Below are 57,671 nucleotides of genomic sequence, written 5' to 3'. Positions count from 1 at the left end.
CAAAATCTGCGCTCTTTAGTTCTGAAATTACTTTCTCGGTATAATCGGGTGGTAACAAACAGTCAGAGTCTAAAAATATAAGCCACTCACCTACTGCTTCGGATGCTCCGGTATTCCTTGCCGGACCTGGCCCGGCATTAGGTTGAAAGATGTAACGAACAGTCAAAGAACCTGACCATTCGTCCACAATATCCTGCGATGACAAGGTTGAGCCATCTTCAACAACGATAATTTCAAAATCTTTGACTGTTTGACGAGAAAATGAATCCAGCAATTCATCAACTTCCTGTGGACGATTATATACAGGTATTATAAAAGAAATGAACGGCATTGTTGATTGTTTTTGTCAAATATAGGAAATCTTCCCGACAGTTTCTCCGACCAGACGGTCACCCTTTAACACAGGAACGATGGATGTTTGATCAGGGGTATGACAGAATTCAATTACATCGTCTAAACCGTTTTTTGCCAGTCGTTGTTTTTGTGCTGCCTTTAAAATATACCGATAAACATTAGGCTGAGCAGACTTCCAAAGATCAAGTGAAGCATGAACTGAATCACAAATAGTGGTGAATAATCCCGAATCCAACAACTTTTTCGATAAAGCACCGGCGAACAAAGCATCTTCCAGACTGAATTTATCTTTCCATGCCGCACAGAGAATAATCACATCCCGATGTTGCTCTTGCAACCAAAACGAAAGGGCCGAAAGATTCAAATATGATCCGATAGCTACGGCATAAGCCGATGCAGCCTTATGAATGGCCTTGGTACCATTGGTGGTACTATAAACTATATCATGTTGCTGTACACGTTCGGGGGTAAAATTAAACGGTGAATTTCCAAAATCTGCAAAATCTAAAACAATTCCATCGCGTTCGGCGGCCACCAAATGGCCTTTAGCTTTCCAGGCTCTGGCTTCTTCCAAATCTCCAACCGGAATGATATGCTTTGCACCATTCATAAATGCTGTACAAATGGCCGAGGTAGCTCTTAAAACATCAATAACAACCACTACAGCTTCCGGCCGGTGGTATAAATCATATAACGCAGGAGAAAAACAAACTTCCAGGTTATGCTTCATCAGTATATAATTTGATTAACTTATTGGTCTAATGAAACTAGAATATTTGTGCTTAGAAACTCTTTGTCTATGGGCTCTTGATTTATCCATTATACTTCTATTATAAATCCCTTCATCTATCAACAAAAACCGATAAAACTATCATCAGCTTCAGACTTCCTTCCTCTATTTACCACTTCCCGCCTGCCTTTGCTCTTTTTTTTACATATGCCTGTAGTGACAACTTTTATTGGCCCTGTTCGTATAATCCATCTAAACACATGAAATATTGGATAATAAACCACTATCGGTTAAAATTGTTTCTAATTCGCTCGTAAAAATATAATTTATTTCAATTTCACGAATGGTGGCTTAACAATCTTAGCTTTTACATCTTTATTACGTATTCTTATAAAAATTTCACTCTCTTCTTTCCAAAAGCCTTTATTCACATACCCCATACCAATACCTTTTTTCAGCATTGGCGACATAGTTCCGGAAGTAACCTCTCCAATTACATTCCCTTTATCATCACGAATTTCATAGCCTTTACGTGGAATTCCACGCTCTTCCAGAACAAATCCTTTTAACCGTCTGTTAACACCTTCCTTTTTTTGTTTTTCTAAGATGTGACGCGAAATAAAGTTGTTTCCCTCGACCAACTTGGTAATCCATCCCAACCCGGCTTCAATGGGTGTGGTAGTGTCATTTAAATCGTTTCCATACAAAGCAAACCCGGCCTCCAGGCGTAAAGTGTCACGAGCCCCTAAACCGGCAGGGACTAAACCCTTTTCATGGCCTTGCTTCATCAATGTTGTCCAAACAAATTCGGCATGCTTATTATCAATATAAAGTTCAAATCCTCCTGAACCAGTATATCCGGTATTCGAAATAATGACATCATTAATACCTGCAAAATTACCTGTTTCAAATGCATAATATGGAATATCGGAAAGATTGATGGCGGTCAGGGGTTGCAAAATTTCTTTTGCTTTTGGTCCCTGAACTGCCAATAACGAAGTTTGTTGACTAATATCGACCAATTCAGCACCAAAATGATTATTGGTTTTGCACCAATTCCAGTCTTTCTCTATATTGGAGGCATTCACCACCAACATAAAAAGTTCCTCATCCAGGTGATAAACGATTAAATCGTCCACAATGCCCCCTTCATTATTGGGCATACAGGAATATTGTGCTTTACCAACAGGCAGGTCGGATACATTATTGGTTGTAATATATTGAACAAAATCAAAAGCATGAGGGCCTTTAACCAAAAACTCGCCCATATGAGAAACATCGAACATACCGGCAGCTCGACGAACCGCCATATGTTCGGAAGTAATTCCTGAATATTCTACAGGCATTTCAAAGCCTGCAAAAGGAACCATCCTGGCACCTAATTGTTTATGAATTTCATTCAAAACTGTTTTTTGCATGGTTTTAAATTTTTACATAGTTCTGAGCAGCTCTTTTCCACAAAAAATTGTTGAAACGGAAATATTATTTTCATTTTACTAAAGAAAATGCAAATTAAGGATAAAAAAGAAGATGCCCAAATGATAATTATTTGTTGCCAATGCTTTTTACTTCTTATTCTATTTTTATTAAATTTGACCTATTCAATCTTGAAAAAAGCTATTTTTTATGTCAAATCAATATAAATGGATTAACCTAAGCTATCTGGAAAGTATCGCCGAAGGTGATGAAAGCATTATAGAAGAACTAATTAACATTTTTTTAGAACAGATACCGGAATTCACAGAAGGCGTAGATAAAAGTTTCACAGAAAAGCGATGGCTCGAGTTAGCTGCGTTGGCCCATAAAGCAAAATCATCAGTCCTTTCAATTGGAATGGAAGAGTTAGGGAATCGTGATCTTAAAAACCTGGAACTTATTGCAAAAGAACTTTATGTTAGAGAAATTTCAAGTAAAGACAACCCAGACATTAAAGAAATAGAGACTTCTCAACAATTAGAAAAAAACCTTAGGGATTACGATGAAGAACGGCAAAAATGGGTAAAAACCCATGCTTCCGAGGAAACTGTAGCATCAATCATTGATACATTCAAAACTGCTCTTACAAAAGCTGAAGAAGAACTTAAATCAGAAATTCGCAAATAATGGATACAAAACTTACAATAACTCGGAAAAACAACCTCATGGTTGGCACCATTAACCACTCTGATAGGTTAAATGCCACAATTGCTCCAGAAATCAAGGATCAACTAAATAACCAATTAAATAAATCGGATGTCAGTTTTGTATTGGATCTCCAAAATATTAGATTCATCGACAGCACTGGTATTGCTGTTTTAATCTCAGCCCTTAAAACTGCTCGCCAAAACAACCGAACCTTTTACCTGGCTAACATTCAAAAAGAAGTTAAAGACCTTCTAGCCCTTATGAAACTTGATAAAGTTTTCGATTATTTCGAAGAATAATTTAAAATCTTTCTCGCCTTTTGATTGCTAAAATGCTTAACAATGTTTTTTAAAATTACAACATTGTTATGGAGGTATTTTTTATTCGTATAAAAATCACTTGAGTTATTGGCCTAATGGGACTTAAAGTTAGTGATTAGTGGTTAGTTATTTGACATTAGTGTTGATTAACTAATGAATAATGACTGTTGACTAATGACTAGAAATTTCTTCTGCCTTCTGCCTGTGCACTTCTGCCTATATACATTCCCTTTTGTGACAATAGTTGCCATGCTCGCTTGATTTATTATCTTTTGTCAATAACCTATATATAAATCATAATATTGCGATACTTTTAATCTCAAAATATCGCAATATTATTGTCTTTTTAATTCCATTAATTTTTAAACAACAGCTTTTCGCCATTGTAGTCAACCAGTATAGGTTTTTCCTTGTTGACCTCATCGGCCAGTAACTTTTTTGATAAATCATTTAGCACCCATCGTTGCATAGCTCTTTTAATAGGTCGTGCACCAAACAATGGATCAAATCCGGCCTCTGCAATGTATTTAACGGCATCGTCACTCATATTAATTTCCACGCCTTGCTTTTTCAATTGCGTTGCCACCAAGCCAAACTGCAACTTCACAATTTCCTTAATCTCATTACGCGTCAAAGGCTTAAACATTATAATATCATCGATACGATTCAAAAATTCAGGACGTATGGTTTGCCTTAGCAACGACATCACCTCCTGACGGGTTTTTTCGGCCACTCTTTCACTAAAACCTTCCCGACCTGCCTCTTCAAAATTTTTCTGAATCAAATGTGACCCTACGTTAGAGGTCATAATTATTATTGTATTCTTAAAATCGGCATGCCGACCTTTATTGTCGGTCAACCGTCCGTCATCAAGCACCTGAAGCAAAATATTAAACACATCGGGATGAGCTTTTTCAATTTCATCCAATAAAACCACGGAGTAAGGTTTACGACGCACGGCTTCAGTAAGTTGACCGCCTTCATCATAGCCCACATAACCTGGAGGAGCACCAATCAACCTGGATACCGAGTGCCGCTCCTGATACTCCGACATATCTATCCGTGTCATCAAGTCCTCATCATTAAAGAGGAATTCAGCCAAAGCCCTCGCCAGTTCAGTTTTTCCAACACCAGTCATCCCAAGAAATATAAATGAACCGATGGGCCGCCGGGCATCCTGCAATCCGGCCCTGCTTCGGCGGACAGCATCTGCAACGGCAGCGATGGCCTCTTCCTGACCAATTACCCGCTTATGCAATTCAACCTCAAGGTTCAATAATTTTTGGCGTTCGCTTTGCAGCATCCGCGTCACGGGAATTCCTGTCCACCGACTTACTATTTGAGCCACATCTTCAGCATCGACCTCTTCTTTAATCATCGGTCTGTCAGCTTGCCGTTCCGACAACTCTTTTTTGAGTCTTTCAATGGTTTCATTGGCTTCTTTAATACGCCCATAGCGCAATTCTGCTACTTTTTCATAAAGACCTTCCCGCTCAGCTTGTTGGGCCTCAAACTTATATTGTTCAATTAGTTCCTTATTCTTTTGAATTTGTTCAATAATATTTCTTTCAGCTTCCCACCGTGCACGCAAAGAATCTCTCTCACCTTTTAAATCAGAAATTTCTTTGCTTAATTCATCTACTTTTGGCTGGTTGCCCTCCCGTCGGATTGCTTCCCGTTCAATCTCCAATTGCTGTATTTTTCTTTCTATTTCATCTATATCTTCAGGAACGGAATTCATCTCAAGTCTCAACTTAGAAGCTGCCTCATCAATTAAATCAATAGCTTTGTCGGGAAGGAACCGATCGGAGATGTAACGTTTTGATAGCTCAGCAGCAGCAATAATGGCTTCATCCCGAATCCTTACTTTATGATGATTTTCATAACGCTCCTTCAACCCTCTTAATATGGATATGGCAGATGTTAAGTCGGGCTCATCCACCATCACAATCTGGAAGCGACGCTCCAGAGCTTTATCTTTCTCAAAATACTTTTGGTATTCGGCCAAAGTGGTAGCACCAATAGCTCTTAATTCTCCTCGCGCGAGAGCAGGTTTGAGAATGTTGGCTGCATCCATGGCACCCTCACTTTTGCCTGCACCCACCAGGGTGTGAATTTCATCGATAAACAATATAACTTCACCATCACTATCCACCACTTCTTTTACAACCGACTTTAGTCGTTCTTCAAATTCACCCTTATATTTGGCACCGGCAATCAAAGCACCCATGTCGAGTGAAAAAATGCGTTTGCTTTTCAGATTTTCCGGAACATCACCGTTTATAATACGATGAGCCAGACCTTCGGCAATAGCCGTTTTCCCCACGCCAGGTTCCCCAATTAATATGGGATTGTTTTTGGTGCGTCGGGAAAGAATTTGCAATATACGCCGAATCTCATCATCACGGCCAATGACGGGATCCAGTTTACCGGTACGTGCCATCTCATTCAAATCAATGGCAAAACGCCCCAATGAATTATAGGTATCCTCGGCAGTAGGGCTCTCTACTTTTCGACCTTTACGAAGTTCCAAAATAGCTTGTTTGAGTCCTTTTTCGGTAATGCCGGCATCCTTAAGCATCTTGGAAACCTGCCCTCCACTTTTCAACAGCCCCATAATAAGATGCTCGATACTTGTAAACTGGTCACCCATCTCCTTTGTAAAGGCAATGGCTTGTTGAAGTGTCTGATTGGCATTTTGACTTAAATATGCTTCTCCGCCTCTTACCCGCGGAAAGGACTCTATCATTTTATCCAGTACCGGAAAAACAACACCAGCCCCCATCTTGTTAAACAAGTAGCGGGGTATGTTTTCTTCTGTTTGAATAATTCCCTTCAGCAAATGAGCATCTTCTATGGCCTGATGCTCATGACCAGCTGCTATTTGAAAAGCCTGTTGAATGGCTTCCTGTGCTTTAATGGTAAATTTTTCCAGATTCATAATCGTTCTTTTTTTCGCGAATACATTTCATTCAATGTCTCTGCCAAAATCAGCAAACTGTCATTTTGTCTTATGTTTTTTTACAAATAATGCCATTTTTTCAGCTTGCAATAATCACCCTAATCCTTAAAAAAATATGTAATTTAGCCCTAGAAGAATAAAACAAAAAGAAAATCGAGCGAATTAAAAATGAACACCAACCCACGAAGAAAAAGTAACGCCATTCTCCGGCATCTTGGTTGTTTTTCACCGGAATGACTATTATATACGGACTTTCCGGAATTGCACTAAACCCCAAAGATGTATGGAATTCAAATTAAAAAGCCGAATATGCCAATATTATATATTAGTGATTATTTATTCCTGTTTCCAATCACACACATACCTAAAAAAAACTTTTTTTTGTTTTGGTTGTGTATTGTGTTTTCGGGCTGTATTACCCTGAAGGCACAAACAACCGATACTTTAACTTTTTTGAAAAATGACACAATTATTCGGTTAATAACGCCAGGTAGTTTAAGTAAAATAAATAACAATGATGGAAAGAAACTTGAAGAGATATTAAAGCAATACTCTGAAAAAAATTTCTTTTCCAGAAAACTACATGAATGGCTCGTAAAAAGTAGTTTAGAATCTGCTGAAGAAGTAAAACCGGCGCCCGACTATTTAAAATTTTATGGAAAAAAAATTAATTACATCGACATTCGGAGCATTCCACCTTTTGGAACATCGATAAATGACACATCTGAAATTTCAGATTCATGGCTCGTAAAACTTGGGAACAATCTTAGATTCGAAACAGCACCGGGTATTATACTAAAAACGCTTACTTTTCAGCCTGGAGAAACACTTGAAAAAACTGATATCTTGGACAGCGAACGGCTACTTCGTGCACTTTCTTTTATTAACGATGCCAAAATAGTCGTTTGGAACGTACCCAATCATCCAGATTTGGTTAATGTTAGCGTATATGTGCAAGACCGTTATCCACTAGCCATCTCTTTGGGTTTAAGCAATCAACAACCCTCCTTCACATTAATCAACAAAAATTTATTAGGTCGCGGTTTTTATCTTTCCAGTACATTATTAACGCCCACCACAGACATTAAAGACTGGGGTTTCAGAGAGCGTTTTGGTGCTGAAAATTTTCCGGGTCAATACGTAAATTTTGATATAGATTATGCAAGGACTAGTGACCTGAAAATGGTTTCGGCCAATATTGAAAAAAACTTTGTTCTTCCCGAAATAAAGTATGCCGGTGGTATCAATATTAACCGGTCATACCTTAATGCCGGCATAATAGACTATCCCTCTATTGAATGGGAACCACCCCTCGACTATCGAAGGCAAAATTTTTGGGCTGGCCGTTCTTTTCTTTTAGGGGCTTCTGATCGACCTATTCGGTCCAATTTATATATTATGACTCGTTATCTTGATGTAAATTTCTATGATCAGATAGAGCCACAGGAATTTCTTCCTGAAGGAAAGTTTTTTTTCGGTGGGTTTTCCTTTTCCAGAAGGGGATATTACAAAAACAATCTTATCTATTCTTTTGGTCGCACAGAAGATGTGCCATATGGGTCACTCACATCTTTAAATTATGGATATCAAAAAGGGAATTATGGAAATCGCCACTATTTGGAATTTCATCATTCTGTAGGAAAAGCTTTAATCCCTTCAAAAGGATACCTCTATTTTAGTGGCGACATTGGTACTTTTTTTAAACGCAATAGGGCCGAACAAGGGCATCTGAAAGTTTTGACTGAATATATATCACCATTAATAAATATTGGCAACGGTCAATTTAGAAACTTTTTAGAAATCCAATATGTAAATGGCTTTAGACGATTACCGGGCGAATATCTTTTCATCGATGAAGATGAAGATGGGTTACATCGTTTTGATTACAAAAATGCCATAAAAGGAAGTGAAAAAATTGTTTTTAAAACCGAGCAAGTGTTTTTTACCAATGTACAACCATTAGGGTTTAAATTTGCAGCTTTTACCTTTTTCGACACCGCCTTCTTAAAAGAAAGTGAAAAAAACCTTTTTCATCATTCACCCTACTTCAGTTTTGGTGGTGGGTTAAGAATCAGAAATGACAATTTGGTATTCAACACTCTCCAAATCATATTGGCCATAATGCCAAGAGTACCATCCGGACAATTACCCTTTAGTTTAAGAATTTCCGGAGAATCAACCCGTGACTTTAATAATTTTGTACCCGACCAACCCGGATCTCCCATTTACTATTAATGAACACAATACAAACAAGTTTTTAGAAGCTCATCATTCAAATGTTGCAACAAGCTAAACACATTTTTTATCTGTCTTAATTATCTGTTGGTTATTTTTAAAATTAAAATAGAATTTTTTTAAACAATATTTTAACCATTCTCGTTTTTATCTATAATAATTTTCGACATTAACAAAGTGATTATTTTTTAAGTATTTATCGAATAATAATTTTTTTTTGAATATCTTTGGCTTAAGACAAAGTATTGCTTAATATTTAAAGAATTTAGTGCACCATGAATTCCGAAAAAACACTACCCTTAACTCTGCTTTTTATAACCCTAATGGTAATGATGGCAATGGGTCAGCCTTCTGCTACACTGCCCGTCTATTCTGATTGTTTGAAACAAATGGATGAGGGTTTTATTCACAATAGTCAACCCATGAAAGCTTTACTTACCGGATCAGAGGTGGCTGAATTCAGAACCACATTGTTCGAAGGAAATGTTTATAGAATTGCCACCTGTTCGCCAACCAATAAAAAAATTTGGTTTTCAATATATGATACCAATAACAATTTACTGTTTTCTACAACGCGTCATAACTATTCATCATCATGGGATTTTCAAATTAAAGGAAATCTGGAATGCAAAATAGAAGCCGGATTGATGCCCGGCGAAGGTAATTCGGGGATGGCGGTAATTCTCATTGGCGTAAAAAGTCTTGAGAAAAGTTCTTTTTAGTGGTTATCTTTTATTTACCATTATTCTTGTCTTTAATCCCCCTGGGCATATATTATTGCTTAAAGATTTTGGCAGCTGTCTGATGAAAACTATATACCAAAATTATTAACATTTTTCTATATACAAGCACCAAACATGGCCTTTCCTCTTTTTAGGTCAAATTCTGACTGCAAATTGGATAGATTACTTAAATCTTAACTCGGTTAACAGAATGAGTGAAGGTATCTTAAAAGCTTTAATGCAATTATTTGCCCTTGTTGCCGTTCCGGTTAAGGATGCTGTTTCCAGGCGCAATATTGTTAAAGACTATCTATCTCTTCACCTAAATAACCAACTTATAGAGGAGTATTTAAATCTGTTCGATTACCATTGTCAGTCCTATCACGAAAAACTTAAAGAAAAAACGCGTATACACAAACTTTATGCTGCCAACTCGGTAAAAGTGCTCCGTATTGCCACGGCCATTAATGAAGAGTTGACACATTATCAAAAGACTATTGTAATAACCCAGCTCCTGGAATTTCTCAATTTGAAAAAAAGGCATAGCACCGGCACCGGCATCGAAAATGAATTTGCAGATACCATTGCTTCTGCCTTCAACATTCCGCAGGAAGATTATATTTCTATTAAGAATTTTAGTATTCATGAAATTCCTCCCAAAGATCAGAATATTTTAGTAATAGGCAACGCCAAGGAAAAAAAGAATCAAGAACGGTACATATATCGCGAATTCATAAAATCAGAAATATATGTATTAAACCTCCGATCAGAAACATTATTGCTGTTAAAAACCAATCATAACGACCAGTTCACCATAAATGGTCAGTTAATGGTTCCTCAACGTATTCAATATTTAAGGCCGGGTGGTTCCATCCGGTTTAAAAATGGAACACCTATTACTTTTAGCGATATTGCAACACACTTCAACTATAGTGCCGACAAAACGCCCATATTGTTTGAAGCAAGAGACATCTCTTTTTCATTTGATAAAAATGGAAAAACAGGCTTGCATCCGATGAGTTTTACGTGCCATTCCGGACAATTGGTGGGTATAATGGGGGATTCGGGAGCAGGAAAAAGTACTTTAATTAATCTTCTTACGGGCATTTACCTACCCTCATCGGGCGAAGTTTTACTTAATGGCATTGATTTACACCTATTCCCGGAAAAAATTAAAGGGCTCATTGGCTATGTTTCGCAGGATGATCTGTTAATGGAAGATCTTACGGTATTCCAAAATTTATACTACAACACCAAATTGTGCTATGAGCACCTTAGTCCTCAGGAAATTAAGGAAAAAGTAGAGCAACTTTTAAAAACTCTAGGCTTGTATGAAATACGAGATATGAAAGTTGGTTCCACACTCAATAAAAAAATAAGCGGTGGACAAAGAAAACGACTAAACATAGCCTTGGAATTAGTTCGGGAACCATCGGTACTATTTTTAGACGAACCAACGTCAGGATTATCATCACGAGATTCTGAAAACATTATCGACCTATTAAAAGATATGTCGGTAAAAGGAAAGTTGATTTTTGTGGTTATCCACCAACCCTCGTCCGAAATATTTAAAATGTTTAACCAATTGTTGGTTCTTGATACCGGTGGTTATTTAATATACAATGGGGATCCGGTTGGGGCCATCAACTATTTTAAATCGTGTGTAAATCATGCTAATAAGGATGAAAATGAATGTCCGGTATGTGGGAATGTCAATCCGGAACAAATACTCAATATAGTTAATGACCGTGTTCTAAATGAATACGGAATACCTACCCCGGCCAGAAAAATCCAACCATCCGAATGGTTTGGCATTTTTAAAAAGCGACACCCTTCCCCGCCGAAAAAAGAAATTAAAAGATTACCTCTACCAGAAATCACTTTCCGTGTTCCCAACAGATGGGGGCAATTTAAAATATTCTTTGCGCGCGATATACAATCCAAACTGGCCAATTTGCAGTATTTAGTTATCAATCTTTCTATAATGCCCGCGTTGGCTTTTATTTTGGCCGGATTACTCTTTTATTATCCTGTGGATGGCCCTAACAGCTCATACATCTATTATAATAACCCCAATATAGTTTTATATATAATAATTACAGTAATAATAGCCCTTTTTGTTGGCTTAACGGTTAGTGCTGAAGAAATTATCAATGACAAAAAAATCCTGAAGCGCGAAGCCTTTTTGAACTTAAGCCGATTCAGCTATTTATTATCAAAGGTGGCCATTCTGGCCATTATTTCAGCCATTCAGGTTTTTCTGCTGGTTGGGATAGGCAATCATATTCTTCAAATAAAAGAAATGTTTGCTTCTTATTGGCTTATTTTGTTTTCATCGGCCGTTTTTGCCAACCTGCTTGGTTTAATAATTTCCGATTCACTCAAAAAATCTGTAAACATTTATATTTTGATTCCTTTTCTCATCATTCCTCAACTTGTATTAAGTGGAGTATTTGTTTCATATGACCGTCTCAATCCCAAATTTTCATCCATATCAGATATTCCCTGGTACGGGGAGTTGATAACCGCCCGGTGGGCATTTGAAGCTTTGGCTGTATCACAATTCAAGGATAATCCTTATCAAAAGCAATTTTTTCTTTACGAACAATTAAAAAGTAGTGCAGCTTACCGAAAAGATTTCTGGTATCCTGCCATGAAATCGGAACTTCAGTTGTTGGAAACTTTGCAAGATTCTGTTCTTTTTAAAAGTACGGTCCAATTACTCAATAATGAATTTTCAGCAATAAAGCCTGAGTTACCTCTTTATCTTCAGGCCCAGGCAACACCCTTACTTTCCATAAATTCTAACACTGAAGATATAGCAGCATCCCGCAATTTCCTGGATAAAATTAAGAATTATTACATCGCCCTTTACAATGAGGCAGATCTTAAGCAAGATGAACGTCGCATGGATATCATTGCCCGTTACCCTGAAGAAAAAGAGACTAATCTAACAAAGCTAAAAAATACTTATCACAACAACGGGCTGGAACGATTTGTACGAAAAACCGATGATTTCTTTTCCAAAAGAATTATTCGGTACAAGAACCGATTCATCCAAAAAGTTGACCCCATTTATAAAAAACCCGAAAATAATTTTCTTAGAGCACATTTCATGGCCCCCATCAAAAAAATCGGATCATTGGAAATAGATACCTTTGGGGTTAATTTAATGGTGATATGGTTGATGAATTTCATTTTATTCCTGCTATTATACCATCAAACATTGAATAAAATACTCTCTAAGGGAAAATATAACGCCAAAAGTTTTTTGCGAAAAGCAAAAAAGAAACGAGGTTGACAACGTAAGTTAGTCTTGACCGAAGAATAAAGGATAAACCATACAATAAAAAACCACAGGGAAAAATCCTGTGGTTTTATGTCTTCTTCTACCAAAAGTATTTATTATTCTTCCATTTCAATCATCTTGAAAGGCAGGTTGATGATTGACTGATAATCCTCGCCGGCCTCAAACATATCTTCATCATCCTCTTCATAATACCAGTTAACTTGCACTTTATGCCCTTTTTTATGCAACAGTTCCAGTTTTTTAAAAATATCCAAAATGCATTTCGAAGAAGATGTGTTAAAGTATTCCAGCTGAATATTAATTACCGTATTTTCTTGTGGTGACTTGGCATACTGATCAATCCAGTCGATTAACGGTTTATAAAAATCGACAGAATTTTCGGGAATCGACCGTCCTTTAATTTCAACAAACCCTTTTTCTCCATCCAGTCTTACAAAAGGTGTTTTCGGCGTATCTTCACGAATAATTGTTTCCATAATGAAATTATCTCTTTTAACTAATATACACATCTAATGAAAAAAACACGTGTTCTTCGTCGTAAGGATATAAAAAATATTCCAATTTATTCCCGGTTTTTCTAACAATATCCAACATTCCAAGGCCTCCGCCCCCTTTTTCTGAAATACTTTCGTTCCCTAATATATCACGATATAATAGCCGCACTTCCTCATCCGACAATGAATTTAATTGCTCTATTCGATCCTTAATAAAACTAACCTTTGACCGATTTATAAAGTTTCCTGTTGTAATACGAAAAAAGGAACCATCCTGAACAACAATTACAATACCAAAATTGGAGGTTCCCTCAACCGAAAGATCAGCAGGTGGCGGATCTACATGATGATACAGATTTTGCATGCATTCGACAAAAACATTGTAGAGTTTTTTGCGGGTCTGTAATCTTTGATGCTTAAACTGCGAATGGGTTTCAACTGCGTCCAAAGCATGGGTTATCATCTCGGGAGAAATACTTCCTACATGTTTAAGAATTACATCACCCTGAAGTTTATGTGCATACCATTCTTCGAGATTAAATCCCATCCTAATGTCCACCATTGATCCCTCGCAAATATATTAAAATATTATTTTTATAGTCTTTAAAATCAACGAAGTTTAATCATTTATATTCAAATAAGCCCTTGTTATTTTATCTTTTTTGGCTAAGACAAAAAAACTTTTGGTCAAATTCATCAAAATCATGATAAATTAAATGCCGTCACCGTCCATAAAACCACTATGCCGGTATTTTTCCTGCAAAATTTTACTATTGGGTGGCACAGAGGTAGTTAACCACACATTTCCACCTATAATTGAATTGGCACCGACTCTTATTCGTCCTAAAATTGTGGCCTGGGCATAAATAATAACATTATCTTCTACAATTGGGTGTCGATCAATGCCTTTAATTGGGTTTCCGTTTTCATCCAGCGGAAAACTTTTTGCCCCTAAAGTAACACCTTGATATATCTTAACATGATTGCCAATAATGGAAGTGGCCCCAATAACCACGCCTGTCCCATGGTCAATGGTGAAATGATGGCCAATCCGGGCTCTGGGATGTATATCAATCCCTGTTTCAGAATGAGCCATCTCAGATATGATGCGCGGAATCAACGGCACACCAAGTTCCAACAACGCGTGTGCTATTCTATAATTAGTAATGGCACGGATAGCCGGATAACAAAAAATAACTTCGGCAGTGCTTTGCGCCGCAGGATCACCCAGATAAGCAGCTTCTACATCAGTAGCTAACAACCTCCGAATTTGAGGTAATTTTTCAATAAACTTCAATGTGATTTCGGCTGCCTTCTCTTTCCGCATCCACAAATCTTTTTGATTCGCCATCTTACAATCAAAACATAATCCCGCATAGATTTGTTGGCGCAATAATTCATAAAGCTTTTCAACATTTACACCTTGATAATAGCGAATACTTTCAGCTCGAGTAGAGGATTCTCCAAAATATCCCGGAAAGATTATTTCACGCAATAAATCCACAATCTCACCCAGCACCCGGGATGAAGGCATAGGTTGATCCGGATGATGCCGATGACATACCGATTGATAGGATTCTTCTCTCGATAGCTCTTCAATCACATCTTTTAATCTCCTGGGATATTCCATATAGCGCATAAGTATTTTCCTTTTTAATGAAGTTTAAATTTCAATTTGTTAATATAATTAATGGCACGTTCAGTCCTTTTTTCCCCCTCTCCTTTAACAATCCGGTAGGGAATGTTATAAAACTCTAACTCCTCAAGATATCTTTGATAGAGATAAGCTCGTTTGTCAGGATTCTCTCTCACACCATCGGGAACCCATGGCAGATCAGGATAACAAAGCAATGCCATATCAATGTGCATATTTTTCAAGGCATGATGAAGCCATTGAGGGCAAATTTGAAATACCGCCTCAAACCACACCTTGGTGATTATCAAAAAGGTATCAAAAAATACCAATTGCCTTTCCCCGGCCTTGGCTTTCATAATATTATATTCCTCTATCTGCCTTTGCGCAATAACTTCCACATCATGTAATGTATAAGGTCTCTTTAAATTCTCCACATACCGACGTGCATATTCTTTAACTCCAAAACCGTTAAAATGTTTGGCCAACTGCTGAGTTAATACCGATTTTCCTGTAGATTCAGGTCCTGTTATTACTACTGAAATCATCTATTACAAATTAAATCAATTAATTACCTGACACTACAGCTTCTCCCCTTTTATCATACTCTGACGCCACTCATAATATCCAACAACCGCAACAACAGTATACACCAAATAAAGCAAAACTGTAATATTTAACCCCTTATAAAGATACATTCCACTGCTTACTGCATCCACAATAATCCATATTAACCAGTGTTCTAGATATTTTTTGGCCAACATCCACGTTGCAACAATGCCGCCAGTTGTGGTAAAAGCATCCCAATAGGGCAAATCGGAAGCCGGAATATCAATCTTTGCCGGAAGTTTTAAAAGTATTAGGAGCACAATAAGATAAATACCACCTCCCGCAATTAACAAAATAAGCCCTTTTCTAATTCCGGTTTTGCGGATGGGCATCTTTTTCCTTCCCGACCGTTGGCGACCCATCGTCCAGACTATCCATCCATAGATACTTATGATTAGATAGTAAACCTGCAGCCCCATATCGGCATAAAGTCGCTCATGGAAAAAAATAATGAGGTAAAAAAGTGAAGAGAAAAAGCCGGTAACCCATAACCAGATGTTTTCACGAACCGAAAAATAGAGATATATGAGCGACAATACCGTACCAGTCAGTTCCATCCAGTGTTGCAACAACCATTGAGTCATTTTTCAAACAATTCTTAGTAAAAATTGGTAAACTTTGCAGGTCAAAAAAGGTTCTGTATATCCAGAGTTAAATGCCAAGTAAAAAAGATTTCCAAAAATACTGCTGTTTTACTCTGTACAATGACGTATGACTGAGGTTAACACACCAAAACAATATTTTTAAGAATAGCCTAATATTGGCCAATATCAACAGTTTTTTTTGACGCCTTCTTTCACCTACATCTTTGCAATGAAACATAGGGAAATGAAACGAGCATGGCGACTTTTGCCACAAAAGGACATGTATAAATTTGGCTAAGCCATGCGCGTTCCATTAGGCCAATGAGTTAAACAAATTTTATACGAATAAAAAAGATACAATTATCTCTATCCGAAGTATTGGACCCATCACTCCCACTCAATGGTTGCCGGTGGTTTGGAACTGATATCATAAACCACCCTATTTACACCCTTAACACGGTTAATTATTTCACTGGATATACGTCCCAAAAATTCAAAAGGAAGATGCACCCAGTCAGCAGTCATCCCGTCAGTAGATGTAACGGCTCTAAGAGCCACCACATTTTCATAGGTGCGTTCATCACCCATAACACCTACCGACTGAATCGGAAGAAGAATGGCTCCGGCCTGCCACACTTTATCGTAAAGGTCATGTTTACGCAGTCCTTCAATAAAGATGTTATCCACTTCCTGAAGCAGCGCTACCTTTTCGGCCGTAACTTCACCAATAATACGGATGGCTAGTCCCGGACCCGGAAATGGATGTCTACCTAAAATAGTGGGCGAAATGTTTAATTCTTGCCCTACTTTCCGAACCTCATCCTTAAATAGCAATTTAAGAGGTTCAACCACTTTAAGGTTCATTCTTTCTGGCAATCCGCCCACGTTATGGTGAGATTTAATCGTAGCCGACGGACCATTGACCGACATGGACTCAATAACATCCGGATAAATAGTTCCTTGCGCCAACCATTTGACGCCTTTAATTTTTTGCGCCTCGCCATCAAAAACTTCAATAAATACCCGACCTATGGTTTTGCGTTTTTGCTCCGGATCGGAAACACCTTTTAACTCGCCTAAAAAACGTTCCCGTGCATCTATACCGACAACATTTAAACCCATGTGTTTATATGAATCCAGCACCTTTTCGTATTCCCCTTTGCGCAAAAGTCCGTTATCCACAAACAAGCAAGTCAGCTGTTCTCCTATTGCCCTGTGTAAAAGCATGGCCGCAACGGAACTATCGACACCCCCCGACAAGCCCAAAACTACTTTGTCGTTACCAATTTGCTGTTTTAAAGAAGCCACTGTCTCTTCTACAAAAGAAGCCGGGGTCCACGACCTCTTACATCCACATATATCAATAACAAAATTATATAATAGCTGAAGGCCTTGTTCAGTATGATAAACTTCGGGATGAAACTGTATACCATAAGTTGGCTCACCCTCTATTTTATAGCCGGCCACCTCCACATCTGCGGTGCTGGCAATGACCCGATAATTTTCGGGAAGTCTTATTATCGTATCACCATGCGACATCCATACTTGCGAATCTTTTTCAATTTCAAAGAACAGCTCATTTGTCTGGTCAATAAATTTCAAATTGGCCCGGCCATATTCTCTGGTTTCTGATGCTTCTACCTTTCCTCCATAGTGGTGAGCCATAAACTGTGCGCCATAACATACGCCCAATAAGGGTAACTTCCCTTTAATTTGACCCAAGTCCGGTATTGGTGCTTCTTTATCCCGAACGCTAAAAGGGCTACCCGAAAGAATAACACCTTTTACCGTTTCATCGGGCCAGGGAAAATTATTGTACGGATGAATTTCACAATAAACATTCAACTCACGAACACGGCGGGCTATCAACTGTGTATATTGAGACCCAAAATCAAGAATGAGAATTTTTTCCTGCATCGGTATAAAATAAATTGAATTAAAAATCAGTGCAAATATAAACAGATTGAACCTTTTTCTTTTATTAAACAACAGATTGAAACTTCAACGGCCAGCCCTTCCCCCGACATTCATATTCAAACAACAGTGCATGTAGTTACTTATTAAATGATATTATCCATTTGTCATTTTTTGTCAGAAGAGATTAGCCTTCAACTACTGCCCCTATATCTCAAAAGTAGAGCCTTCGGTGGCTATCCAGGCATTATCGAAAACGGCACGCGCCTCTTCCAGAAAAGGTTCCAGGTCACGGTATCGGGAAGAAAAATGGCCCAGCAATAATTTCCCCACATTGGCTTGATGCGCTATTGATGCTGCCTGCCGGGCAGTACTATGAAAGGTTTTTGCCGCTAATTCTTCCTGATCTGTCAAAAAAGTGGACTCATGATATAATAAATCTACATTTTGCAATAAGGAAACAATTTTTTCACTATATCTGGTATCAGAACAAAAAGCATAACTTTTTGCTGGAGGTGGAGGAAGCGTAAGTTCCTCATTAGAAATAAAACGCCCATCCTCATTAAAATCTTCGCCTTTTTTAAGCCGGGGCAACCATCGAAGCGGTATTTGATAAAAATCACACTTTCCCTTGTTAATTTTCCGCTCTTTAGGTTTCTCACGAAACAAAAAACCAACAGTAGGAATCCTATGCTCCAAAGGAATTGTAACTACTTCCAGAAGTTCATCTTCATAAATTACTTTCGACACATCCGGCTCAACAGCATGAAAAACCACTACAAATGGCATATTTTTACAAAAATAGTCTAACCATGGATTTAGTAGTTTTTCTAAATCGGCCATGGCATAGACATGTAAATCGGCAGTACGACCCAACAAGGCCAAAGATGAAATTAGCCCGGGCAATCCAAAAACATGGTCGCCATGTAAATGAGATATAAAAATATGATGGATTCGACCAAAATGTACCCTATTACGGCGTAACTGAAGCTGCGTTCCTTCGCCACAGTCGATCAAAAAAAACCGCCCGGATGCACGCAGCACCTGGGCGGTCGGATTTCTTTCGGATGTGGGAAGTGCAGAATTACTGCCAAGTATCGTGACAGATAATCCCATTACACATTATTTTTCCCCGATCGATTGTCTCATCATTTGGATTCCATCCTCAACATCAGGTGCAATATTTAACACCGTATCGAGTTGTGATACCGCTATTAATCTTTCAACCGCGGGTTGCAATCCAGAAATGATAAACACTCCATCGGCATTTTTACACAACCGGTTGGCGACAAGTATGGAACTTAATCCTGAAGAGTCACAATAGTTACATTGACTCAAATCAAGCAATATGTTTTTCTCTCCGTTTCCGGAAAGCAAAACAATTTCCGACTTAAGGTTGGGGGCTATATTGGTGTCGAGTTTTTCTTTCAACACTTTAACCACCATAAATCCATCCAGTTTGTCAATTTTAAAGTCCATAATTTGTCACCCCTTTATTAAAAAATCTATTCTTCATTTTTTTGTTCCTTGGCTTCATCATTTTTTTCAGAGGCTTCCATTTGATCTTTAAGAGCCGCTAAATCGGTGATGTCACCAAGTGTGGTTTTTTCCAAACTTTCTTTAAGCTTACGAACACCTTTTTTAGTATTCTTGGCTTGTGCACTTTTTGCCGATTGCTCTTCAGAACGTTTTTCATCCTCGAAGACCCGCGAATGCGACAATATGATACGTTTGGTGGCTTTGTTGAATTCAATAACCTTAAATGGCAATTTTTCATCAACTTTAGCCTGAGTTCCGTCTTCTTTAACCAGATGACGAGGTGTTGCAAAACCTTCTACACCGTATGGTAATGCAATTACGGCACCTTTATCGAAAATGTCAACAATTGTTCCTTCATGAACAGAATCTATTGTGAAAATAGATTCGAAAACATCCCATGGATTTTCTTCCAGTTGTTTGTGTCCCAAACTCAACCGGCGATTTTCCTTGTCGATGTCAAGAACAACTACTTCGATATCTTCGCCAACGTTGGTAAATTCAGCAGGATGTTTTACTTTCTTGGTCCAGGAAAGATCTGAAATATGAATCAAACCGTCAATCCCCTCTTCAATTTCCACGAATACACCAAAGTTAGTGAAGTTACGGACTTTGGCTTTATGTTTGCTGCCAACAGGATATTTTTCCTCGATATTATCCCAGGGATCAGGCTTCAGTTGCTTCATGCCCAGCGACATTTTGCGCTCTTCCCTGTCGAGGGTCAATATCTGAGCTTCTACTTCATCGCCAACCTTAAGGAAGTCTTGAGCACTACGCAAGTGCTGAGACCATGACATTTCGGAAACGTGAATTAAACCTTCCACGCCGGGTGCAATTTCAACAAAAGCACCATAGTCGGCCATTACAACCACTTTTCCTTTTACTACATCACCAACTTTCAGGTTGGGATCAAGCGAATCCCACGGATGCGGGGTTAATTGTTTTAATCCTAAGGCAATACGTTTCTTTTCGTCGTCAAAATCAAGAATTACAACGTTGAGCTTTTGATCAAGCTGTACAATCTCTTCGGGATGAGATACTCTACCCCATGACAGGTCGGTAATATGGATTAGTCCGTCAACACCACCAAGGTCGATAAATACACCATAAGAGGTGATGTTTTTGACAGTTCCTTCGAGTACCTGACCTTTTTCCAGTTTAGAAATAATTTCTTTCTTCTGTTGTTCAAGTTCAGCTTCAATGAGGGCTTTATGCGAAACCACAACATTCTTGAATTCGGGATTAATCTTCACCACTTTAAATTCCATGGTCTTACCCACAAATACATCGTAATCCCGGATGGGTTTAACATCAATTTGTGAACCCGGGAGGAACGCTTCGATACCAAACACATCAACAATCATACCCCCTTTGGTACGGCACTTGATGTAACCCTTAATAACTTCGTCTTTTTCAAGGGCTTCATTCACACGATCCCAGGAGCGCAAAGCTCTGGCTTTTTTGTGTGACAATACCAGCTGCCCTTTTTTGTCTTCCTGACTTTCTACATAGACTTCAACTTTGTCACCTACTTTTAAGTCAGGATTGTACCGAAATTCATTACGGCTAACAATACCATCAGACTTAAATCCGATGTTAATAACCACCTCCCGCTTGTTCATAGCAATAACGGTACCCTCAATAACCTCTTTTTCGGATATGGGCGAAAGGGTTTGGTCATAAAGTTTCTCTAAATCTTCGGCTTTAACATCGCCGGTTTCATGACTTAGATCGCCATTTTCATACTTGTCCCAGTCGAAATCAGCATCAGCTGTTTCAACGGTTTCAAACTTTTGTTTTTCTCTTTGGAGCTCTTGTTTGCTCATTTCGGAACTTTTTACTTCTTGTTTTTCAACATTTTCGTTAACGTCCGAAACTTTTTCCTGCTCCTGTACGTTTTCTTTTCCTTCTAATTCTGCCATTAAATTAAACCTCGCAAAATCTATTGGTTAGACATTATGTTGTTTGAAAATCGCTGCAAAAATAGGAACTTTTCTTACAAAACAAATAATAATCTCCTAATTTTCTCACCGTTAAATAACTTTTTAATTATCTATAGGACTTTCCAACTCATTCAAAACAACCGATTCATTCTACAGGCCTTAAATTTAGTCTTTAAAGGGGAAAAAGTCAATCAATTAAAATAAAATGCCATGAGTAATTCTATCTGTTCTGAACAAATTTTAATGCACTTTGATTTAAGTATTATCTAAAACCAGAAGCTGTACTTTGAACTGAAAACATTGAATTATATTTGCTCTTGAACAAAAAAATTTACTTCCGGCAATAATTTTTCATACTTTTGAGTTTTGAATTAAGACAAAATCCTTAAAAAGTGCATAGCTAAAAGATGTTTTTAGTGATTAGTGAAATGTCATGAGTGCTGATTACACTAAATAATGGCTAACCACTAATGACTAATGACTAAAGATCGAACCACTAATTAAAAATTAACAATAAACTATGAAAATATCGATAGTAGGAACCGGTTACGTAGGTTTAGTAACAGGAACATGTTTTTCCGATACAGGCGTCAATGTTACATGCGTGGATATTGACGAAGAAAAAATATCCAAACTTAAAAAAGGTATAATACCCATATATGAGCCGGGCCTGGAAAATATGATAAAAAACAATGTTGAAAAGGGCAGGCTACATTTCACCACCAGCCTGAAAGAAAGCCTTGACCAGGCTGAAGTGATTTTTATCGCAGTAGGAACACCTCCCGGCGAAGACGGAAGTGCCGATTTAAGTCACGTGTTAAATGTTGCCCACGAAATAGGCAAACACCTCGACCACACCATGGTGGTAGTTACCAAAAGTACCGTGCCCATTGGTACCGCCGAAAAAGTACGTAAAGCGATACGCGAAGAGTTGGAAAAACGAGGCGTAGACATAACCTTTTACGTGGCTTCCAACCCGGAATTCCTGAAAGAAGGTAATGCAGTAGAAGATTTCCTGAAACCCGACCGCATTGTTGTGGGTACCGATTCCGAAGAAGCCGAAAAAGTGATTCGTCGACTGTATAAACCTTTCCTTTTAAACAACCACCCCATATTGTTCATGGACATCCCCTCGGCCGAACTTACCAAATATGCTGCCAATGCCATGTTGGCCACAAAAATTAGTTTCATGAACGATATTGCCAATTTGTGCGAACTGGTTGGGGCCGATGTTAATATGGTACGGAAAGGTATTGGAAGTGACAGCCGCATCGGCAACAAATTTATCTATCCCGGCATTGGTTATGGAGGTAGTTGTTTCCCCAAAGACGTTAAAGCCATTATTCGAACAGCTAAATCATACAATTACCATTTGCGGTTGCTCCAGGCTGTTGAAGACATCAATGAAGACCAAAAACGCATCCTGGTAACAAAAGTTAAAAAATACTTTAATGACGATGTAAAAGGAAAAACCTTTGCCATTTGGGGCCTTAGCTTTAAGCCACATACCGATGATATGCGTGAAGCGCCCTCTAAAGTTATCATTAACGAGTTGATGCAAGCCGGTGCCAAAGTAAAGGCTTACGACCCCGTTGCAATGAACGAAGCCAAAAAAGAGTTTGGCAACACCATACAGTATGGACAAGATCCTTATGACGTGCTCATAGATGCCGACGGTTTATTACTCTTAACTGAATGGCCCGAATTCCGTATCCCCAATTACAAAGTGATGGCCAAGTTAATGAACCATAAAGTGGTTTTCGATGGTCGTAATATTTATGATGCTGCCGAAATGGAAGAAAAAGGGTTTGATTACTTCGGAATTGGACGCTCTCTTAATAAAAGATAATGAAATGAGCATGACGGCTTTCGCCACAAAAGAACATGTATAAAAGACAAAGGCAGAAGTGCACAGACAGAAGGCAGAAGTAGTCAATAGTCATTAGTGAACAGTCATTAGTGTTAATGAACTAGTGACTAACGACTAACCACTAATGACTAATTCTAAGCACCAATAGTTCAATAAAACAAGTAAATCAAAAACTCTAATGAAACGAATATTAGTTACCGGAGGTGCCGGATTCATCGGGTCGCATTTGTGTGATACTCTTATTGCACAAGGACATGATGTAATCTGCCTTGATAATTATTTCACCGGGTCGAAACAAAACATCATTCACCTGTTGGATAGTCCATACTTCGAGTTGGTAAGGCATGATGTTACTCATCCCTATTTCGCGGAGGTGGACGAAATATATAACCTTGCCTGTCCCGCCTCTCCCATTCACTATCAATACAATCCCATAAAAACCATCAAAACCTCGGTGATGGGTGCCATCAATATGTTGGGGTTGGCCAAACGCATTAAAGCGAAAATTTTGCAAGCATCTACCAGCGAAGTGTATGGTGATCCGCTGACACACCCTCAGGTCGAAAATTATTGGGGTAATGTTAATCCTATAGGTGTCCGCTCTTGTTATGATGAAGGGAAACGGTGTGCCGAAAGTTTGTTTATGAACTATCACCGACAAAATCAGGTAACCATAAAAATCATCAGAATCTTCAATACTTACGGACCACGGATGCATCCCAATGACGGACGGGTGGTTTCCAACTTTATCGTTCAGGCACTGAAAAATCAACCCATAACCATCTTTGGTGACGGGCATCAAACCAGAAGTTTTCAGTACATCGACGACCTTGTTGAGGCCATGATGCGAATGATGGAAACGCGTGAAGATTTCTGCGGACCGGTAAACATCGGAAACCCCAATGAGTTTTCTATGCTCGAACTGGCCAAAGAAGTACTTGACTTAACCGGGTCTCGGTCCAAAATTGTTTTTAAACCCTTACCCGAAGATGACCCCACACAGCGTCAGCCCGATATTTCGCTGGCAAAAAAAGAGTTGAATAATTGGGAACCCAAAGTGCAATTGCGCGAAGGGTTGACCAAAACCATCGAATATTTTGATCAATTGCTGAAAAATCAAAAATAAACCATTAACCACATGACCAACTACAAGGGTATAATTCTGGCAGGGGGTTCCGGAACACGCCTTTATCCCGCCACTCAGAGCATTTCTAAACAGATCATTCCCATTTACGACAAACCAATGATCTACTATCCGCTGTCTGTATTAATGCTGGCAGGTATTCGCGAAATTCTTATTATTTCTACACCCCATGATCTTCCGTTGTATCGCAAATTATTCAAAGACGGATCCCAATGGGGGTTGAAATTTGAATATGCCGAGCAGCCCTCACCCGATGGATTGGCACAAGCTTTTATCATTGGCGAGGAGTTTATAGGCAGCGATCCGGTTTGCCTGATTCTGGGCGACAATATTTTTTTTGGTTATGAGTTTAGCAAAGTACTCAACAGCATTGATGCCAGGGATGACCAGGCAGTGATCTTTGGCTATTATGTCAAAGATCCCGAACGATACGGGGTAGCGGAGTTTGATGACAATGGTAATGTGCTGAGCATTGAAGAAAAACCATCTAAGCCAAAATCCAACTATGCCATTACAGGGCTCTACTTTTATCCTCCCGATGTGGTAGAAAAGGCTAAAACCTTAAAACCCAGCCGGCGCGGTGAATTGGAAATTACCGATTTGAACCGCCTTTTCCTGAATGAAAAAAGACTTAAAACCAAATTGCTGGGACGTGGAATGGCCTGGCTCGACACCGGAACACACGATAGCCTCCTGCAGGCCTCAAATTTCATTGCTACCATCGAAAAACGACAAGGCCTTAAAATTGCCTGCATTGAAGAAATTGCATACAAAAAGCAATTTATCAACAAACAACAACTCCTTAAATTGGCCGAGCCGCTCAAGAAAAACGATTATGGACAATACCTGGTAAAAATTGCCCAACAAAACCTGAAAAATATTCAACAACAACTATAATTGTTCATGAAAATACAAGAGACAAAAATTCCCGGTCTGGTAATCATTGAACCGGTAGTACATAAAGATCAAAGAGGATTTTTTTTCGAGTCGTATCATGAAGAACGTTACCAAAAGCTGGGTATACCCACACATTTTGTGCAGGATAATGTTTCCTCCTCATCCAGAGGGGTAATCCGCGGATTGCATTATCAGCTGGCACCATATGCTCAGGCTAAGTTGATACAGGTTCTTAAAGGAAAAGTGCTCGATGTCGCGGTCGACTTACGCCAAGGTTCTCCTACTTTTGGTGAATATGTTGCCGTAGAACTGAGTGATGATAATCATAAACAGTTCTTTATTCCCAGAGGTATGGCTCACGGCTTTTCGGTTTTGAGCAATGAGGTTATTTTCTCATATAAATGCGATAATTTCTATAACAAAGAAGCCGAAAGAGGCATCCATTACAATGACCCGGTTTTAAATATTGACTGGCAACTACCCGAAAACGAAGTTATTGTTTCCGCAAAAGATAGTATCCTGCCCGCTTTTAAAGAGGCTGAACACAACTTTGTATTTAACAACTAATTTATTATGCCCCATATACTTATTATTGGTAAAGAAGGACAATTAGGAACCACCTTTTATAAGTTATCTGAACAGTATCCACAGGATAACTTCACCTTTTCCACAATCGACCAGTTAAATCTTATGGAACCACGGTCGATAAAGCAGTTTTTTGCCGGTAAATCTTTCGATTTTATAGTTAATTGTGCCGCCTATACCGCTGTTGACAAGGCCGAAGAAGATTCTGATGCGGCATTCCGTCTTAACGCCGAGGCCCCTGCCCTGCTCGCGCATGAAGCAAAACGTATAAATGCTGTTTTTATACACATTTCTACCGACTACGTTTTTGACGGAAACCATTATCGTCCGCTCACTCCGGATGATAATCCTAACCCCGTTTCGGTTTACGGTAAATCCAAATTACAAGGCGAAAAAGAGGTGCTTGAAATTCATCCCAACAGTATAATTATTCGAACTTCATGGCTTTATTCACCCTTTGGTCAAAACTTTTTGAAAACCATGATCCGTTTGGGGCAGGAAAAATCATCCTTAAACGTTGTCTTCGACCAGATTGGCACTCCCACTTATGCCGAAGATTTGGCAGCTGCCATTCTTTCTATAATCTATAAGGTATCAACAGATAAAAGTAACTTACGGCCGGGAATTTACCATTTTTCCAACGAAGGAGTATGCAGTTGGTACGACTTCGCACAAGCAATTTTCAAAATTACCGGCATCAATTGTCAGGTTTTTCCCGTAACATCCGACCAATTTCCCACAAAAGCCAAACGGCCTTTTTACTCTGTTCTTGATAAATCTCTTATCAAACAAAATTATAATATCTCAATACCTCATTGGCAGGACAGTTTGATTAAATGTATCAATGCTTTAAAAAACGAATAAATTAAGTAGCACGTTTTTATATTTTTATCTTTTATCTATGGTAGTGATTTGTTTTTAATCGTCAATTTTCGTCCTGTAATTTTACAGATTCGTTTTCAACCGTCAATTTTCGTCCTGTAATTTTACAGATTCAATTTTGACCGCCGATTTTCGTCCTGTAATTTTACAGATTCGTTTTCAACCGTCAATTTTCGTCCTGTAATTTTACAGATTCAATTTTGACCGTCAATTTTCGACCTGTAATTTTACAGATTCATTTTTGACCGCCGATTTTCGACCTGTAATTTTACAGATTCGTTTTCAACCGCCGATTTTCGTCCTGTAATTTTACAGATTCGATTTCGGCCGTCGATTTTCGTCCTGTAATTTTACAGATTCAATTTCGGCCGTCAATTTTCGTCCTAAAATTTTTTAGATTCAATTTCAACCGCCAATTTTCGACCTAAAATTTTTTAGATTCGATTTTAACCGCTGATTTTCGTCCTAAAATTTTTTAGATTCGATTTCGGCAACTGATTTTCTTGTCTAAACCATTTAAACAAATAACCATACAATCATCGAAACCAGTAAAAACATTCTTATACCGGCAATTTTAACAAGATTCGACATTTTGCTTATGGATATTAATTGCAACTTGGTTTAATTTCGCAAAAAAGGTCTGCCAAACAGAAAATTTCAGTAATTTTACAGTTTCCAAATCGAAACCATAGAGGTATATTATACAAATAAATAGCCTCATTAAAACCTGAATGACCTTTGCAATATTAAAATTATAAATAATTGAATTATAAAAAAGTTAAAATATGACAACACAAAACATTCCGGAACAAGTAAAACAAAAAGCGCAAGAATGGCTCACTGAAAAATACGACGCTGAAACCCGGGCCAAAGTGCAAGAGATGTTAGAAAGTGATGACCCTACTGAACTGGTCGATGCCTTTTATAAAGATTTGGAATTTGGTACCGGAGGGTTGCGTGGCATAATGGGGGTAGGCAGCAACCGGATGAACAAATATACCATTGGGGCAGCAACACAAGGGCTGGCCAATTATTTGAAAAAAGAGTTTTCTGACCTTGAGGAAATCAAAGTAGTGATTGGTCACGATTGTCGAAACAACAGTCGTTATTTTGCAGAAACGGTAGCCAACATATTTTCAGCCAACGGCATTAAAGCTTTTTTGTTTGAAGATTTACGTCCCACACCCGAAATTTCATTTGCCATTAGAGAATTAGGATGCCAGAGTGGTGTTATCCTGACGGCCTCACATAACCCCAAAGAATATAATGGCTATAAAGCCTACTGGAACGACGGCGCTCAAATTGTGGCACCCCACGATAAAAACATCATCGAAGAAGTACGAAAAATATCAGATGTTAGTAGCATTAAATTTGATGGTAATCCGGAACTCATAGAAATTCTCGGGGCCGAAATGGATGAAAAATTCATCGATACTGTTGCTTCACTCTCTTTTAATCCCGACGTTATTAAGCGTCAAAAAGAGATGAAGATAGTTTTCAGTCCCATCCACGGCACCACTGTCAAAATTCTTCCGGCAGCACTGAATCGCATAGGTTTTGAAAACATCATCCATGTACCGGAACAGGATGTTGTAAGCGGCGATTTCCCCACGGTTGTTTCACCCAACCCCGAAGAACCGGCAGCTCTGGAAATGGCCATTGCCAAAGCTGAAGCAACCAATGCCGATCTGGTTGTTGCTACCGACCCCGATGGTGACCGGCTGGGGGTAGCCGTCCGTAACGAAACCGGAAAATTTGTGCTGCTCAACGGAAACCAAACAGCCATTTTGCTTACCTGGTATATGCTTAATCAATGGAAAGAAAAAGGTCGATTAACAGGAAATGAATTTACCATTAAGACCATTGTAACATCTGAAATGATAAAAACCATTGCCGATGCTGCCGGGGTTGAATGTTTTGACACCTATACAGGTTTTAAATGGATTGCCAGCATCATCCGTGAACTGGAAGGCAAGAAAAAATACATTTGCGGCGGTGAAGAGAGTTACGGATTCTTGCCGGGCGATTATGTTCGTGACAAAGATTCGGTAGGTTCGGTAGTTATGATCAGTGAAATAGCTGCATGGGCCAAAGATCAGGGCAAAAGCCTCTTCGAACTGCTTTTGGATATATATATTACCCACGGCTTTTCACAAGAAAAAATGAAATACATTGTTCGTAAAGGGAAAAGCGGTGCCGAAGAGATTGAAGCGCTAATGAAGAAATTCAGAGAAACACCACCGGCACAATTAGGTGGCTCAAAAGTTACCCTAATTAAAGATTACCTGACACTGAAAACTAAAAACACCTCCACCGGGGAAGAAACCAAAATTACCGACAAACCGGTAACATCAAATGTTCTTCAATTTTTTACCGAGGATGGCTCTAAAGTTTCGGTACGACCCTCCGGCACCGAACCAAAGATTAAATTCTACTTTGAAGTCAAAGATCAACTTAATAGCCGTGAAGAGTTTAATGCAGTAACCGAAAAAGCCTTGAAGAAAATCGACCAGATTATGGAGGATATGGGAGTATAAGTTAGATAATTAGATTTTTAGATAAAAGCGATAATAAAAAAACCGGGATTGGTCCCGGTTTTTTTATTATTATTCCATAACAATTTAATATTTGTTATTCAAAGAAAGTATCCGGGAAATTAACAAAATAAAGGCGCTCGGTTGCCCTCGTCAATGCGGTATACAGCCAGCGATACAGATCGCGTGACAAGTAATCTTCAGTAAAATATCCCAAATCCACAAAAACAGCTTTCCACTGACCGCCCTGTGATTTATGACAGGTCATGGCATAGGCAAACTTCACCTGTAGTGCATTGTAAAAGTCATTTTCACGGGTTTGTTTATAGATTTTTTTTGCATCACCCAGCTCCTCATAATCTTTCTTAACTTCATAGAAAAATTTCTCCTGTTCTTCCTGGCTCAGCCCTGCCCCGTTGCTCATAAGCGAATCCAAAATAATACGGGCATCAATTTCAATTTCTTTATAGTCGACCAGACGCAATACCACATCGGCAAAATGATAACCGTAAAGGTTCCGGTAGTGAAGTATTCTGCTTACTTCGGCAATATCACCATTGGCAATGAAGTTAATCTCTTTGTGATCTTTTATCCAGTGATAATTATTTTTCATTATAAGTAGATAATCTCCAACGGCAAGCTGTTCCTCACGATAAAGAATAGAATTACGGATACCTTGATTATATAGGTTGGCCCTTTTATTGGACCGGCAAATCACCAATGTTTCTTCCAAACCGTAATGGTTATAACAATAATCCAACTCCTCGATCAACTCACTGCCCGTAATACGAAAAACATCAGGAAATCCGTCGGCACGGAACTTTGGGTAGTCAAAAACATCAGAATTATGATCCAATATTTCTCTAAGATGGGTAGCATTAAAAATAATTCCACTGTCACTTTTTTGCCGAACCACGTCGGTCAAAGTGGCCGTATAAACCTTTAATCCATATGCTTCAACATTGGTGGTTTCAAGTCCTGGACTATAAGGCGACCCGACGGGCGGCAGCTGAGCATCATCACCAACCAGCAGCAACCGGCAATGATTACCGCTATAAACATACTTTATCAAATCGTCGAGCAAACGACCCGAACCAAAAAATCCACCGCCATCATTCGCAATCATTGACGCTTCATCAACTACAAATAAAGCATTCTTAAACAAATTACGATCCAGGTCAAAAGCACCAAAACCATCATTTGATGACTTTTGCCGGTAAATCATCTTATGAATGGTAAAGGCCGACATCCCAATATTGCTACCCAAAATTTTTGCGGCTCTACCGGTAGGAGCCAGAAGCACCGACTTTTGGCCCAATTGGTTCAATACCTTTATTACACTCCGCACCAATGTTGTTTTACCGGTTCCGGCATAACCTTTTAACACAAAGGCAGATTTTTCCTGCTCATCGGTTAAGAAGCTTACCAACCTGTCAATACATTGAAATTGTGATTGGGTTGGTTTAAAATTGAATTCTTTTAATATTTTGTCTTTTAAAAAATCTATTAACATAGTATTTCTTAACCTCAAATTAATCTTTAATACCGCAAAAGTAAAACCAGTAGGCAATAATATTGAAGCAACAAGCTATTTATCTACGATAAATGTAAAAGAGCGTATTATCATCCTTTTTAAGAAAAACATCTTCAACACAGAACCAATCGCCAAAACCAGCAGAATTGTTGTTTCAAATATCCACTCAAAGAAATGAAAAAAACCCATGTCGAGACAAAGATTTTAGAATAATTTCCCATAAAGAAATAGCGGTTTGATTTTTTTTTTAAATTTGTGCAATCAAAAAAATAAAATTGTATAGATAATGAAAACAGCCATCCAGATCATTCTGACTATTGCCATCCTTACTTTAGGATACTTGTGTTGGGAGAGCATTCAGAAACCCGTACGATTTAAAGCCGCCAGATTGATGAGGCAGGAGAAAGTTATTGAGCGCCTTCAACAAATCAGGAAAGCACAGAGAGCCTATAAATCCGTATATGGAAAATTCACTGGTAGCTTTGATACGCTCATAAGCTTCATCGACAAAGATTCTCTGCCGTTGATTCGTATGGAAGGCCGGTTAACGGATAGTATGATAGAAGAAGGGATAACAGAGTTAAAAGCTCTGAAACTTGGCATTATCAAACGGGATACTTCCTATGTAGCTGTAAAAGATTCTCTTTTTGGCAGAAATTTTATAGCTGATTCAATTAGATACGTGCCTTTTACCGACCAGGTAGAATTTGAGATGGCCGCAACAACTCTAAAAACGGCATCAGGCGTAGAAGTACCAGTATTTGAAGCCAAGGTACACAACAACGTTTTCCTCCAAGGTCTTGACCGACAACTTATTGTTAACATAAACGAAGAAGCTGAAGCTTACGAAAAATATCCCGGTCTTAAAGTTGGATCATTGACCGAAGCCAACAACAGTGCCGGGAACTGGGAATAAATACAAATGCAACTATGATGGTTCCCGACCTTTCGATTGTAGACGAAACCTTTGATGCTAATATTTCATCATCTTATTTTTTATCCATCCAGGCCAGCCTGGATGGATTTTCTTTTTCTATCCTCGATCCTATACGCAACAAATACATACAGTTCAGTAGTTATGCCTTGCAGGATCATATAACAGAAGCGGATTTACCAAAGCTGACCAATAAGGTATTTGAAGAAAATGAATTGCTTAATTTACCGTTCAAAAAAGTATTCATTTTAATACCTACACGATATTCAACTGTGGTTCCGTCGGGTTTATTTAACCACGAAGAAGCTTCCCAATGGTTGTTTTTTACTCATCAAGTACCAGGCAATTACAAAGTTGTTAGTTCTCAAATGAAATTAGCCGATGCATGGAATATTTTCGCTATTCCTGCCACTCTTTATGATATATTTGAAAGGCAATTTCCCGAACCGATAATTTTTCAGCAGTACGTTCCAATGACAGAGTCAAAACTGGCTATCAGCCGGCCCGGCATGGGAAAAATTCAATTTATTATTAATCTGCAAAAAGACTATTTCGATGTAGTTGTTATAGAAAATAACAACTTAAAGCTTTGCAATTCGTTTCAAATTAAAGGGAAAAACGATTTACTCTATTATACTTTATTTATTTTTGATCAGCTACAGCTTTCACCTTCAAAAACTGATGTCCAAATCACAGGGTATCATCACAATTTTAATGAAATAAAGCAAACCATTGAGAAATATGTAAAACATGTTAAATTTCCCGGGTTACCATCAGGATTTCAATACAGCTACCTTTTTAAAAGCGTTCCGGGGCACAGATATTACAACTTGTTAACTTTGGCATCATGCGTATCGTAAGTGGGGAATTAAAAGGACGAAAACTTTCTCCTCCGGCCTCGTTTCGTGCCAGACCTACTACCGACCGGGCCAGAGAAAGTCTCTTCAACATACTCAATAACTTGATCGATTTCAAGAGCCAAATTGTATTAGATCTTTTTAGCGGTACCGGTGCCATATCGCTGGAATTTGCCTCACGAGGATGTCAGTCAATTACCGCCGTTGAAAAAAACTATGCTTATTTTTCTTTTATAAAAAAAACGGTAAGCTCGTGGGGCCTAAACAAACAAATACAAGTTATCAAGGCAGACGTGTTTAAAGTCCTCAATAAAATGGAAGGTAATTACACATTAATATTTGCCGATCCACCTTTTGCTCTATCCACCATCACAGATTTGCCTCAAATGGTTTTTAATTCCCAATTGTTATTGGAAAATGGCCTTTTTATCCTTGAACACGGACCGGAATATAACTTTGAGGACAGCCCACATTTTTGGCAAAATCGTCGTTACGGGAAAGTAAATTTTACTTTTTTCCGATAGCCTCAACTCATAATTCTAAGAATAAATTTTACAGCTTAAAATTATACCGGAAGAAGCAGAAAATAACCGGAAGAATTGTATCTTTCGTCAACGATACTCCCCATCAAACTTAAAAGAGAAGACAATAAGAATTATTTTTAATCATGTATAAAACAAAAAAAAGCTATTCGTAAGTGAATAGCTTTTTTGATGGCGGTCTGGACGGGACTTGAACCCGCGACCTCCGGCGTGACAGGCCGGCATTCTAACCATCTGAACTACCAGACCAAAAAGGTTGTTTTCAATAAAATCTCCGGTGGCGGTCTGGACGGGACTTGAACCCGCGACCTCCGGCGTGACAGGCCGGCATTCTAACCATCTGAACTACCAGACCGGATGGGGATGCACCCCTTTGTTTTAAAAGCGTTGCAAAGATAACGGTTCTTTTTTATTCTGCAATAGATATCCCATCGAAAATGTAATTTTTTTTTTCAATTTTTTCTTTTGGTAGAGCCGTCCATGTCTGAAAATGAAACCAACCTGGTGACTTTTACCTCATAAGCGCATGAATAATAATATAAATGCTGAAGAGCACAGACAGAAGGAGGAGTAGGCAACATTTATTAGTCATTAATGGTTAGTCAATAGTCATTAGTGTTGGTTACACACAGCACTAATGACTAAATGACTAAATAACTAATGACTAGTTAAATTATCGATTCCTACTCATTGTTTGAAAATCGGTTATGCTTTTTAAGCAATCCTCCAACGGTCATTATTTCCAAATAGGTTGTTCCCCCGCCAATGCCAAAACTTCCGCCAAGATAAGCCACCAATTCATCGTTTTGTATGGTATGGAATTTTTTCAACCGTAAAAGTGTATTGCTTAAAATCTCACTTTTTGAACGTCCCGGCTCTGTTAATTCAGGGAAAACGCCATATGAGAGGGCCAGCTGACGGCCCACCCTTTTATTATAGCAAAGAGCAATAACGGGGTTAGGTCCTCTAAAGGCAGCCAAATAGCGCGCCGTTTTTCCGGTTAAGCTATCTGTCAAAACAGCCTTTATATCCAACTCTTTCGAAGCTTTAACCGCTGTATCGGCCAAATAGGCGGTAATATCATGTTTAACAACATCTACCGGAATATCGTTTCGGCTATCTTTTGCCGCTTCAACCTCTTCCGCAATGCGCGACATGGTTTTTACCGATTCAACGGCATATTTTCCGTAAGCCGTTTCACCACTCAACATTATGGCATCGGTACGATAGTAAATTGCATTGGCCACATCGGTCACTTCGGCCCGTGTAGGTCGAGGATTATGAATCATGGAATGCAACATCTGCGTTGCAACAATTACCGGCTTTTTGGCTTCCACGCATTTCCGAATCAGTTGCCGCTGCAAGCCCGGAATCTTTTCCTGAGGGATTTCTATACCAAGGTCACCTCTGGCAACCATTACACCATATACATGCTCTAAAATTTCATCGATTTTTTCGACCCCTTCCTGATTTTCTATTTTGGCTATAATTTTAACCGGACTATCATACTCATCCAGGATTTTTTGGACTTCCAAAACATCTTCCTTATTTCTGACAAAAGAGTGGGCAATAAAATCCAAATCATTTTCTATGGCGTATTTAATAAAACCGATATCACGCTGTGTCAATGATGGTAAATTAATTCGCACCCCGGGAACATTAACACTTTTGCGGCTTCCCAGCAATCCATCGTTTAAAACCTTACATATTAAACCATCAGACTTTTTCTCCAGCACAACCAATCCTATTTCTCCATCGTCAATCAAAATATTGGTACCAACCGAAACATCTTCAGCTATTTTCGGATAAGAGACACAAATTTTTTCGGAAGTGGTTTCACAATCGGGATTGCCGACCAAAAGAATTTCACTGCCGGCCTTCAGTTCGAAATCCTGGTCGGTCTTAGTTGTCCTAATCTCCGGACCTTTGGTATCTATCAATATTGCTATGGCATCAGATACTTCCCGAATATTGGTAACAATTTTGTTTAACCCATCAAAATCGAGGTGGGCTGTATTTAGCCTGGCCACATTCATCCCTGCCTCAAAAAGTTCTCTTATAAAACTTGTTTCACACCTTTTGTCTGAAATGGTTGCAACAATTTTCGTGAATTTCTTCATTCCCTAATTTTTTTAACTCGTTCTCCTGTTTCAATTTATTGATTTAAAAGTGCTTCTATAGCCAATCGATAGGAATCAAGGCCAAAACCACATATCACTCCCCTACAAACCGGCGAAAGAAATGAGTGGTGTCGAAAACTTTCTCGTTTAAATACATTTGAAATATGAACCTCAATTACGGGTGCAGTGACGGTAGCAATAGCATCGGCCAATGCAACAGAGGTATGTGTATAAGCGCCGGCATTTAACACAATACCATAGTCAGAAAAGCCACATTCCTGAATCTTATTGATCAACTCGCCTTCTATATTTGACTGATAATACTCAATGGGGATAGCTGAATATTTCTTTTGTAATGTAGCAAGGTAGTTCTCAAAAGATTCATTTCCGTAAATATGCGGTTCACGCTTTCCCAATAAATTTAAATTTGGGCCATTGATAATGAGAATTTTCATGAATTTTCCTGATTTAATTGTTTGCAAAAATAAGATATCGATATAAAATAAAAAACTGCCATCCCCTTAAATTATATGCCATTGATAAACAATCCATTATCCATTAAAGAATCAATTCAAAAATTTGCATACAATAACAATTCATTACACTTTTCACTTATAAATTGAAACAACCATCAAAATATTTGGCACACTCTTTGAAATCCGACTTGATAATTAACTTAACTCCAATGTTTTTATAAATTATTTTAAACATGGGTGAAAGATAAACCCTATCATATCAAAATAAATTTTCAACAATTTACTGTTTATTTTTAACTAATTAATTATTATCTTCGCAGAAATAAACAAAAGAAGGAAATAAGCTTTAATTGGTTTAAAAACAAAAAGATACATTTTAGTAAACCCGGGTAACTTAATGCATGCATAAATATCTAACTTAAAAAAATCAGATATAACTAATTTTATTACAACTCAACAAATTCATTGTTAGAACAATAAGAATATTTCAACATAACTCAATCCACTTCAGACCATAAAACGGCAAATATATAATCACAATTAACTGAGTTGTAAGACTTTTTAAATTCGACCCTATCCCATTAATAAAAATTGAGGCACAAGTTCAATTTTGGTAATTGCTAATTTTTAAAGGTTTAGAAATTAAGCTTTTTAACTTATTATCAATTTACAGGTCTACAGTAAAATTAATATTGTACTTTTATTAAATTGTATTGTATATTTACTTTAAAGTCGGCCATTCATCAATGCAAACCAAACACTATAACACTATATGATAAAAAAAGAGTTGATAAATCTATTATTTTTGAATTATAAATAAAATGAACAGCGACATGAATTGGGAAAATGAAATTAACGGATTTCGGAATTATTTAAAAGTAGAAAAGGGCCTTTCGGATAATTCCATTCATGCCTACATCACTGACCTTCTTAAACTGGTTCAGTTTTTAAAAGAGAAGGAATATGATGTTAGTCCTGAGCAAGTAAAACTTGAGCACCTAAAAGAAATGATTGAGTGGGTTAATGATAAAGGCATCAGCCCACGGACCCAGGCCCGTATTATTAGTGGTATTAAATCGTTTTATAAATATTTGTTGATAGAAGAAAAAGTCGACAGAGATCCTACTGCACTGCTTGAAACCCCTAAAGTGGGGCGCAAACTTCCGGAAATTCTTTCGGTCGAAGAAATTGATACCATTATTAATGCGGTCGACACAAAAAAACCGGAAGGACAACGCAACAAGGCCATTCTTGAAACTTTATACAGCTGCGGCCTCAGGGTTTCCGAACTGATTGACCTGAAAATTTCAAACCTCTTCTTTGAGTCGGGGTTTGTTAAAATTGAAGGCAAAGGAAGTAAAGAAAGGTTAGTTCCCATCAGTACCAAAGCCATAAAGGAAATTAACCTTTATCTTAGCGAATATCGGCGGAATTTAAAAATTCACCCCGACCACGAAGATATTCTTTTCTTAAATCGACGAGGTAAAAAGCTTTCAAGAGTAATGATTTTTACGATTATTAAAAACATTACCAGAAAATTAGGAATTGAAAAGAATATCAGTCCTCACACTTTCCGTCATTCATTTGCTACCCACCTCATCGATGGAGGTGCAAACCTGAGAGCGGTTCAGGAAATGCTGGGGCACGAATCAATCATTACAACGGAAATTTATACCCATCTGGATAAAGAGTACCTGAAAAATACCATTATTCAGTACCATCCAAGGTCATAACTTTTTCCCTTTTTAAGGGAAGATATAGATATTAAAGCATTTAAGTCTTCAACAGTTTTTGAAAATTTGGCAACAGCCACTTTTTCAAAATTGTTGAAGACTTTTTATATTATATAACAATTAAAAGGTTGCCTATTTAATCACTAATATCTATTTTTAACCGACCCAAAAAACAACCCCGTCAATCGCCCAAAATAATGTTATTGATTGGATAATCTCTTCCTTGTCTGGAACTAGGAAACAGCATCTGTTTGGTAATATAATTCAGGATACAAAAACTCCTGTCCAACATTAAAAATTGTTCATTCGGATTAAAAAAACATTAAAGATATTTTTCTTTAATACCTTTTTTTATACTTTTGACGCAAAAGAAATCAAATCGCATAATCAAATATCCTAATAATTTAATTTAAACTCATAGAAATATGCAAAATTTGGATTTGAGTAAGTACGGGATTACGGATGTGAAAGAAATTGTCCACAATCCCTCGTATGAAGAGTTATTTAAGGAAGAGACCCGTCCTGATTTGGAAGGTTATGAAAAAGGTGTAGTTACGGAATTAGGTGCCGTAGCAGTAGACACCGGTATTTTCACTGGTCGGTCTCCCAAAGACAAATACATAGTAAAAGACGAGACGACCAAAGATACCATCTGGTGGACTTCAGAACATGCACCAAACGACAACAAACCGGTATCGCCCGAAGTATGGAAAGAACTGAAAGAATTAGCAGTAAAACAGCTCTCAGGGAAAAGATTGTTTGTTGTAGATGTTTTCTGTGGTGCTAATCCCGAGACACGGCTCAAGATCCGTTTCATCATGGAAGTGGCCTGGCAGGCTCATTTCGTTACCAATATGTTTATTCGTCCAACCAAAGAAGAATTGGAAAACTTTGGTGAACCCGATTTTGTTTCATTGAATGCCGCAAAAACCACCAATCCCAAATGGAAAGAGCATGGTTTGAATTCAGAAGTATTCACTGTGTTCAACCTTACTGAAAAGATGCATGTTCTTGGTGGCACATGGTATGGCGGTGAAATGAAAAAGGGTATGTTCGCAATGATGAACTACTATCTGCCATTACGTGGTATTGCCTCTATGCACTGCTCCGCTAATGTAGGTAAAGATGGTGACACCGCTATCTTCTTTGGTCTTTCAGGAACAGGTAAAACCACCTTGTCAACCGACCCCAAACGTGCCCTTATCGGTGATGACGAACACGGATGGGATGACGATGGCGTATTTAACTTTGAAGGTGGTTGCTATGCCAAAACCATCAACCTCGATCCTGAAGCTGAGCCCGACATTTACAATGCCATCAAGCGCGATGCTTTGTTGGAAAATGTTGTGGTTGATGAAAACGGAAAAGTTGATTTCAGCGACGGTTCAAAAACCGAAAATACCAGGGTTTCTTACCCCATTTACCACATTAAAAATATTGTAAAACCTGTTTCAAGAGCCGGACATGCCAAAAAAGTTATCTTCTTAACAGCAGATGCTTTTGGTGTAATGCCCCCGGTATCTAAACTGACATCAGAACAAACCAAATATCACTTCCTTTCAGGTTTTACCGCTAAATTAGCCGGTACTGAGCGTGGTGTTACTGAACCTGTTCCTACCTTCTCTGCTTGTTTCGGTGAAGCTTTCCTTTCCCTCCACCCCACAAAATATGCGGAAGAGTTGGTTAAGAGAATGGAAGCAGTGGGTGCCGAAGCTTATCTGGTAAATACCGGATGGAATGGTACCGGAAAACGAATTTCAATTAAGGATACCCGAGCCATTATCGACCGTATTCTTGATGGATCTATTGAAAAAGCTGAAACCAAAGTTATTCCTATTTTCAACCTGGAAATCCCTGTTGAACTGGAAGGCGTTAACACCGAAATTCTGGATCCTCGCAACACCTATGCCGATCCTGCTGAATGGGAAAAACGCGCCAAAGACCTGGCCGCCAGATTCATCAAAAACTTCGAAAAATATACTGACAACGAAGAAGGCAAGGCTCTTGTTGCTGCTGGTCCTCAATTAGACTAATGTTTAATGGCTCATCTTTTTAGAAAGACACGCCAGTAAAATTTTAAATAAAAGGGACAGGGTTTGTTTTACAAATTTCTGTCCCTTTTTTATGATTTAATAAATAATTGATTCACGAAATTAAATCCATTAACGCAGACTTGATATCGGCATATGAGAATTGAAAACCACCTTCCTGTAAGCGGCGACATACAACTTTCTGACCTTCTGTCAATACTTCAACGCCCTCGCCATAGACCATCCTTAAGACCCAGGCAGGAACAGTCATTAATGCCGGTCTATGCAGTATGCCACTTAATGCCTTTGTAAAATCTTTATTTGAAATTATTTGAGGGGCCACCATATTGAAAATACCCTCTTGCTGTTCGTTCATTAATAGCCATTCAACAGCCGACACGGCATCTTCAATATGAATAAAGGGCATGGGCTGCAAACCATTTCCAATTTTTCCACCCAAACCCAACTTAAAAGGAAGAATCATTTTCTTAAGTGCTCCACCTTTGTTCGACAAAACAACGCCATACCGGGTGAGGCACACACGGATACCTAACCTGGTAGCTTTAAGTGCTTCCTCTTCCCAATCTTTGCATACCTTCCCCAAAAAGCCTTCCGAATAACTGGTAGAATACTCATCATGCACATTCTGCGTGTCATAAATTCCAACTGCCGATGCCGACACAAATGTATGAGGGCAAATGCGCATTTTATTGAAGGCGCCTATTATTTTCGAAGTAGTATTGACGCGACTGGTATAAATGTTCTCTTTCCAGGCAACACTCCATCTTTTCAAAATAGGTGCACCTGCCAAATTAACCACCACCCGGCATTCCTGTAATTTCTGAGCCAAATGACTTTCTCCTTTTTCAAAATCCCGGCGATACAAACCGACTACCTCATGTCCCTGCCTTTTAAAATGTTCAGACAAGGAACTCCCAATAAGTCCTGTTATTCCGCTTATGGCTATTTTCATGATGATTATTTCGAATAACCTTAGTAATTTGTACCAAGCTATTTATTGCATCAACTTAGGCTTCGCCCTTTGATGGCCGGATTTTAGCGATTCAAGCCTGTCGTCCGAAATTTATATTACTAACCTATTTCTATAAAACATCAATTTACTACTAATTTTTTCTAACTTCAAGCTGCATATTTTCAACCTCATCTTTTCTACTAACCCAATAGCCTAATAATCTTTTCAACGTGTCAAACCTGCTGCTTCGAGGCGTTTTTCCAACTCTTCGACCGAAATATTAAATTCGCCTCTTCCATTTTGGAAAAAACTAATTCTTCCCCGCTCTTCCGATACCACAATTGCCACAGCATCGGTTGATTCGGTAATGCCCATCCCGGCGCGGTGACGAAGCCCAAAACGTTTGGGAATATCCATGTTTTGTGAAACGGGTAAAATACATCCGGCAGCTTTAATTTTATTTCTATTAATAATTACTGCACCATCGTGAAGCGGGTTGTTTTTAAAAAATATAGTCTCCAGTAACCGACGCGAAATAACCGCATTGAGCAATTCGCCGGTATGCACAAAGTCAAGCAATTCGGAGTTTTTAGTTATCACAATCAAAGCACCGGTACGGGTACGGGTAAAATAATCACAGGCCTGTACAACGGGTTTGATATATATGTTCATCATTCCGGCTCCTCGTGATTTCCCTTCAAAAAAGCGCTCAAACGAAAACTTATTGTGTAAATTGTAACGACTTCCCAGTAAAAGCAAAAATCGTCTTATCTCCTGCTGAAAAACTACAATAATGGCCAGCACCCCAACATTTACAAAATTATCCAGAATGGTAGAAGATAATTCCATTTTGAGGGATTTGATCAAAAGCCAGAAAACTATAAAGGAAAATATGCCGATGAATATATTGAGCGCAACTGTCCCTTTTATTAATTTATAGAGCCGGAACATTAAATAGGCTACTAAAAATATATCGACTAAATCGATAAAACGAATCTCTAAGAAAGTCATACTAATTCTTTATAATTTTACTTGTGTCTTCATTCCCTGTAATTCTATTTAAAATATTAGTGCTTACTTTTCCAATCAATAGAGAAAAAACAAAGTTTTCATTCGTATAAAATTTACTTATATAATTAGTTTAAAGTCCATTATGGCCATCCCTCACCCCTTAATCCCCTAAAGGGGAAATTTCCCAACCCGCAATCATAAAATCGATAAATCTCACTTCTGCCTTCTGCCTGTGCACTTCTGCCTATATCATTTTATACATGCTCTTTTGTGGCAAAAGTCGCCATGCTCGTTTCATTCGTATATAATTTATTTAACTCATTGGCCGAATGGAACTCGCATGGCTTAATAAAATTTATACATGTTCTTTTGTGGCAAAAGCTGCCATGCTCGTTTCATCCGTATAAAATTTATCCAAGTTATGGGCCGGATGGAACTCGCATGACAAAGAGTTTTATACATTCTCTTTTGTGAAAATCTCTCATTGTCATGCTCGTTTCATCCGTATAAATTTTACTTACTTCATTTGATATATTGTTTCTTAAAAGTAGTCATTAGTGGTTAGTCATTAGTCACTAGTCCATTAACACTAATGACTGTTGACTAATAACTATTGACTTCTTCTGCCTTCGGCCTGTGCACTTCTGCCTTAGTTTTGTAGGTCAGGCTCATTTTATTCCATAATTTTTGATACTAATTTAACACATTCTACAGCTTCTTTCACATCATGCACCCTTAAAATGTTTGCTCCTTTGGTCAAAGCCCATGCATGCAAAACAGTGGTACCATTGAGAGCCTCCTCGGGTTTAGAGTTTAGTGCATTATATATCATAGACTTACGCGACACCCCGACCAACAGAGGCAACTCAAACATCCTAAACTGCTGCAAATCCCTCAATAATTGATAATTATGCTCTAGAGTTTTACCAAATCCAAAGCCAGGGTCTATTATTATATCAGCAACACCCAATGCTCGTAACTGGTTAACCTTTTCCGACAAAAACAACAACACTTCACCGGTAACATCCTCATATTGGGGGTGCTTCTGCATATTTTGAGGTGTCCCCTTCATATGCATCAATATGTAAGGAACATTCAGTCGTGCAATGGTCTCAAACATGGCTGCATCCATCATCCCGGCAGAGATATCATTAATAATATCCACCTCATATTCGGCTACCGCCTTTTGAGCTATGGTACTACGAAACGTGTCAACAGATATTATAATGTCAGGCCAACGCTTTCGAATAGCGTCCAATATTGGCCAAAGGCGACGTCCTTCTTCCTGTTCCGAAACATCATTGGCACCGGGACGAGACGAATAAGCGCCGATATCAACTATTACGCCGCCTTCCGATATTATCTCCTCCACCCGTTGCACCGAATCATCCAGTGTGGTAATCCTGCTTCCGGAATAAAAACTGTCGGGCGTAAGGTTTAAAATTCCCATCACTACCGGCTTAGAAAGATCTATTAATTTGCCTCGGCAATTTATTGTAAACCTATTGGCTAAACAACTATTTTTTACTTCAAAATTCTTCATCCTTCTGCTTATATCATTTTAAATATCAATATTTTTTTCAAACATCCGGAATAATAATTCAAGAGAATAAATGAAACGAACATGGCAGCTTTGGTCATTAAATAAGATGCATAAAATTGGTTAAGCCATACGAGTTCCTTTCGGACAACAACATAGATAATATTAATACGATTAAAAGTTATTTCCAATCATGAAACCAGTAAAGCTATATCATGCCGCCTGCAAAATCGTTTTGAGCTTATAGCCACCAAACAACCCATTCAATTGTCCGACCATTAAATGACAAAAATAGTGCGTTAGCTCCATACTTTACACAGCTTTTTTGTATTTTTACAGCTCAAAATAAAACTATGCCCGAAAAAACAGACCAACAATACGAACATGTCATTTCGCTGTGCAGGGATGTTTTCAAAAAAAAAATGAAAGATTATGGCACCGCCTGGCGCATCCTTCGTCCCAGTTCCATGACCGACCAGCTATTTATTAAAGCGCAGCGGATCCGCAGCATCGAAACTAAGGGTCAGGCAAAAATTGATGAAGATATTCGTTCCGAATTTATCGGTATAGTTAATTATGCCACAATGGGGCTTATCCAGCTGGATTTGGGTCCCAGCGATCAACCATCCATGAAACCGCAGGAAGCAATAGAACTTTACGATAAATATATTTATCAGGCTAAACGATTAATGGACAACAAAAATCACGATTATGACGAAGCCTGGCGAAATATGCGTATCAGTTCGTTTACCGATCTTATCTTAATGAAAATACACAGAACCAAACAAATCGAAGACAATCATGGTAAGACCATCGTGTCGGAAGGAATAGATGCCAATTATATGGACATCATTAATTACGCGGTTTTTGGACTTATTAAACTCGAATTCCCTGAAGATGATATTGATACCTTTTCTTCAGAAAAGGAAATTAATTAACCTCAAAACAAATCAGTAAAATGTGGAATTTTTTACGAACGTTTAGCCGTATTTTAGTTGGTTTAACATTTGTTTTTTCCGGCTTTGTAAAAGCCGTTGATCCGGTTGGAAGTAGTATTAAATTCCAAGATTATTTTCAGGCCTTCCATTTTGAATGGTTATCGCCGCTTAGCCTTCCTTTGGGGATAGGCCTGGCCGCACTTGAGTTCGTTATGGGCGTTTTGCTGGTATTCAACGTATTTCCGCGCCTGGCAACCACTGCTGCCTTTTATTTTCTTAGTTTTTTCACGCTGCTCACATTGATTTTGGCCATCTTCAATCCAGTGACCGACTGTGGGTGTTTTGGTGATGCCATTAAACTGACCAACTGGCAAACCTTTTGGAAGAATATGATTATTATGGTTTTCGCAACCTTCTTATTTTTCAATAAAGACAACCTTATCTGCTCATATTCGCTAAAACGTCAAACTATTTTTGGGGGAATAACTGTAATATGGATTATAAGTATAGCAATATATAGCTTAAATCACCTTCCCATTTTGGATTTCAGACCTTATGCCATCGGAACTCATATCCCTTCAGGCATGGAAATCCCGGAAGGGGCTCCTCAGCCGGAATATAAAACCACATTTATCCTTGAAAAAGACAATATCAGGAAAGAGTTCACCGAAGAAAATTATCCCTACGATGATACCACCTGGGTTTTCATCGACAGTAAAACAAAAGTTATTTCTGAGGGCTACCAGCCCCCAATTCATGACTTTGTATTGCAACACCCACTTGAAGGCAACATTACCGATCGATTAATGGATTTGGATGTTCCTCTATTTCTTGTGATTTCGTCTGACATCACCCGGTTAAAAGAAGAAACCGCCCTCCAATTGGCTGAATTGCAACAAACGGCCAATATGCAGAATGCACAATTTTACGTTGTTACATCCTCAACCCTGGCCGAGGCAGAAAAAATCAATCAAGAGTACCAAATAAATTTTACCTTTCTTCAAGGTGATGAAACCAATCTGAAAACCATTATACGCTCTAACCCCGGACTGGTAATGATTCTTAAAGGGACCGTTGTTGGTAAATGGCATTTTAAAGATCTGCCCAAGCCATCTCAAATGGAACATCCGCTTAGTTTAGCCATACAACAGCAACAAAAAAAGAAGAATAATTTATTAATCTTCGGCCAAATGGCAGCCCTTGTCTTCGCAGCAGCTATGATTTTGAATTTTAGAATTAAGTAAAACAATAAAACAAGCAAAAACAATGAGACAAAACATTGTAGCCGGAAACTGGAAAATGAACAAAACCCTGCAAGAAGGAGTTGAATTGGCTAAAGAACTCAAGGAAGCCTTGCAGGCTCAAAAACCTAATTGCAGAGTAATTATTGGAACTCCTTTCATTCATCTGACTGAAGTTTGTAAAATCGTTGACCAAGACCTTATAGGTGTATCAGCTCAAAATTGTGCCGATCATGAGTCAGGGGCCTACACCGGTGAAGTATCGGCTCAAATGGTTAAATCAACCGGTGCCACTTACGTTATTCTTGGTCATAGTGAACGTAGAGCATACTACCATGAAGATAATGCCATTTTGAAAACAAAAGTTGACCTGGCATTGAAAAACGGTTTAACGCCTATTTTCTGCATCGGAGAGGTTCTGGAAGAAAGAGAAAGTAACAAACACTTTGATGTTGTGAAAAGCCAGATTGAAGAAGCATTATTCCACCTTTCTGCAGATGAATTTAAGAAAATCATTTTAGCTTATGAACCTGTCTGGGCTATTGGAACCGGAAAAACGGCTTCTCCTGAACAAGCGCAGGAAATGCATGCATTTATTCGCAAAACGTTGGCAGAAAAGTACCAACAAAGTGTTGCTGATGAAATTTCAATTCTTTATGGTGGTAGTTGTAAACCATCAAATGCCAAGGAACTGTTTGCCAATCCGGATGTGGATGGTGGTTTAATAGGGGGGGCTTCTCTTAAAGCAGAAGACTTCATGGGTATTATTAATGCTTTTTGATTTTAGATTTCGTCCCTATTACAAATCCTAAAATTCTATTTAGGTTAAGTTTATTAGGACATTAAGGTATAGGCAGAAAGCAAATTCAAAAAATAAAATGATTATTATTTTTTGTTTTTAGAATCAGCCATACAATTAACCAAGTTGGTGCCAAATGGTATTTCTACTAATTACCGTTTGGCACTGTTTGTATTTTAGGAGGTTAATAGAAATACCCTCTAAAAATTTGACCTTAAAAGCAAACCGGAACCAAAATTTATTATTGTGGACAAATGGATTATTATATAAAAACAACAATTAAAATAGAACCTGTTGACGCCATAGCCCGGGAAATTCTGATCGCCCAGTTAAGTCAACTGGGATACGACAGTTTTATGGAAACTGATTCAGGTGTAGAAGCTTATATCTCATCGCAACAATTTTCACCAATTAATCCCGAAAACCTGCCATTTCTCTCTTCGCCTCAATATCGATTCTCTATCTCAACCGAAAAATTAGAGGAAAAAAACTGGAACATCGAATGGGAAAAAAACTATTTTAAGCCAGTCATTATTGATGGGCAATGCCTGGTGCGGTCCACATTTCACGAAGCGCCGTCACAAAAACCGCCATACGAAATTTTAATTAACCCCCAAATGTCGTTTGGAACCGGACACCATGAAACAACCACTTTAATGGTTCGACAACTACTAAAGATGGAGTTGAAAGGAATGAATGTATTAGATATGGGGTGTGGAACCGCCATTTTGAGTATTCTGGCTTCGCTTCGTGGCGCATCCAAAATTACCGCCATAGACATCGATTCATGGGCCACCCAAAATGCCATTGAAAACCTTAAACTCAACAAAATAGCCAATGTCGTGGTCGAACAGGGCGATGCATCTTGCCTTAACAACAAAATGCCTTTTAATCTTATCCTGGCCAATATTAACCGAAACATCATTCTCCAGGATATGCCCATCTATGATAAAGTCCTCAAAAACAATGGATATGTATTACTCAGCGGCTTCTTTAACTCCGACTTCGAACAAATAAACAAAGTGGCTAAAAAACTAAATTGGCAACACATTTCCACAAAAGAACAAAACAATTGGATCGCTCTATCGTATAGAAAAAACATCACAGGCAAATAATATTTGGCCGGTAAATTAGAAAAGGAATCTATTCTCTTTACCCGGCTGCTGTCTGATAAAAGTGTATTCATAACCAACATAGGTTACTATTTTTTAATTTAATGGATATATTATTTCAATTAGAAAAATTATTCCATAAGACATTATATTGTTTCTTAGGCACGCTTTTGAATATGAAAAAATTCAATTGTTTGTTCAATAAACCCCGAGCAGCTTATCATTTTATTTTATTATTTTTCTTTACCTATTTATCGGCTTTTTCTCAAAGCAACGAAAATTATTTTTCCTCCTCAGGCGAATCTGAGTATTTCAACAAAATAGAATCCATTTTCAAAGTCTCAGCCGAAAAGAAAAGAGCCAAAGAATTTTTAGACCATTTCGAAGAATTCTGGAATTCACCATCCACTTCCGATGATATTAAAACAACTATTATCGAAATATCAGACAAACTTTATTTAAAGCAGGCAAGAGCCTTCCCCGACTATTATCTATTTCTCGAAACCATACAATCATTTGTAAATAATGGTGCACCCAATCCCAATTTTTATACGTGGAAAGAGGCAGCCCTCAATTTTCTTAATCAACGGCGATATTATGTTCGCCATTTTGTAGAGCTGCTAAATATCACAAAGGGTATCGTAGAAGAACAAAAAATTTACAGCACTTCAAGTGTAAAATGGTATTCCAGAAACCCTGACTATACTTTCAAATTTGAAAACGATTCTCTCTTTTTAGTCCTCAACAATACCACTCTGGTTTGCCACTCTAAAAACGATAGTATTCAAGTTTTTAATACAAGTGGCAGGCTTAACGTAGTTACAGGAATTTGGGATGGTACTTCCGGCAAAATAACCTGGGAAAGAAGTGGTTTCCCCGAGGATAAGGTGTATGCCACATTTAAGCAATACACCATTAATATGAACCGTCCCGACTTCGAAGTTCAAGATGTCACATTCTACAATAAATATTACTTTAACCAATCACTAATAGGAAGGGTAAAGCACAAAGTAATGTTTATACGTGAACCCTCTGCAAGTACCTATCCCCAATTCACCTCTCATAAGCAGATGTTTCAAATCGAAAATATTCATCCGAACATAAATTATAAAGGCGGCTTTTCCCAACATGGAGCTAAATTTTTGGGTTCAGGGACCAATTCGCATCCGGCAACCATTACCATTTTCAGAAACGACCAAGCTTTCATCACAGCAAAATCACTTATTTTCTCGCTTCGTGATGATGAAATTTTGAGCCGTAAAACCCAAATCACCATTCATCTCGATACCGGTGAAATACGTCATCCAGGCCTGGAATTTAAATTTATGGTTCCATCGCGGGAATTATATATGATAAGGAATGGAGAAGGAATTTCTCAAAGTCCATTCTTTGATACCTATCATAATGTCACTATTGATTCAGAAGTAATATACTGGCAATTAGACACCGACTACATGGAACTGAGAATGCTTCCGGGTTCCGCAAAAAATTATTCATTCTTTGAATCAATGGATTATTACCGTGAAGCATTTTTTACCAAACTTCAGGGAATGGACGCCATTCATCCTCTTTTTGGCCTAAGAAAGTGCTATCTCCAAAATAATAAACAACCTTTTTCAGCAGAGCATTATGCCCGGTACCTCAACAAACCGGTTAGCCAGGTCAGACAACAGCTCCTTCAATTATCGTTTTACGGATTTATTGACTACAATACCAACACCGATACCATAAAAATTCAAAAAAGACTGAATGACTATATCCTCTTTCGAATGGGGAAAAAAGACCATGACGTCATTCGTTTTAATTCCATAACCCCCAAAAATATTCCCAATGCCCGATTTGACCTGAAAAATTATGATTTGGCACTTAAAGGCGTCAATAACATCTCTATCAGCGATCGTCAAAATGTAAGTTTTATTCCGGATAACCAGGAAGTTACACTTAAATACAACCGAAATTTCAGTTTTAACGGCAAAATCATTGCAGGGATGATCGAACTCTTCGGTGATGGTTTCTTTTTCTCATACGATGACTTCCGGATTGATTTAACAACTATCGATTCCATGCGTATGAATATTGGAACAGATCAAATTGATCAGTACGGCCGACCTGTTCTTCGCCCCATCGACAATACCATTGCCAAATTATCCGGTTACCTCCAAATTGATACAGCCAACAATAAATCAGGGTTGGTTCATTATCCCAAGTTCCCGGTACTGGTCAGCAACAAAAAATCTTATGTCTATTATGATCGACCCGACATTCAAAACGGGGCGTATACAAAAGAAAATTTCCACTTTGAAATTCAACCGTTTGAGATTGACAGTCTCAACGAACTAAACAAAAGAAACATCGTATTCAACGGGACTCTTAAAAGCAATATCTTTCCTGATATACAAGATCAACTCCGCGTGCGCAAGGATTTCTCTTTAGGTTTTGTGAAACAATCACCTCCCCAAGGCTATCCCATATATCAAAATAAAGCCACTTTCACAAATATCATTGATTTAAGTAACCAGGGACTTATAGGAAAAGGAAGCCTACGTTACGGAAATACAGTTGCCGATTCGGAAGCTTTCACTTTTCTGCCCGACCAAACAACGGGTATTGCACAATCCTTTTCCATTGAACCTCAAACTACCGGCATTGAATTACCCGATGTGCAGGGGAAAAATATATCTATTAAATTCCTCCCCTTCGAAGACCAACTACTCGCCAAACAAACCGACAAACAATTTATTCTTTTTAACGAAGAAACTGCGTTAGAAGGTAGTCTCGTCTATTCTCCAAACGGACTGGAAGCTAGTGGTAAAATTTTAATGCCTACCGCCAATCTTATTTCAGAGAAAATGGATCTAACACATCACGCATTAATGGCCGACAGTGCCGATTTCCACCTCGTTGGCGGCCAAAACGTGGACGGGATATCTTTCAAAACCAATGACCTTAAAGCTCATCTCGATTTTGAAAAAAGAATTGGACAATTCCAGTCCCGGGATTTAGCCAACATTGTTGAATTTACCGATAACAAATACATTGCTTATATCAATGCCTTTACCTGGAACATGGATAACAATGAAATTGTGATGGGTGCCAGTGGCTCCGAAGGCAATCGCTTTGTCTCGGTACACCGACGTCAGGATTCTCTCGACTTTATTGCCCCTATAGCTGTTTACGACGTACAAAATAAAACCATTGTTGCAAAGGAAGTATCCCATATTAATGTTGCTGATGCCGACATTCTTCTTAATGACGGAACCATTCGTATCCATCAAAATGCAGAAATGGAACCACTCGACTCAACCATCATTTTAATTAATGATTCACCTCACCAATTTAAAAATGCACAAGTATCCATTGAAGGGAAATACAGTTATAAAGGTTCGGGAGAATATGATTTTGTTAACGGAGATAACAAAACTTACACCATAACCTTTAGTAACATTACCTTCGACGATAAAAACCAGACAACTATTGCCCAAGGAACTGTACCGGACGATATTACTTTTAACCGACACTTTGCCTTTAAGGGTGATGTGGAATTAAATGCCAAAGATCCCCTTCTAACCTTTGACGGTGGCACACAACTATTACATTCATGTCATCAATTGGGTCCACAGGACTATATCCGATTTACAGCAAAAATTAACCCCAATGACATCCAAATTCCCATTGAAGAAAAACCCGTTAATACGGATATGGAAAAACTGAGCCACCATTTTTTTCTGCAACTCGACTCTACTTACCTGTATAGCACCTTCCTGGAAAAAACAAATGGGATAAATAATTCTACTGTATTTGATTCTCATGGCTATCTGAGATATAACGAGAATTTAAACAGTTTCGAAATCGCAGAAAAAGAAAAGTTGGCTTATCCCGATTCGGCCGGCAATATTTTACGTTTCGACAGTAAAGGATGCATCGTTTCCGGGACGGGGATCATAAATACTGCCCTTGACTTAGAACAGGTAACATTACATAGCTCCGGCGTTATTCGGCACGACAGAAACAACAATAAGGTAGATTTTGAGGCCTTATTTGGTGCTAATTTCATGCTCGACCCCAATAGCATTCAAACAATGGTTGACATTATCCTCCAATCAAAGGCGCCCGATGCTCAGATCGATAAATTAACGTTGGAAAAAAGATTAAGAGAATGGACCAATTCAAATAGCGCCCAAAAAATTGTCGAACATTTAAAGCCGGCATCCGACCTTTCTGAGGCTCTGTCACCTGATCTGCAACATACGCTCTGTTTTTCCGACATAAAATTTGAATGGGATACTCCGGCACGCTCTTATTTTACCAATGGGAAAGCCACTCTGGCCTGGATAGAAAATCATGGAATTGCTAAAGAAGTTGATGTAAAAGCCTTAATCAAAAGAAGCAGAGGAGGAAATTCTTTCGAAATCCACATTCAGGCAGATGACAATAACTGGTTTTTCTTTAGCTACAATAACGAAAAAATGATGGTATTATCATCATCCAAAGAATTTAATTCGGCCATTCAAGCGCTGGATATAGAACAACGTAAAATGAAAACCGGATTGGGACAAGACAATTATATCTTCCAACTTGGAAACAATAACCGACTAAAAAAATTCATGGACTTTTTTAATCAAGATGTGAATAACAGCAATCAAGAAGAGCTGATCAATCAAGATGAATCAACTAACGATGAAGAGTGAAATAAAAAACAGAACCTTTTCCATAGGTAGATTTAAGCCAAATTTTCCCACCCAGCATTTCTACATGACCTTTACATATGGCGAGGCCTAGCCCGGTACCCCCATATGTTGACTTTGTGCTTTTGTCGGCTTGTACAAATCGATCGAATATTCGATTTTGAATTTCTTGGGGTATTCCTATTCCTGTATCTTTAACATAACATAAAATTTCATCCTCCCTTTCCAATTCATAACCAAACTCAACACTTCCATGTGATGTAAACTTTATAGCATTACCCAGCAAATTAACAAAAATTTGCCTCAATTTCAGTTCATCGGTCTCTATGCTCACATCTTCATCGGAAGCACTTTTGGCCATTTTAAGTTCGATCCCTTTTTCTTCGGCTTTTGATTTAAAGATGGTAAATAATTCCTTAAGCAAATGGTTCAAATTCACCAAAGAAAGGTTTACCTTATCCTGATTGGTTTCAATGGCTGATAAAGTCAATATATCGTTTACTAAGTCGAGCAACTGACGGCCACTATTTACAATAATAGTTATAAACTCCTTTCTTTCTGAATCAGTAAGATGATCCATCCCCAACATCTCTGAAAAGCCAATAATTGCATTTAATGGAGTCCTGATCTCATGAGACATATTTTGCAAAAAGGCCGTTTTTAACTTTTCACTTTCTTCCGCTTTCTCAATGGCAGCGCTAAGTTCATCATTGATCTTCGACAATTCTTCGTTCATTGCCATATATTCTTCATTTAAGGCAGCATATTCTTCATTCTGACGTTTTAACAATTCCCTACTTTTCTGAAGGGCTATTTCGGCCTCCTTTTGCTCAGTGATATCTCGCCCTATACCAATAATCTCTTTTAAATGCCCTGACTTATCAAAAACAGCAGTATCATTCCACGAAATCCATCTCCATCCATTTACTGTCTTCGCACGTTGCTCTATTGTTACCTGATATGGCGGATTCAATAATTTTTTCATGCCTTCTTTAGTCTTCTCTCTATCTTCGGGATGGACTAATGGAAGAAACGCCTTATTTAACAACTCCGATTCTGATTTTCCAAACAATTTGCAATAAGAGGGGCTTACATAAATCAAAAAACCATCCTTATCCACTTTAACCACCAAATCATTTTGGTTTTCGACCAACAACCTGAATTTTTTTTCACTTTTTCTAAGAGCCTCTTCCGCTTTAAGACGATCTCTTATATCCCTGCCTACTCCTAAAATAGAAATAACTTTTTGTTCTTTATCGGTTAACAATGTTGTAACCACTTCTACCGGCACCGAACCACCTGATTTAGTTTTAATCTCCAACAAAATATTTTTAACCCTCTCAGAATCTTCCCCTCCTTCAAAACGTTCTATCCTTTTGGCTATTCGATCTTTTATCTCATCGAAAGATTTCTTAGAAATGACTTCTTCCAATTTTTTTCCAACCACCTCATAATATGAATAACCAGATATTTTTTTTACCGAAGGACTGATATAACTAATTCGATTAGACCGAATATTGTAAATGGCAATAAGATCACCGGCATTTTCAGATATTAGGCGATACCGTTCTTCACTTTTCTTAAGTTTTTTCTCGGCTATTACTTGCTTGGTAATATCTGAAAAAAAGGTGGCAAACCCTTTATCGCCCCATGGGGCAGCAGATATTTTCATAAATTTATTGGCCGGTTCAAAATAAACATCAAAAATCACTGATTCTTTCTGCTTAACTACCTTTTTAAAATATTGTATGTACTTTGACCAACCTAATACTTTTTGTGCATCTTTACCAACAACTTTATCATAAGAAAGGGTTGTTAATGTTTCAAATGATTTATTAACATCCTGAATTATAAACTTATCAGGATTTCCATCCCGATCAATGGTGGCTTTGTAAAAGGCAACTCCTTCCAACATATGTGAGAAAAGAGACATAAATCGGCTCTGACTTTCTCGAAGTTTGGCAGAAAATTTATCGATTTGTTTCTCTAAAAGATATCTTCTATTTATAAGGATGAAGAAAATGACTGATACTACAATACTTACCAATAATCCTAAAATCAAAACCGAAAAAAAAGTTTTATTGCCATATACTTTGTAATACGCAGACAAAGGGGTTACTAAAATTCTATACATCTCACCAAAAAAGAAACCATAATACCCATAGCAATATGCATCTTTATTCCTGAATAGTGGCAGAAAAAACAATTTATCATCATCACACCTTTTTCCTTCCTGTCTATCTGCCGGTATTAGTGAAACCTGGAAATAGGTATCATTCCCTGCATTTTCCGCAAAAACATTATTAATAAGCTTTGTAAAATCTACAGCAAAAAACACAAGCCCGTTAATATTCAGGCTATTATCCTTTGTTTGTAAAAACAAATTTACCCTCTCCCGGTTATCGTTAAAACGACCATGAACAACGGTGACACACTCACTGTTAAGAGTCTCCCAAACAGGTTGCAGCTTTAAAGAGTCTCTCTCTATAGTAAAAAAATCCACTCCGGATACTATTGCTTTTGGCGAATAAATATATTCCAGCTCATAATGGTTATCCCTGATATGTTTGGCCCACCCTACAGCATCAACAAATGGATAGCTTATGGTTTCTTCGATATAATGAATGAATTCCTCGTTTGTAACCCTCTCACTCACTTCAAATAACCGGGCCAAACCTTGTAATGCAATATGAATGGTTTTTATCGATTCTGATATAGCAGTTCCATGTGCATGGGCCTGTTGTGAAAAAACCGTACGATGGTATCGAAAACCATTTTGATAAGAAACAAAAGCTATAAATAAAGAAATTATAAGACCAGATAATAAAATTAAGACACCTTCTCTATAATGAAATATTTCTTTGTAAAATGGCCTTTCTGATTTTTTCTTCCTTTTTCGTAACCATCTGGCATTAATGAATACTATAATCAGCAAAAACAAAGTAAGAGCTAAAGGAATCAGTTTCACACGAAATAAATTAGACTTCCATAATCGAGCAGAAATACTAACACCTATAATTGATAAAACCTCTTTTTTGTATTTATCAAACAAAGGAATATAATAGGTTACATTTTCCCCGAAACCATCCTCATTTATATTTGCAAATTGAATGGTACAGGTTGAGACTACCCTATCTAACAGTTGTACGTTGTAATGATATTTGCTTCCCGGCTCAAAATAGGTACTACCATCAGGCAAAAGGCTCATCGGCCCTAAATAGTAGTTGGCGCCCCGCTTTTTCAATGTGTAAATATGTGTAATTCCTGTATGGTAAGTATAATTGTTTAATAAATCCGAAACGATCTTAAAATAGACCGTCTCTTTGTCTTCGTTGGAAAATGTTAGCTGTTCTATATATTCGGAAGGAAAAAAGGTTAACAAATCCCTTGACCGGTTCATGAAAACATCCTGCATATAAACCTCCTGTCGGCGTGATACTTCACCCGAGATCACCCACCCACCAATCAAAATAATTAATGAAAGAATAATAATTGTAAACCGCCGGTTAAGCCACTGGGGAATTAAATTTTCAGATAAGCCATCAGAAGTACTTTTTGATTTGTCTTCTTTTATTTGGAAAAACAAAACAACTATTAAAGCAATTGCAAGAAATGCAAAAACATAATCAATATATCGAATAATGGATAACATTAATTGAGTATTTAGAATAATTCTATCTGCCTCATTCTAACTACCTAATTTATGATTTTTTGTTAAAAAAGCAATGCACACCTAAAATACTCACCTTCTCTCTGGTGATTTTATGCATAAATTAATATCTACAACCAACAGGGTTGTAATTACTAAAAATGGGGAAACCCTAAACTACCATCCACTAATTGTTAATGAATAGTCCGCCCATTTCACCTTTCCACATCCACCCTATTCAAGATTAACGTCTTTTGTCTTTCTCATTCTTTGGCTTAAGGCGACTTTTGCAATTATTATTTTTTACGATTTTTTGACTTTTAGGTTATAATACTGTATTCAAGAAGTTCAACGATAAACTTAATATCTTAAAAAACGTTAGTTATGTTTTTCTTATTTACCACAAACCTTACGTCCAAGCTAAAATCTGTTTGATTATTGTTTATCAGTAAAACAACCACTCAACAGCAAAAATTATTTTTTCTTTTTACGGTCAATGGCACCAATAGCCAGCATTGCCCCAACAAGAACCATTGCTGCACCCACATACGACATTGCCTGAACCGGAGGAGCAGTAAACCAAGTAACCTGGTTCCATAAAAGCACTTCCATCAAAATAAAGGTGATTACCGGATTTATGGTAATTACCATACTTACCTTATTGGCATCGGCATACTTCAAGGCCAACGATAGAGAACCGTAAGCAACCAAAGTGTTACCACCCAAAAACAATAACAATACAACCTCCCATATCGATTCAATTTCTAATAAAGAGGAAAAATTGGCAAATGGTAAAAAAAGAAGAGCAGGAACACCATACAGAATTAAGTTAATTTGTCCGGAAGAAATATGTCGAACCAGAATTTTGTTTAATATGGCATAGGCAGTCCACGCCAAAGCACCTGTTAATACCCAAATAACACCTTCGTTTAATAAGTCAACATCACTTACAATGGTTTGTAGTTGTTGGTAATAAAAAAAAATAAAGCCAATCAGCGCCAAAAAAAATCCAATGGCTCTAAGCCGCGTCAATTGCTCTTTAAATATCAAAAAGCCTGTTAGTGCAAGCATTATTGGACCAATTTGTATCATAACCTGTGTTACGGCAGGTCCGGCATAATGAACACCCTGCATAAAACCAATGTAGTTTACCCCTAACAATAATCCAGCTAAAAGCAATAATAACGGAGGTTTTTTTAATATTAACAATTGGCGGCGGCTCTTTATACCAAAATAAGCTATCAAAAAAGTAAACGCCATAGTGAACCGCCACCATACTATTGTATAAGAATCGAAATAGTTTAATGAAACTTTTAATACTATGGCTAAAACACCCCATAACAGGGCAGTAATTGTAGCATAAAATAGACCTTTTGAAGATTGACTCATAATTCTTCTTTACCAAAATAAAAACATTTATCAACCATATTTTTAGCACACAAAATCCTAATGTGGATGTCCGTCAAATTTTACTTATTTCAAGATTCCTTTTCCAGAACTCTAATTCCTATATAATTCAATCAACACCTCACCATTTAATATTTTCAACTCTAACAGTGAATTCCCTTCATTATTAAGAAACAATATTGGCCGAATAATAAACACTATTCCAGATGATTATTGATTATAGTCCTTTTCTTCATAAAAACCAAAAGTATTAGTGGCCTACACCATCATTTAATTTAAAAGCAAAAATAACTTTTTATTATTTACTATTATATAATTAAGTTTCCTACAATGGAACACCGAAACATGCGACTGTGTCACATCGAGGCAGGCGACTGTGTCGCATCGGGGCAGGTGATTGAATCGCATCGAAGCAGGTGACTGTGTCGCCTCTATGCAAGCGAGTGAGTCACCTTTATGCAGGCAATTGTGTCGCATCGAGGCAGCTTTAAATCTTTTCTGCCGGTTCTTTTATTTCTTCTCAATATAATACAACAGGGCAATTCTCACCTATTTCAACTCTGCGCCTCTGCGTCTTTGCGTTTTTGCCTTGTTACGGTCACAAAAAAAAGCTCCGACTCATTTTCATGAATCGGAGCTCTATTTTCTTTTAAAGTCGGCGGCGACCTACTCTCCCGCTTTTACGCAGTACCATCGGCGCTAACAGGC

At 38.0% G+C, this 57,671-nt stretch carries 42 protein-coding genes and 2 tRNA genes (1 of these 44 running past the window's edge); 21 read left to right on the top strand and 23 right to left on the bottom strand.

Going from position 1 to position 57,671, the window contains the following annotated elements; translation table 11 throughout:
- The 3 genes from BM130_RS11340 to gcvT all read right to left on the bottom strand — a co-directional run.
- A protein-coding gene (locus BM130_RS11340; RefSeq protein ID WP_010526095.1) for a glycosyltransferase crosses the window boundary here: on the bottom strand, window positions 1–331 show its 5' end (the start). The gene continues 662 nt to the left of window position 1, outside the view; 331 of the gene's 993 nt are visible here — the first part of the coding sequence; the start codon lies at window positions 329–331; the stop codon falls past the left edge of the window.
- A gap of 15 nt (window positions 332–346) precedes the next feature.
- Window positions 347–1,084 (bottom strand): 2-phosphosulfolactate phosphatase, encoded by a 738-nt coding sequence (locus BM130_RS11335; RefSeq protein WP_010526096.1) that lies wholly within the window; start codon window positions 1,082–1,084, stop codon window positions 347–349.
- Between the two features lie 326 nt (window positions 1,085–1,410).
- The gene (gene gcvT, locus BM130_RS11330) at window positions 1,411–2,502 is read right to left on the bottom strand and encodes a glycine cleavage system aminomethyltransferase GcvT (RefSeq protein ID WP_010526097.1); all 1,092 of its coding nucleotides are present in this window, start codon (window positions 2,500–2,502) and stop codon (window positions 1,411–1,413) included.
- A 208-nt stretch (window positions 2,503–2,710) separates the two neighbouring features.
- Between gcvT and BM130_RS11325 the strand changes: the two genes are divergently transcribed.
- Window positions 2,711–3,187, top strand: a complete 477-nt coding sequence (locus tag BM130_RS11325) for an Hpt domain-containing protein (protein ID WP_010526098.1) — start codon at window positions 2,711–2,713, stop codon at window positions 3,185–3,187.
- Complete coding sequence (locus BM130_RS11320) at window positions 3,187–3,507, top strand: STAS domain-containing protein (protein WP_010526099.1); 321 nt, start codon at window positions 3,187–3,189, stop codon at window positions 3,505–3,507. Before BM130_RS11325 ends, BM130_RS11320 begins: the two co-directional genes overlap by 1 nt.
- 376 nt (window positions 3,508–3,883) lie before the next feature.
- Here the strand turns inward: BM130_RS11320 and clpB are convergent, their stop codons facing one another.
- Window positions 3,884–6,469: an ATP-dependent chaperone ClpB gene (gene clpB / locus BM130_RS11315; RefSeq protein ID WP_010526100.1), complete on the bottom strand. Its 2,586-nt coding sequence runs from the start codon at window positions 6,467–6,469 to the stop codon at window positions 3,884–3,886.
- A 402-nt stretch (window positions 6,470–6,871) separates the two neighbouring features.
- On the opposite strand from clpB, the gene BM130_RS11310 reads away from it, so the two are divergent.
- The 3 genes from BM130_RS11310 to BM130_RS11300 all read left to right on the top strand — a co-directional run bounded on the left by BM130_RS11310 (window position 6,872) and on the right by BM130_RS11300 (window position 12,748).
- Window positions 6,872–8,725: a BamA/TamA family outer membrane protein gene (locus BM130_RS11310; protein ID WP_157998089.1), complete on the top strand. Its 1,854-nt coding sequence runs from the start codon at window positions 6,872–6,874 to the stop codon at window positions 8,723–8,725.
- A 275-nt stretch (window positions 8,726–9,000) separates the two neighbouring features.
- Window positions 9,001–9,447 carry a hypothetical protein gene (locus tag BM130_RS11305; protein ID WP_010526102.1) on the top strand — a complete coding sequence of 149 codons (447 nt, stop codon included), beginning with the start codon at window positions 9,001–9,003 and terminating at the stop codon, window positions 9,445–9,447.
- Window positions 9,448–9,658: 211 nt separating this feature from the next.
- Window positions 9,659–12,748, top strand: a complete 3,090-nt coding sequence (locus BM130_RS11300; protein ID WP_010526103.1) for an ATP-binding cassette domain-containing protein — start codon at window positions 9,659–9,661, stop codon at window positions 12,746–12,748.
- A gap of 104 nt (window positions 12,749–12,852) precedes the next feature.
- On the opposite strand, the gene BM130_RS11295 is transcribed toward BM130_RS11300, so the two are convergent.
- The 9 genes from BM130_RS11295 to rpsA form a co-directional block, all read right to left on the bottom strand.
- The gene (locus BM130_RS11295; RefSeq protein WP_029626435.1) at window positions 12,853–13,233 is read right to left on the bottom strand and encodes a DUF1987 domain-containing protein; all 381 of its coding nucleotides are present in this window, start codon (window positions 13,231–13,233) and stop codon (window positions 12,853–12,855) included.
- A 16-nt stretch (window positions 13,234–13,249) separates the two neighbouring features.
- Window positions 13,250–13,798: a SiaB family protein kinase gene (locus BM130_RS11290; protein WP_237706066.1), complete on the bottom strand. Its 549-nt coding sequence runs from the start codon at window positions 13,796–13,798 to the stop codon at window positions 13,250–13,252.
- A gap of 165 nt (window positions 13,799–13,963) precedes the next feature.
- Window positions 13,964–14,890, bottom strand: a complete 927-nt coding sequence (gene epsC, locus BM130_RS11285; protein ID WP_010526106.1) for a serine O-acetyltransferase EpsC — start codon at window positions 14,888–14,890, stop codon at window positions 13,964–13,966.
- Between the two features lie 14 nt (window positions 14,891–14,904).
- Window positions 14,905–15,432, bottom strand: a complete 528-nt coding sequence (locus BM130_RS11280; RefSeq protein ID WP_010526107.1) for an AAA family ATPase — start codon at window positions 15,430–15,432, stop codon at window positions 14,905–14,907.
- 33 nt (window positions 15,433–15,465) lie between these two features.
- A complete protein-coding gene (gene pnuC / locus BM130_RS11275) occupies window positions 15,466–16,077 on the bottom strand; it encodes a nicotinamide riboside transporter PnuC (RefSeq protein WP_010526108.1) in 612 nt (203 codons plus the stop codon).
- 387 nt (window positions 16,078–16,464) lie between these two features.
- Complete coding sequence (gene guaA / locus BM130_RS11270; protein WP_010526109.1) at window positions 16,465–17,994, bottom strand: glutamine-hydrolyzing GMP synthase; 1,530 nt, start codon at window positions 17,992–17,994, stop codon at window positions 16,465–16,467.
- Between the two features lie 204 nt (window positions 17,995–18,198).
- Window positions 18,199–19,107: a ribonuclease Z gene (locus tag BM130_RS11265; RefSeq protein WP_010526110.1), complete on the bottom strand. Its 909-nt coding sequence runs from the start codon at window positions 19,105–19,107 to the stop codon at window positions 18,199–18,201.
- Window positions 19,108–19,113: 6 nt separating this feature from the next.
- Complete coding sequence (locus tag BM130_RS11260; RefSeq protein WP_010526111.1) at window positions 19,114–19,470, bottom strand: STAS domain-containing protein; 357 nt, start codon at window positions 19,468–19,470, stop codon at window positions 19,114–19,116.
- Between the two features lie 26 nt (window positions 19,471–19,496).
- Entirely contained in the window at window positions 19,497–21,449 is a 1,953-nt protein-coding gene (gene rpsA, locus BM130_RS11255; protein ID WP_010526112.1) for a 30S ribosomal protein S1, read from the bottom strand.
- A gap of 541 nt (window positions 21,450–21,990) precedes the next feature.
- Between rpsA and BM130_RS11250 the strand changes: the two genes are divergently transcribed.
- From BM130_RS11250 to BM130_RS11225, 6 genes are all read left to right on the top strand, one after another.
- The gene (locus BM130_RS11250; RefSeq protein ID WP_010526113.1) at window positions 21,991–23,319 is read left to right on the top strand and encodes a UDP-glucose dehydrogenase family protein; all 1,329 of its coding nucleotides are present in this window, start codon (window positions 21,991–21,993) and stop codon (window positions 23,317–23,319) included.
- 199 nt (window positions 23,320–23,518) lie between these two features.
- Window positions 23,519–24,466: a UDP-glucuronic acid decarboxylase family protein gene (locus BM130_RS11245; protein WP_010526114.1), complete on the top strand. Its 948-nt coding sequence runs from the start codon at window positions 23,519–23,521 to the stop codon at window positions 24,464–24,466.
- A 12-nt stretch (window positions 24,467–24,478) separates the two neighbouring features.
- Window positions 24,479–25,381 carry a glucose-1-phosphate thymidylyltransferase RfbA gene (gene rfbA / locus BM130_RS11240; protein ID WP_010526115.1) on the top strand — a complete coding sequence of 301 codons (903 nt, stop codon included), beginning with the start codon at window positions 24,479–24,481 and terminating at the stop codon, window positions 25,379–25,381.
- Window positions 25,382–25,387: 6 nt separating this feature from the next.
- A complete protein-coding gene (gene rfbC / locus BM130_RS11235) occupies window positions 25,388–25,948 on the top strand; it encodes a dTDP-4-dehydrorhamnose 3,5-epimerase (RefSeq protein ID WP_010526116.1) in 561 nt (186 codons plus the stop codon).
- Window positions 25,949–25,954: 6 nt separating this feature from the next.
- Window positions 25,955–26,830 (top strand): dTDP-4-dehydrorhamnose reductase, encoded by an 876-nt coding sequence (rfbD, locus tag BM130_RS11230; RefSeq protein WP_010526117.1) that lies wholly within the window; start codon window positions 25,955–25,957, stop codon window positions 26,828–26,830.
- 803 nt (window positions 26,831–27,633) lie between these two features.
- Window positions 27,634–29,385 (top strand): phospho-sugar mutase, encoded by a 1,752-nt coding sequence (locus tag BM130_RS11225; RefSeq protein WP_010526118.1) that lies wholly within the window; start codon window positions 27,634–27,636, stop codon window positions 29,383–29,385.
- A gap of 94 nt (window positions 29,386–29,479) precedes the next feature.
- On the opposite strand, the gene BM130_RS11220 is transcribed toward BM130_RS11225, so the two are convergent.
- Window positions 29,480–30,895 (bottom strand): ATP-dependent DNA helicase, encoded by a 1,416-nt coding sequence (locus BM130_RS11220; protein WP_010526119.1) that lies wholly within the window; start codon window positions 30,893–30,895, stop codon window positions 29,480–29,482.
- Window positions 30,896–31,202: 307 nt separating this feature from the next.
- Here BM130_RS11220 and BM130_RS11210 point away from each other — a divergent pair, with 307 nt between their 5' ends.
- Genes BM130_RS11210 through BM130_RS11200 form a run of 3 tightly spaced genes read left to right on the top strand, consistent with a single transcriptional unit; the run spans window position 31,203 to window position 33,231 of the window.
- On the top strand, window positions 31,203–31,832 hold the full coding sequence (locus tag BM130_RS11210; RefSeq protein WP_010526121.1) for a hypothetical protein: 630 nt from the start codon (window positions 31,203–31,205) through the stop codon (window positions 31,830–31,832).
- Between the two features lie 14 nt (window positions 31,833–31,846).
- On the top strand, window positions 31,847–32,710 hold the full coding sequence (locus BM130_RS11205) for a DUF3822 family protein (protein WP_010526122.1): 864 nt from the start codon (window positions 31,847–31,849) through the stop codon (window positions 32,708–32,710).
- Window positions 32,698–33,231: an RsmD family RNA methyltransferase gene (locus BM130_RS11200; protein ID WP_010526123.1), complete on the top strand. Its 534-nt coding sequence runs from the start codon at window positions 32,698–32,700 to the stop codon at window positions 33,229–33,231. Before BM130_RS11205 ends, BM130_RS11200 begins: the two co-directional genes overlap by 13 nt.
- Before the next feature lie 190 nt (window positions 33,232–33,421).
- Here BM130_RS11200 and BM130_RS11195 read toward each other — a convergent pair.
- From BM130_RS11195 to aroQ, 4 genes are all read right to left on the bottom strand, one after another.
- Window positions 33,422–33,498 (bottom strand) — tRNA-Asp (locus BM130_RS11195).
- A gap of 29 nt (window positions 33,499–33,527) precedes the next feature.
- Window positions 33,528–33,604, bottom strand: a tRNA-Asp gene (locus BM130_RS11190).
- A 328-nt stretch (window positions 33,605–33,932) separates the two neighbouring features.
- Window positions 33,933–35,369: a pyruvate kinase gene (pyk, locus tag BM130_RS11185; RefSeq protein WP_010526124.1), complete on the bottom strand. Its 1,437-nt coding sequence runs from the start codon at window positions 35,367–35,369 to the stop codon at window positions 33,933–33,935.
- A 35-nt stretch (window positions 35,370–35,404) separates the two neighbouring features.
- Window positions 35,405–35,824 carry a type II 3-dehydroquinate dehydratase gene (aroQ, locus tag BM130_RS11180; RefSeq protein ID WP_010526125.1) on the bottom strand — a complete coding sequence of 140 codons (420 nt, stop codon included), beginning with the start codon at window positions 35,822–35,824 and terminating at the stop codon, window positions 35,405–35,407.
- A gap of 854 nt (window positions 35,825–36,678) precedes the next feature.
- Here aroQ and xerD point away from each other — a divergent pair.
- Window positions 36,679–37,578: a site-specific tyrosine recombinase XerD gene (gene xerD / locus BM130_RS11175; protein ID WP_029626437.1), complete on the top strand. Its 900-nt coding sequence runs from the start codon at window positions 36,679–36,681 to the stop codon at window positions 37,576–37,578.
- Between the two features lie 425 nt (window positions 37,579–38,003).
- Window positions 38,004–39,611, top strand: coding sequence for a phosphoenolpyruvate carboxykinase (ATP) (gene pckA / locus BM130_RS11170; RefSeq protein ID WP_010526127.1), 1,608 nt, complete (start codon window positions 38,004–38,006; stop codon window positions 39,609–39,611).
- A gap of 112 nt (window positions 39,612–39,723) precedes the next feature.
- On the opposite strand, the gene BM130_RS11165 is transcribed toward pckA, so the two are convergent.
- From BM130_RS11165 to folP, 3 genes are all read right to left on the bottom strand, one after another.
- Complete coding sequence (locus tag BM130_RS11165) at window positions 39,724–40,581, bottom strand: TIGR01777 family oxidoreductase (RefSeq protein WP_010526128.1); 858 nt, start codon at window positions 40,579–40,581, stop codon at window positions 39,724–39,726.
- A gap of 225 nt (window positions 40,582–40,806) precedes the next feature.
- The gene (gene cdaA / locus BM130_RS11160) at window positions 40,807–41,592 is read right to left on the bottom strand and encodes a diadenylate cyclase CdaA (protein WP_010526129.1); all 786 of its coding nucleotides are present in this window, start codon (window positions 41,590–41,592) and stop codon (window positions 40,807–40,809) included.
- 673 nt (window positions 41,593–42,265) lie between these two features.
- A complete protein-coding gene (gene folP, locus BM130_RS11155) occupies window positions 42,266–43,042 on the bottom strand; it encodes a dihydropteroate synthase (protein ID WP_237706067.1) in 777 nt (258 codons plus the stop codon).
- A 443-nt stretch (window positions 43,043–43,485) separates the two neighbouring features.
- On the opposite strand from folP, the gene BM130_RS11150 reads away from it, so the two are divergent.
- The 5 genes from BM130_RS11150 (at window position 43,486) to BM130_RS11130 (ending at window position 51,910) form a co-directional block, all read left to right on the top strand.
- Complete coding sequence (locus tag BM130_RS11150) at window positions 43,486–44,070, top strand: DUF1599 domain-containing protein (protein ID WP_010526131.1); 585 nt, start codon at window positions 43,486–43,488, stop codon at window positions 44,068–44,070.
- Between the two features lie 20 nt (window positions 44,071–44,090).
- Window positions 44,091–45,314, top strand: a complete 1,224-nt coding sequence (locus tag BM130_RS11145; protein WP_010526132.1) for a BT_3928 family protein — start codon at window positions 44,091–44,093, stop codon at window positions 45,312–45,314.
- Between the two features lie 22 nt (window positions 45,315–45,336).
- Entirely contained in the window at window positions 45,337–46,092 is a 756-nt protein-coding gene (gene tpiA / locus BM130_RS11140; protein ID WP_010526133.1) for a triose-phosphate isomerase, read from the top strand.
- Between the two features lie 272 nt (window positions 46,093–46,364).
- Window positions 46,365–47,225: a 50S ribosomal protein L11 methyltransferase gene (gene prmA, locus BM130_RS11135; RefSeq protein ID WP_010526134.1), complete on the top strand. Its 861-nt coding sequence runs from the start codon at window positions 46,365–46,367 to the stop codon at window positions 47,223–47,225.
- A gap of 191 nt (window positions 47,226–47,416) precedes the next feature.
- Window positions 47,417–51,910 carry a hypothetical protein gene (locus BM130_RS11130; protein WP_237706068.1) on the top strand — a complete coding sequence of 1,498 codons (4,494 nt, stop codon included), beginning with the start codon at window positions 47,417–47,419 and terminating at the stop codon, window positions 51,908–51,910.
- Here BM130_RS11130 and BM130_RS11125 read toward each other — a convergent pair.
- Window positions 51,894–55,559, bottom strand: a complete 3,666-nt coding sequence (locus tag BM130_RS11125) for a PAS domain S-box protein (RefSeq protein WP_010526136.1) — start codon at window positions 55,557–55,559, stop codon at window positions 51,894–51,896. The genes BM130_RS11130 and BM130_RS11125 overlap by 17 nt on opposite strands.
- A 471-nt stretch (window positions 55,560–56,030) precedes the next feature.
- Window positions 56,031–56,945, bottom strand: coding sequence for a DMT family transporter (locus BM130_RS11120; protein ID WP_010526137.1), 915 nt, complete (start codon window positions 56,943–56,945; stop codon window positions 56,031–56,033).
- Window positions 56,946–57,671 lie beyond the last annotated feature (726 nt).

It is taken from the genome of Thermophagus xiamenensis (assembly GCF_900112795.1).
Classification (GTDB): Bacteria; Bacteroidota; Bacteroidia; order Bacteroidales; family Marinilabiliaceae; genus Thermophagus; species Thermophagus xiamenensis.
Note: the sequence above shows the minus strand (reverse complement) of the source record. Positions and strands in the feature narration are given on the sequence as shown.

Coding starts and splice junctions, on each gene's coding strand:
- BM130_RS11205 (WP_010526122.1), top strand. CDS start 31,847: ATGATGGTTCCCGACCTTTCGATTGTAGACGAAACCTTTGATGCTAAT.
- pyk (WP_010526124.1), bottom strand. CDS start 35,369: ATGAAGAAATTCACGAAAATTGTTGCAACCATTTCAGACAAAAGGTGT.
- BM130_RS11120 (WP_010526137.1), bottom strand. CDS start 56,945: ATGAGTCAATCTTCAAAAGGTCTATTTTATGCTACAATTACTGCCCTG.
- gcvT (WP_010526097.1), bottom strand. CDS start 2,502: ATGCAAAAAACAGTTTTGAATGAAATTCATAAACAATTAGGTGCCAGG.
- BM130_RS11150 (WP_010526131.1), top strand. CDS start 43,486: ATGCCCGAAAAAACAGACCAACAATACGAACATGTCATTTCGCTGTGC.
- BM130_RS11200 (WP_010526123.1), top strand. CDS start 32,698: ATGCGTATCGTAAGTGGGGAATTAAAAGGACGAAAACTTTCTCCTCCG.
- BM130_RS11320 (WP_010526099.1), top strand. CDS start 3,187: ATGGATACAAAACTTACAATAACTCGGAAAAACAACCTCATGGTTGGC.
- pnuC (WP_010526108.1), bottom strand. CDS start 16,077: ATGACTCAATGGTTGTTGCAACACTGGATGGAACTGACTGGTACGGTA.
- clpB (WP_010526100.1), bottom strand. CDS start 6,469: ATGAATCTGGAAAAATTTACCATTAAAGCACAGGAAGCCATTCAACAG.
- tpiA (WP_010526133.1), top strand. CDS start 45,337: ATGAGACAAAACATTGTAGCCGGAAACTGGAAAATGAACAAAACCCTG.
- epsC (WP_010526106.1), bottom strand. CDS start 14,890: ATGCGCTATATGGAATATCCCAGGAGATTAAAAGATGTGATTGAAGAG.
- BM130_RS11165 (WP_010526128.1), bottom strand. CDS start 40,581: ATGAAAATAGCCATAAGCGGAATAACAGGACTTATTGGGAGTTCCTTG.
- prmA (WP_010526134.1), top strand. CDS start 46,365: ATGGATTATTATATAAAAACAACAATTAAAATAGAACCTGTTGACGCC.
- BM130_RS11300 (WP_010526103.1), top strand. CDS start 9,659: ATGAGTGAAGGTATCTTAAAAGCTTTAATGCAATTATTTGCCCTTGTT.
- BM130_RS11305 (WP_010526102.1), top strand. CDS start 9,001: ATGAATTCCGAAAAAACACTACCCTTAACTCTGCTTTTTATAACCCTA.
- cdaA (WP_010526129.1), bottom strand. CDS start 41,592: ATGACTTTCTTAGAGATTCGTTTTATCGATTTAGTCGATATATTTTTA.
- folP (WP_237706067.1), bottom strand. CDS start 43,042: ATGGGAATTTTAAACCTTACGCCCGACAGTTTTTATTCCGGAAGCAGG.
- rpsA (WP_010526112.1), bottom strand. CDS start 21,449: ATGGCAGAATTAGAAGGAAAAGAAAACGTACAGGAGCAGGAAAAAGTT.
- pckA (WP_010526127.1), top strand. CDS start 38,004: ATGCAAAATTTGGATTTGAGTAAGTACGGGATTACGGATGTGAAAGAA.
- guaA (WP_010526109.1), bottom strand. CDS start 17,994: ATGCAGGAAAAAATTCTCATTCTTGATTTTGGGTCTCAATATACACAG.
- xerD (WP_029626437.1), top strand. CDS start 36,679: ATGAATTGGGAAAATGAAATTAACGGATTTCGGAATTATTTAAAAGTA.
- BM130_RS11290 (WP_237706066.1), bottom strand. CDS start 13,798: ATGGGATTTAATCTCGAAGAATGGTATGCACATAAACTTCAGGGTGAT.
- BM130_RS11210 (WP_010526121.1), top strand. CDS start 31,203: ATGAAAACAGCCATCCAGATCATTCTGACTATTGCCATCCTTACTTTA.
- BM130_RS11145 (WP_010526132.1), top strand. CDS start 44,091: ATGTGGAATTTTTTACGAACGTTTAGCCGTATTTTAGTTGGTTTAACA.
- BM130_RS11325 (WP_010526098.1), top strand. CDS start 2,711: ATGTCAAATCAATATAAATGGATTAACCTAAGCTATCTGGAAAGTATC.
- rfbA (WP_010526115.1), top strand. CDS start 24,479: ATGACCAACTACAAGGGTATAATTCTGGCAGGGGGTTCCGGAACACGC.
- BM130_RS11295 (WP_029626435.1), bottom strand. CDS start 13,233: ATGGAAACAATTATTCGTGAAGATACGCCGAAAACACCTTTTGTAAGA.
- BM130_RS11245 (WP_010526114.1), top strand. CDS start 23,519: ATGAAACGAATATTAGTTACCGGAGGTGCCGGATTCATCGGGTCGCAT.
- BM130_RS11260 (WP_010526111.1), bottom strand. CDS start 19,470: ATGGACTTTAAAATTGACAAACTGGATGGATTTATGGTGGTTAAAGTG.
- rfbC (WP_010526116.1), top strand. CDS start 25,388: ATGAAAATACAAGAGACAAAAATTCCCGGTCTGGTAATCATTGAACCG.
- rfbD (WP_010526117.1), top strand. CDS start 25,955: ATGCCCCATATACTTATTATTGGTAAAGAAGGACAATTAGGAACCACC.
- aroQ (WP_010526125.1), bottom strand. CDS start 35,824: ATGAAAATTCTCATTATCAATGGCCCAAATTTAAATTTATTGGGAAAG.
- BM130_RS11125 (WP_010526136.1), bottom strand. CDS start 55,559: ATGTTATCCATTATTCGATATATTGATTATGTTTTTGCATTTCTTGCA.
- BM130_RS11265 (WP_010526110.1), bottom strand. CDS start 19,107: ATGGGATTATCTGTCACGATACTTGGCAGTAATTCTGCACTTCCCACA.
- BM130_RS11335 (WP_010526096.1), bottom strand. CDS start 1,084: ATGAAGCATAACCTGGAAGTTTGTTTTTCTCCTGCGTTATATGATTTA.
- BM130_RS11220 (WP_010526119.1), bottom strand. CDS start 30,895: ATGTTAATAGATTTTTTAAAAGACAAAATATTAAAAGAATTCAATTTT.
- BM130_RS11250 (WP_010526113.1), top strand. CDS start 21,991: ATGAAAATATCGATAGTAGGAACCGGTTACGTAGGTTTAGTAACAGGA.
- BM130_RS11225 (WP_010526118.1), top strand. CDS start 27,634: ATGACAACACAAAACATTCCGGAACAAGTAAAACAAAAAGCGCAAGAA.
- BM130_RS11280 (WP_010526107.1), bottom strand. CDS start 15,432: ATGATTTCAGTAGTAATAACAGGACCTGAATCTACAGGAAAATCGGTA.